The organism is Soonwooa sp., from assembly GCF_030151385.1.
Classification (GTDB): Bacteria; Bacteroidota; Bacteroidia; order Flavobacteriales; family Weeksellaceae; genus Soonwooa.
Window position 1 is genome coordinate 1 of sequence record NZ_JASLDS010000058.1, and the last position, 57,671, is coordinate 57,671.

Here is a 57,671-nt window from a genome sequence, read left to right on the forward strand (position 1 = left end):
AATGTTATGTGACAAATTTAATTTTATTTTCAAAAAAGCAAAACAATTATTGAGTTTTTTTAATGCTTTTTAGCTTAAACAAAGATTTTTCTTAATGTTTTCATAAAATGCTTTTCTTTTTGAAAATTTAGAACTAAAAATAAAATTTTCTTAGCAAGTTATCAATCGATTAATAATTGGAGCAAGAATAATTCTTACCCGAATGCGATTTTATATATCCCAAAAGTTCCATTTCCAAAAGAATATTGAGAAGTTCTTGGGAATTTTTATCTGTTTTGTCTAAAAGTTCGTCAAAAGAAATACTAATTTTCTCTTGTATTAAATGGTATATTTCGAGTTGTATTGGATTGTCAATACTGGGAATTTCGAATTGTTCAAAAAGATTTCCGATTTCCATTTGATTTGTAAAACAAGCTTGCACCAAATCTGATATAGAATGGATAATCTGCGCTTTGTTTTGAGAAATAAGAAGATTACAACCTTGACTGTATTTGTCAGTGAGTTTCCCTGGAAGTGCAAAAACATCACGATTATAATCGTTGGCAAAGTTTGCGGTATTCATAGATCCGCCACCAAATGCCGATTCTACAATAATGCATTGTTGAGAAAGCCCTGCAATAATGCGGTTGCGTTGCAAGAAATGTTCGCGGTCGGGTTTTGATTTAGAAGTGTATTCGGAAATAATGGCGCCACCGTTTTCGATGATTAGATGTGATAATCGATGGTGTTTTGACGGATAAATCATGTGAAGTCCATGTGCCAAAACGGCAAGCGTCGGAATTTCTAATTGTAAAGATTTTTCGTGAACTTGTGCATCAACACCATAAGCCAAACCGCTGACTGTTGCTGCATTCTTGGATTTTATCTCTGTTAAAAATTCGTCGATAAATTGCTTACCATAACTTGTAATATTGCGAGTCCCAACGATACTAATGTTTCTGGTTTTCTTTGGTAATTGTCCTTTTACAAACAATAATGCTGGTGCATCTGGACACTCTTTCAGTAAAGTTGGATATGCTTTATCATTAATGCTGATAATCTGGATTTTGTTTTTCTGACAAAACTTTAGTTCCGAAGCGGCAAAGTCGAGATGTTTCTCCGATCCGATTTCCTCAACACGTTTATCACCAATCCCGAAAATTTGTTTTAGTTCAGACTTTGGGAGTTGCCATACGTTTTCGGCAGAACCAAATTCGTCGATAAGTTTTCGAAAATTAAGATTCCCAAGTTGATGGCAACTTTTTAGTGCTACAGCGTATAGATGCTCATTGTTCATCAGCTTAGGATTTTGAAAAAGAAATTAATACTATTCTCTTCGTCTTATCTCGTCCAGATGATCCCAAATATTATCTTTGGGTTTTTGTGGTAGCTCAAGAAAGTCGTCAGGGAAATTTTCTTTGTATTCTTGCCACATTTTATCGTCCTTTTCACTGTAATAATTCGGAAATTCCCAAATGAATTTTTTCTTTTTCTCACCGTATTTTCTAAACAAAAACGCGAGAATAACGCCAACCAAGCCTCCTGCGAGATGCGACTGCCAAGATATTCTGCTTGGCTCCTGTAAGTTACTAAATAATTCTTCAGGTAGCATACCCCAAACCAAACTTCCGTAATATAATGCAACCAATAACGAAATGGTTAGGAGTTTCATATTCCATCTAAAGATTCCGCTGAAGAATAAAAAGAATGCTAAAACATAGACCAAACCACTCGCACCGATGATACAAGCATAATTCCATTGTCCTGTAAAAATATCAACTGGAGGAAGTAGCCAAACAAGAAGCCCCGTGCTAATCCAACCAATGCCTAGAATTTTGTCAGCAATTGTTGGATAAAATTGATACAACAAAAATAAAAGTACTGCAATGGGAACACTATTTCCGAAAATATGATCGAGACTGCCATGAAGAAATGGCGAGGTAATAATTCCTAAAAGTCCGTCAGGCATCAACGGAATAATGGCACCTGAGCAATTGCTGAAAAAGCCAATGTTTTGCAGCGCATATCCAATCCACATCAATGCTAGGATTATGATCGGAACGACAAATGCTTTTCTGTTGATACTTTGTTTTATCATGCTTTTGCTAAGTCAAATTGGTTGCCAAAGAACGGATTAGGAAATTCTGTCCATTTTTTAGAAAATAAAAGCTGTGTTAAATATTTTAATTAAAAAAAATCTAATTATTTATTTTGTATTAATTTTGCAGGTTATTAGATGGATTATTAGGATGAAGAAATTACTATTACTAGTATTTTTAGGATTAAATTTAATGTTATTTTCTCAAAAGAAACCAGACTTAACAAAGATTATCGACTCTATTGCACAAGCCAACTGGACTGCTGCAAATAAGGAGTTGGATAGTATTGATGCGACTTCGATTTCGAATATTAAAGTAGCTAAAAAGTCTGACACAGTTATTTTTGAAAAAGTGCCACAATTGTCTGTTCAGGATATGCCAATAACGCCTTACGCTATGTTGAATACCGTTGAAGCACAACGTTGGTTTATTTTCGGACAAAACAGTTTGATATTTAATCAATCTTCATTTTCTAATTGGTATGCTGGAGGAAATGACAATATTGGTGTTATTGGAAAAGTGAACTACAATTTTAACTATAAGTCAGGTAAACATTTTCTAGAAAATAATGTACAATTGGGTTATGGTTTTGTGTCGTCAACGGGACAATCGACAAGAAAAACCGAAGACTATATTAATATTTCATCCAATTACGGATATGATTTAGGGTCTAATTATTATCTATCAACAGGATTTCAATTTGCGACACAGTTTGGAGCTGGATATAATTATTCTTTGACACCCGATCCGACCTATAGCGACCGCGTTTCCAAATTTATGGCGCCAGGATATCTTAATCTTGGTCTAGGTATTTCGTATAACCCAACAGATAATTTTCAATTGGTGATGCGACCTATTAACGGAAAGTTTACCTTTGTCTTAGACCCTGATCTTCAGCAAGCTGGACGATTTGGTCTTGAACGAGATGGACAAAGTATGCGAGCAGAGCTTGGTGCGATGGTTAACGCAACCTATCGTATCAACATTATAAAAGATATGACGCTTCTTAATAAGCTTAATCTCTTTTCTAATTATCTTCAACATTTTGAAAGAGTGGATATTGCATATTCTGCAGTGCTTAATCTGAAGTTCAATAGATTTATTAATACACTTGTGACTTTTGATATGGTCTACGATCACGATCAAATTGCAGGTTTACAAACCAAACAAACACTTGGTGTTGGATTGACATACAACTTTGGCTTCAAACTTGAAAGAGAAAAAAACAATAAAATAATTAATCCTTTTATTAAATAATTACAAACATGAAAAAACTTTTATTTGCTTCATTATTCTTGACAGTTCTTGCAAAGGCGCAAGACAACAAAGAAGTAGCAGTTGCTGACTCTACAAAGGCGTGGTCAATTGTTGGTCAAAACACATTAATGCTTAACCAAGCGGCTTTCTCCAATTGGGTTGGTGGTGGTGCTAACAACGTTGGTTGGTTAGCAGGTGTTAACTACAATATGACTTATGAAAAAGACAAAGACCTTTGGGAAAACATTGTGATTCTTGGTTACGGTATGAACAATACACAAGGGATGGGAAATCGTAAAACGCAAGATGTTATCAACCTTTCGACCAATTTTGGTAGACAGATTGCGGGACATTGGTACGCTTCTGCTGGTGCTAGTTTGTTAACACAATTTGCTGCAGGTTATGCTGATGGTAACAATCCTGATGCTGCGAAGATTTCTAATTTTATGGCGCCCGGCTATGTTAATGTTGGTGCAGGTTTCACATACAAACCAAATGACAACTTTACAATGACGTTGCGTCCTGCAAATGCTAGATGGACTTTTGTAGGTGATAAAGATTTACAATATGCAGGTAGTTATGGTCTAAAGCATGATGGCGATTCATCATTATTCCAATTCGGTTTCTTGGGAACAGCGCAATACAAATTGCAGATTATGGAAAACATCACCTTGATGAATACAGGATCTGTATTTTCTAACTACCTAGATCATCCAGATCGTTTGGTATTGGCGTATGGCGGTATCCTTAACATGAAAATCAATAAGTATATTTCTACACAAGTAACTTTGGATCTATTGTACGACCACAATCAAATCAAGAAAACGCAGTTAAAACAAACTTTAGGAATTGGTCTAGCTTACAACATCGACAATGGTGTTAAACGTTCTGCTAAAAAAGACAACCAAACTTGGAAATAGTTTTTAACTAAATTTAAAACATATAAAAAGCGCTTTAGAATCTCTAGAGCGCTTTTGTATTTTATTCGGATTTCAGCATATTAAGCTCGCCAAAATGTTTTTTAAACTTCTGGATTTTTGGTCCAACCACCGCACTACAATATGGTTGTGTTGGATTGGCATTGTAATAACCTTGATGATAAGTTTCCGCAGCCCAAAACTTTTCGAAAGGAACTATTTCTGTTACATATTTTCCTTCCCATTCTTGTTTTGCTTCCGAATTTTTAAGAGAAACTTCAGCGTCTTGTTTTTGTTGTTCAGAATGATAAAAAATGACAGAACGGTATTGAGTACCAATGTCATTGCCTTGTCTGTTAAGCGTTGTCGGATTGTGCAAAAACCAAAATACTTCCAAGAGTTTTGAAAAAGAGATAATACTTGGATCGAATTTAATCTGCACAACTTCTGCATGACCTGTTTCGCCTGTACAAACTTCTTCGTAAGTCGGATTATCTTTGTGACCTCCCGAATATCCAGATGTTACACTTTCGACGCCTTTTAACATATTGAAACAGCTTTCGACACACCAAAAACAGCCTCCTCCAATTGTTGCTAATTCCATTTTATGATTATTTTTAGGTTTAATATTTATTGTTTTCGATTTTGAATCTTGTCCATTACAACCGACAAATACGAGTAAAGTCAATATAAGTAACGCAAGATTTTTCATTTAAAAAAGATTTAAAAAAGATAAAAAAAAACTACTTTTCCCAAACCAATGCACTTGCTCCCAAAATGGCAGCATCGGCTTCGTCCAATTCGCTGGTTACTAACTTTACTTTGTCACGAAATACAGGTAAAAGATTTTTTTCCATGTGAAGTTTGGTTGGTTTTAGGATATAATCGCCAGCTTTTATAACACCACCAAAAAGTAATATCGCTTCTGGAGAAGAAAACATTACAAAATTGGCCAATGCTTCTCCTAAAATTTGTCCAGTGTATCGAAAGACTTCGATTGCAACTTCATCGCCTTTTTTAGCACACTCATGGACTGTTTTGGAGTTTATTTCTTCTTCAGGGAAGTTGTTTAACATAGAACTTGGAAACTCGGCGCGCATTTTTTTTGCAGTAATACTAATGCCAGACGCAGATGCATAAGCTTCTAGAGAACCTTCAGATCCTGTGCTCCAATGTTTTCGACCGCCAGGTTTCACAATGGTATGGCCCAATTCGCCAGCAAAACCGTCATGTCCATAGATCAATTGTCCATTGGAAATAATACCGCTACCAACGCCTGTTCCTAAAGTCATCATAATAAAATCCCGCATACCTCGCGCTGCGCCATACATCATTTCTCCTAATGCTGCAGCATTGGCATCATTGGTAATACTGCATGGTTTTTTGAATTCGGCAGAAATCATCTTTGCAAAAGGTATAATTCCTTTCCAAACTAGATTAGGAGCATCCTCGATTGTCCCATTGTAATAATTGGCATTAGGCGCACCAATACCAATGCCGCGGACATCAAGTTCTGGATGATTTTGTAATAGCGATTCGATATTGGTATGAAGATCTTTGACAAAGTCTTCGATGTTTTCGTAATCGGTTGTTTTTAGGCTTCCTTTTTCGTGGATTTCGCCACGGTGATTAACGAGTCCGAATTTTGTATTTGTGCCGCCGATATCGATGCCGATTGCGACTTCGTTGGATAAATCTAGTAATGCCATCTTGTATTTTATCGAAAGATAAATTTAGTGAAAATCTTTGTCTTAAATTGGTTGTATTATTTTTATTTAAAACAAAAAAAACCGAAGAGATTGCGCTCTTCGGTTTGTGATATTTTGACAATTCTTATTGTACAGGGATTTCGCCTTTATATAAGAATGAAATAACTTCTTTGTTAATCTTGTCAACCATTTCGCTAAACAAGAAGAAAGATTCTTGCTTGTAGATTACCAATGGATCTTTTTGCTCGTATACAGCACCTTGCGAAGATCTTCTTAAGTCATCCATTTCGCGTAAGTGTGTTTTCCAATTTTCATCGATGATTGCTAAAGAAATATTCTTTTCAAAATCTGTGATTAGACTTTCTCCTTTTGACTCATAAGCTTCTTTAAGGTCTGTTACAATTGTCATTGTTTTTGTACCATCGCTGAAAGGAACTTGGATCATCTTGAACATGCTACCTTGGTTAAGGAATACATTTTCTAAAATTGGATTTGCCTTTTCTTTAAGAAGTTCAAGTTTCATTTTGTAATCTTCTTGAGCACTTTTGAAAACTTTATCTACCAATGCTTTTTCTTGCAAGTTGTTGAACTCTTGCTCCGTCACTGGTGATTCCATTGTGAAATATTTAATTAAATCAAATTCGAAATCTTTGAAGTTTCCGTTAGTTTTAGCAGAAGAAACAATTGAAGCCGAAGTATCATAAATCATGTTAACGATATCATACTTCAAGTGATCTCCAAATAAGGCGTTCTTTCTTCTCTTGTAGATTACGTCACGTTGCTTGTTCATAACGTCATCGTATTCTAGAAGTTTTTTACGAATACCGAAGTTGTTCTCTTCAACTTTTTTCTGTGCTCTTTCGATAGATCTAGAAATCATAGAATGCTGAATAACTTCACCTTCCTTATGACCCATTTTGTCCATCATTTTCGCAATTCTTTCGGAACCGAATAGACGCATCAAGTTATCTTCTAGTGAAACATAGAATTGTGATGATCCTGGATCCCCTTGACGTCCTGCACGACCTCTCAACTGTCTGTCAACACGTCTAGAGTCATGTCTTTCTGTACCAATAATTGCTAAACCTCCAGCATCTTTAACTTCAGAAAGTAACTTAATATCGGTACCACGACCTGCCATGTTGGTTGCAATAGTTACAACACCTGGCTGTCCAGCACCAGCAACGATTTCTGCTTCTTTTTTATGCAATTTCGCATTCAATACTTGGTGCGGAATTTTCCTTAATTGTAATGCTCTAGAAAGCAATTGAGAAATTTCTACCGAAGTTGTCCCTACAAGAACTGGTCTTCCAGCAGCTGTTAATCTTTCAATCTCTTCAATTACAGCATTGTATTTTTCGCGATTTGTTTTGTACACCAAATCGTGTCTGTCATGTCTTTGGATTGGTCTGTTAGTTGGGATTACAACAACATCCAATTTGTAGATTTCCCAAAGTTCGCCAGCTTCCGTTTCTGCTGTACCTGTCATACCTGCCAGCTTGTTGTACATACGGAAGTAGTTTTGTAAAGTAATTGTTGCGAAAGTTTGTGTTGCCGCTTCGATTTTTACATTTTCTTTTGCTTCAATCGCTTGGTGAAGACCGTCAGAATAACGACGACCATCCATAATACGACCTGTTTGCTCATCCACGATTTTTACCTCACCATCGATAACAACATATTCGTCATCTTTTTCGAAAAGCGTGTAAGCTTTCAACAATTGGTTAAGGGTATGGATACGTTCTGATTTAACAGCGAAATCTCTGAACAATTCATCTTTTTTAGCGAATTCTTCTTCTTTTGTTAAACCTTGTTTTTCTAGTTCTGCTACTTCTGTACCGATGTCTTGTAATACGAAGAAGTTAGGATCTTCGTTACCAGCAGACATATATTCTACACCTTTATCCGTAAGATCAATCTGATTGTTTTTTTCATCAATCACAAAATAAAGATCTTTGTCAACGATAGGCATATCGCGGTTGTTGTCTTGCATATATTGCGCTTCAACTTTTTGAAGCAATGCACGGTTTCCGCTTTCTGATAAAAATTTAATTAAAGGACGAGATTTTGGAAGTCCTCTGTAAGCTTGTAATAGTTTGAAACCACCTTCTTTAGTATTTCCGTTAGCAATTAATTTTTTTGCTTCGTTAAAAATACCTGTGATGGTTCTTTTTTGGATATCAACGATACGATCGATTGATGGTTTTAAAACATCGAATTCTTGTCTGTCTCCTTGTGGAACTGGACCAGAAATAATCAGCGGTGTTCTTGCATCATCTACTAATACTGAGTCAACCTCATCGACAATGGCAAAGTTAAGTTCGCCTTGTACCAATTCTGTTGGTGATGCCACCATGTTATCTCTCAAGTAATCGAAACCAAATTCGTTGTTAGTTCCGTATGTAATACTTGATTGGTAAGCTTTTCTTCTTGCGTCAGAGTTCGGTTGGTGATTATCGATACAATCGATGCTCATCCCATGGAACATATATAAAGGACCCATCCAAGCCGAGTCACGTTTTGCAAGGTAATCGTTAACCGTTACAACGTGTACACCACGACCAGGAAGTGCATTAAGGTAAATAGGAAGTGTTCCTACCAAAGTTTTACCTTCACCAGTTGCCATCTCCGCAATTTTACCAGAGTGCAATACGATACCACCGATAAACTGTGTATCATAGTGTACCATATCCCAAGTAATTGGCGTACCAGCAGCGTCCCATTGGTTTTTCCAAACCGCAGTGTCGCCATCTAGCTCAACGAAATCTCTTGTTGCAGCCAACTCTCTATCCCAATCCGATGCTTTCACACGGATAGAGCCATTTTGAGCAAGACGTCTAGAAGTTTCTTTTAATAAAGCAAAAGCTTCTGGAAGAACTTCATTAAGGACTTTTTCTTCAACTTGATAAGAATCTTTTTTAAGACTTTCTATCTTAGTGAATAGTGACTCCTTTTCGTCAACATCATTAGAATTTTTAATTTGTTCTTGTACAGTGTTAATCTGCTCTGTAATAGAAGCTGTAGCAGTTTTGATTTTTGATCTAAATTCTTCAGTCTTCTCTCTCAGTCCATCGTCCGTCAGTTGTTGGATGTTAGGCTCTACAGCCTTAATCTTGTTAACAACTTTTTTTACTTCTTTTAAGTCCTTTGCGTTTTTGTCACCCAAAAAACTTTTAAGAACACTATTTAAAAAACTCATTATCTATTGATTTTTTCGTCAGGAATCCTCCTTAATTTTTGAAGAAAACCGAATGTCTTCTTCGTTAATAATTCAGTGAAGCCTTTGGAGGTTGTCCAAAGGCATTATTATAATATTAATATTCGTCTTCGTTCCAAAGGAAGTCTTCGTCAGACGGGTAGTCAGACCATACTTCTTCGATGCTTTCGTAGACTTCTCCTTCGTCTTCGATGGCTTGTAAGTTTTCTACAACTTCCATTGGCGCACCAGTTCTGATGGCATAGTCGATAAGTTCTGCCTTAGTCATTGGCCAAGGTGCGTCGCTTAGATATGAAGCTAATTCTAAAGTCCAGTACATAATTTAATTTTTTGCAAAAGTAAAAAAATAGGTTATATAATATAAATTTTATTCTCTGTTTTCAAAGAATTTTTTAAAAACTTTTAAAATTTCTTTAATTTAAATTTAATAAAAAGCTTGCAAACATTGTATTAAACATAGTTTTGCGAGACTTGCTATGCTTTTCTCAAAAACCATTCCACAAATTTTTTTATGCCATTTTGGAAGTTGGTCGTTGGTTTATAGTCAATTATTGTCATAGCTTTTGTGATGTCGGCGTTCGTTTTTGTCACATCGCCTGCTTGCATTGGCAGTTTTTTGAGATGTGCTTTTTGTGACATTTCGGATTCGATGGTGGATAGCATTTCGTTGAGGTTAATCACTTCGCTTTCGCCAAGGTTCAGGATTTCATAGACATTGTTATTGTTTTCAAGATAGCTAATCGATTTTAAAATACCATCAATAATGTCGTCGATATAAGTGTAATCTCTTGCTGTGCTACCATCACCATAGAATGGAAGCTCTTTTTCTTCAGAAATTAATTTCGTGAATTTATGAATTGCTAAATCTGGACGTTGTTTCGGACCATAAACCGTGAAGAAACGCAACTGTATCATATCTATATTATAAAGATGATGATAAACGTGTCCCATTATTTCACCACATTTCTTGGTTGCTGCATAAGGCGAAATCGGTCTGTCAACATTATCCGTTTCCGAGAATGGAATTTTTTCATTGTTGCCATAGACGCTTGACGACGAAGCACAAACAAATTTTTTAATGTTATGTTTTTTGCAAAGTTCCCAAAGATTCATGGTGCCACGGATATTAACCGACTCGTAATCCAAAGGTCTTTCAATCGATGGTCTAACACCAGCTAAGGCTGCAAGGTGAATGACCAAATCAATTTTATGATTGTCAAAGATTCTTTCTAACCCCTCGAGGTCGCGAATGTCTTGATAGTAAAGCTGATACTTGTCGCTTTTTGCTAAATTTTCAAGCTTTGCAATATCTTCTTCTTTATTGTTAAAATCAAATGCGGCTGAAAGTCCAATACTATCTAGCGTGTTTTCAATCTTGATTTTGTAATCGTAAAAGTCATCAAAATTATCGATGTTAATGACAGAATGTCCATTTTTGAGAAGATGTTCGACAAGGTGAGAGCCAATAAAGCCAGAGCCACCTGTAACTAGATATTGCATAATTGTGTTTTCTTGTTTCGCAAATGTAATAAAATAAAGAGATTTTTGGTAAAAAGCTTTTGTAACAAGTCCAATATTTTGATTAATTATTGTATTGTTTCTAAATTCTGAAAAGACTAATTTTATAGTCTAAATTTTTGCAATGATATTTTCTGGACAAATTCTTAAAATGAGTTCTCAGTTGGCAGAACCAATTCAATATTTTCTTAACCTAAATGATGATTTGATTTCGATGAATCAAATTTTTGGTAAAGAACTTCGTATAAAGCATATTGGCTACCAATGTGTGAATTGCGGCAGTGACGAGAAAATCTACAGAATGGGTTTTTGTAAGAAATGCTTTTTCGAAAGTCCGTACGCGAGCGATACAATTATTCGTCCAGAGTTGTCAACAGCGCATCTTGGTGTTGCAGAACGCGATTTGGAGGTTGAAAAATCGATTCAATTGGTGCCGCATGTTGTATATCTTTCCTATACTGGTGATGTTAAAGTGGGCGTAACGCGAGAGACGCAAGTGCCAACACGTTGGATTGACCAAGGTGCTACTTTTGCTTTGCCAATTGCGAGAACCGAAAACCGTTATGAAGCGGGAATGATTGAGGTTGCGTTAAAAGAACATATCGCAGACAAAACCAACTACAAAAAAATGTTGATGTCAGAGGTAACCGATGATCTGGATTTAAAAGAGTTCCGTGATAAAATTTCAGAGTTTTTCCCAAATGATTTTAAACAATTTGCTAGTGCTGACGAAGAAACTGTCAAATTAGATTATCCTTATACGCCGTCTGGAAAGGTGAATGTTTTTACATTAGATAAGCAACCAGAATTTACTGGAGTCCTTAAAGGCATCAAAGGTCAATATCTACAATTCGAAGGGGATTACTTCATAAATGTTCGTGGGCACGAAGGTTATGTCATCGAACTTGAAATTAAATAAAAAAATGGCGCTCCAATTGTTGAGCGCCATTTTTATTTTGTCAGTCTAAACTGCGAATTGTCATCCGATGGAATAGCTTTTAGAAAATCATCGAATTCAGGACCGTCGTAATTGCTTTCTGCGCCGTAAGCTTCAATCAGGTAAGATATTTCTCCATCTTTATCTTTCATAACGTATAAGGCTGCGCTATCAGACGGATTGCTTTCACCTTCGAATCTGTAAGCACGAATAATTAGTAAATCAGTTGGATTGCTATAGATTTTTCCTGCGCCTTGTAGCTCAAACACTTTATCTTCATTCATCCGAACTTCCTTGTTTATCCCATTTTGGGCAAGTTGGGTCATTAGTTCGCTAAGCGTTGTCATTGGATAATCAAATGTCATAATATTAGGATTTTGGTTATAAAAGTAAAAGCAAAAATTATGCAATAAAAAAACCTCGCTTCAGAAATTCTGAAACAAGGTTCACGCTAAAAATAAAAGTTATGAAAAATTATTTGTTTTCTTTGTAACGCTTATCTGGCGTACCATCTTTCTTAAGATGCTGATTTTGCTTATAACGCTTATCAGGTGTACCGTCTTTTTTAAGCTTTACAGAGGTTGTTTTAGTATCTGTCACAACAGTTTTACCTGCTGGAGATTTAACTTCTTTAACTTCTGTTGTTTTAACTGTTGCAACAGGTTTAACAGGAGTTGTTTTAGTTGTCGAAGGTTGAGTGCTTTGTGCGCTTGCTAAGCCTAAACCTAAACTTAATGCTAATGCTGCTAATATTCTTTTCATTTTTAATTACGTTGTGAATTCTTTGGTAAATGTATAGCAAAATTTCAATTGCTAATATCATTGTTTTATTTTTAACTATAAATTATTAAAGATTAAAAAAAAATTAAAAGAATTTATTAATTGAAATAAGCTTTGTTAGTGGTTTTGTCGCTACTATCGCTCGTTCAAAAATGAATAATATTAAGTTTTTACTGTATATAGGCTTTGAAGACTTAAAAATATCAGAATTCTTATCTTTGCAATATTAAATACGATTCCGGAAAATATTCGGCGTCGTTATGTCATTTATAGACTATATATTTTATGTCACTAAAAACCATTCAACAATATCTGCTTCCAGACCTTTTAAAAAATGAATTTGGTAGATCCATTTTCGAAGCTTTGGAGCAGCATCAACATATTTCGGTTAAAGGTTCGGCAGGTTCGTCTGCTTCTATTTTTGCTGCGGAATTGTTCGTTACTCAGAAGAGAAATATTCTTTTTGTGTTTAATGATAAAGAAGAAGCACTTTATGCTAACGCGGAAATTGAAGACTTGGTTGGTAAGGAAAATGTTCTGTATTTTCCTGCAACGCATCTTGATCCTTATCAAATAGAAAAAACGCAAAATGCCAATCTTGTACTTCGAACAGAGGTTCTTAATAAATTGAATTCCAGTAAAAAAGCTAAAATAATTGTGGCTTATGCTGGAGCGCTTTCGGAGAAGGTTTTGAAGAAGGAAGATTTCAAAGCGATTTCGCATCATATTAAAGTTGGAGATCAATTGGATTTTGACTTTGTCGATGAGTTATTAAATCATTACCAATTCAACCAAACGGATTTTGTGTCCGAGCCGGGTGAGTTTTCTGTTCGTGGTGGTATTGTCGATGTTTTCTCTTTTGCCAACGAAAAACCTTTCAGAATTACATTCTTTGGAAACGAAGTTGAAAGTATTAAAACTTTTGATATCGAAACGCAACTTTCTGTGGATAAAGTGACAGATTTTCAGTTGGTTTCGAATATGAATTATAGCGTTACTGGAAGTAAGGTTTCGTTGTTTGACTTGTTGCCAAAAGATTGTTTTGTCTTGGCAAAGAACGCTTTTATGTCATTAATTCAGGTTAAGAATTTTTACGAAAAAGCGGAAGAAAAATTTGAAAGCCTCAATAAAGATATCAAACATCAAACGCCTAAAGAACTTTTTGTATCTCAAGAAGATTTTTCTAAAGCTTTGTCAACGAGGACTTTGGTGGATTTTACTTTAGATACACTTAAAGTGGATGATTTTAAATTTCATCAAGTTGATGCTTTCCAAACACAGCAGCCATCTTTCCATAAAAATTTTGAACTTCTGATTGAAGATTTAATGGAGAAACAAGCAGAAGGTTATGACACTTGGATTTCTTTTTCAACAGAAAAACAAAAAGAAAGACTCGAATCTATTTTTGAAGAACTGGAAAAAGAAGTGCCTTACAAAGGTTTTCTATCAGAGCTTCACGAAGGTTTTGTCGATAGCAAAAATAAAATTTCGGTTTACACAGATCATCAGATTTTTGATCGTTACCAACGCTTTAAAGCAAAGAATTCATTCGCTAAAAGTGAACAACTGACACTCAAGGATTTAACATCATTAAAAATTGGTGATTATATTACCCATATCGACCATGGAATTGGAAAGTTTATGGGTTTGGTAAAAATAACTAATGATGGAAAAGTACAAGAGTGTTTTAAGCTAAGTTATAAAAATGGCGACTTACTTTATGTGAGTATTCATTCACTACATAAAATTTCAAAATACAATGGTCCAGATGGTCGTGAGATTGTTTTAAGCAAATTAGGTTCTCCAGCTTGGAAGTCCTTAAAACAGAAAACCAAGGCTAAAGTTAAACAGATTGCCTTTGATTTAATTAGACTTTATGCGCAACGGAAAATGGCGCGCGGTTTTGCCTTTTCGCCAGATTCTTATTTGCAGAATGAATTGGAAGCAAGTTTCTTATACGAAGATACACCAGATCAAGAAAAGGCAACGATTGATGTGAAACATGATATGGAAGCTGAAACCGTGATGGATCGCTTAATTTGTGGAGATGTTGGATTTGGAAAAACGGAGGTTGCAATCCGTGCAGCCTTTAAGGCAGCAACTGATGGGAAGCAAGTTGCGATTTTGGTACCGACAACAATTTTGGCATTTCAGCATTATCGAAGCTTTAAAGAAAGACTTAAAGACTTTCCTGTTAACGTGTCGTATCTCAACAGGTTCCGAACTGCAAAACAAAAGGCGGAAACTATCCAAGGACTTGAAGAGGGTAAAGTTGACATTGTTATTGGCACGCACCAATTGGTTGGAAAAAATGTTAAGTTTAAAGATCTTGGACTTTTAATTATTGATGAAGAGCACAAGTTCGGGGTTTCTGTAAAGGATAAACTTAAAACCCTTAAAAACGATATCGATACTTTGACTTTGACAGCGACGCCCATTCCGAGGACTTTGCAGTTTTCGTTGATGGCAGCTCGAGATTTGTCTGTTATTAAAACACCACCGCCCAATCGTCAACCAGTTGATACGCAATTAATTGGTTTTGATGAAGAGTTAATTCGTGATGCCGTTTCTTACGAGCTGCAACGTGATGGACAAGTATATTTCATTAATAATAGAATTGAAAACCTTAAAGATATTGCGGGACTTATCCAAAGATTGGTTCCAGACGCTCGTGTGATTACTGGTCATGGACAAATGGATGGCAAAAAACTTGAAGAAAATGTCCTCGACTTTATGGAAGGTAAATATGATGTTTTGGTATCGACAACCATCGTGGAAAGTGGAGTAGACGTTCCGAATGCGAATACGATTTTCATTAATGATGCACACCGCTTTGGGATGGCGGATTTGCACCAAATGCGTGGCCGTGTTGGTCGTAGTAACCGAAAAGCCTTTTGTTATTTATTAACGCCGCCGATGGATATGATGACTTCTGATGCTAGAAAACGTCTTGAAGCTATTGAGCAGTTTTCGGATTTGGGAAGTGGATTCCAGATTGCGATGAAGGATTTGGAAATTCGTGGTGCTGGAGATTTGTTAGGCGGAGAGCAAAGCGGTTTCATCAACGAAATGGGTTTTGAGGCTTATCAGAAAATTATGCAAGAAGCTTTGGAGGAATTAAAAGATGATGAAGAGTTTGAGAAATTGTTTGACAATGAAGAAGAACGTCAAAAACTAATTAAATCTACTAAAGAAGTTAATATTGAAACCGATTTGGATTTGATGTTGCCAGACGATTACGTATCGAGTACCGAAGAGCGACTTTTGCTGTATCAAAAATTGGCGGACATCGACAACGAAAAAGATTTGGTGAAATTCGAGCACGAGCTGGTTGATAGATTTGGTGCATTACCAAAAGAAGCGATTAATTTATTAAAAAGTGTTAGCCTAAAATGGTTGGCTGCAGATATTGGTTTTGATAAGATTGTTATGAAAAATCGTGTATTCTTAGGTTATTTCCCAAGCAATCCTCAAGATAAGTTTTATCAAACGGATAAGTTTAAAAAAGTTATTTCGTATCTGCAACTTAATCCGGCAGAAGCTCAACTTAAGGAAAAAGCTGGTAAGGAAGGAAGCCAGTTAATGATGCGTATTGACAATATTAATGATGTGGATGCCGTTAATATTTTATTGCAGAAGATATTGGCTAGTTGAGATTAATAGAAATATAGTATTTTTGTAAAAATTAGAAAGATGAAATTAGGTTTCAAAACTTTATTTATAGTTGGTGTCGCAGGCTTGTTATCGGCTTGTGATTCGACAACAGACAGAAATGGCGATCCGTTAATAGGGATGGATTATGGTGGTGTTATAATTAAAGATGCTAAAAAAATTAAGAAAATCGTTGAAACGGATTCTGAGGGCATAACCATGACAACTACCTATACTTATGATAAAGATGATCTAGCTACGGTTGTTGCAAAGTCAACAGATGGTGATGAAGCGACATATACCTTATCTTATACTGATGGTGTATTAGATAAAGTGACTGTTGATGAGATTAAGGATGCAGAACCTCTTACTACAGTTTTTAATTTGTTGTATGTTTCTGGAGGGAAGCAACTTCTTAGTGCAAATGGTACCGCAACTTCTAGCGGAACAGAAATTCATACAGTAACAACTAATTATAATTACTCTGGTTCCAAAGTATCTAAAGTATCAACCGTATATAATACTTCAGCAATGGAGATCGGACGTGTTGATACAAACATCGGATATTCTGGTGATAATGTTAGTACTTTTGATATTAGTACAAGCATGTTTGGCACTGCACCGATAATTGTAAATTCTGAATTATCTGGATATGATGACAGTAGAAAGAATCCTTACGCGGCTTTTCCAGATGCGTTTAAGGCTTTCTCAATTAATTATATGTTAGGATCTGCTCCGATGGTTGTAATGTCTAAATCGGTAAATAAATATTTGAAGGTAAATGCGATGGGGCAAACAATCGGAATTAATAGCGTTTACAAATATGGAGGAGACGGTTATCCTATTAGTGGGTCAAATGATCAAGGAGGAAAAATTACTTTCGAATACTATTAAACTATGAAATATCTTATTGTTGGCTTAGGCAACAAAGGTGACGAATATACTGAAACCCGGCATAATGTCGGGTTTAAAGTTGCTGAAAAAATCGCTGAAAAAATTGAAGCGCCTTTTAAATCTAGTAACTTTGGATTGTTGGCGGAAGGCAAGCACAAAGGCAGAAAAGTTTTTGTTCTAAAACCAGATACTTACATGAATCTTAGCGGAAATGCGGTTCGATTTTGGATGCAAAAAGAGAATATTCCTTTAGAGAATGTTTTGGTGGTTACGGATGATTTAGCTTTACCTTTCGGAACTTTAAGAATGAAAATGAAAGGTGGTGCAGGTGGTCATAATGGACTTAGAAATATTGAAGAAGTTTTGAATACCGGAAATTATACAAGACTTCGTTTTGGCATTTCTGCGGAGTTTAAGGATGGACAACAAGTCGATTATGTCCTTGGAAAGTGGTCTGAAGAGGAAAATGAAAAACTTCCCGAACGATTGGAGAAATTTGCAAATGCTAGTTTGTCGTTTGTCTTTGCTGGAGTTGGTAATACCATGACAGCTTTTAATGGAAAATAAAATCGAAAAGCGAACCAAATTTTGGTTCGCTTTTCTTTGATAGAATATTGAAGCTTGTTTGTAAGTTTAAAATAAAAATTAAACAAGCTGCGGGTGAGAAAAGAGTTTAATAATTAAATTGCACGTCGATGTTCGATGATAACATGCGAATCTTCGTCAAGTGCGTAATCTTTGTAAGAGGTTTTAAAACCGATTAAACGGACTTCAATATCTTCTTCGTCGGCTCTTACATTTGCGAAATCTTGTATCATTTCCAAAACATCGGTTGCGATATAAGAAGTGCTTCTAGCATCGATGGTTACAATAGAGTTTGGTTTAATGTTTTTCAAAGTTTTCTTAATTGCTGCTTTATTTAAAAACGAAACCTCTTCTGCTAGTTTAATGTTAATTTCATCCGCTGAGTCTAGGTTTTCGCGACTTAAATAATAGGCACGTTTCATATTTCCTTGAAGAACATAGATAATAGAAATCGCTAGACCAATACCAACACCTTTTAACAAATCAGTTGCTACAATTGCGATAATTGTTGCAATAAAAGGAATGAACTGGTATTTGCCTTTGTGCCAAAAATGCATAATGTTTTTAGGACTTGCTAGCTTGTAACCAATTAAGATTAAAACCGCAGCAAGCGTCGCCAACGGAATCATATTTAACAAAAAAGGAATACTCAGCGCACATACAAGTAGTAAAATACCGTGTATCATTGTTGAAATTTTGTTGGTTGCACCAGCATTAGCATTGGCAGAACTTCGTACGACAACCGAAGTCATAGGAAGTCCTCCAATAAAAGAACTCAAGATGTTACCAATACCTTGGGCACGTAGCTCAAGATTGGTATCTGTGATTCTTCTTTTAGAATCGAGTCTGTCCGAAGCTTCGATACACAAAAGCGTTTCGATGGAAGCAACAATCGCAATCGTCGTACCCACAATCCAAACTTTGTAATTTAAAAAACCTTCAAAAGCTGGGAAAGTAATCATGGCTTTAAAATCATCTGCCGTTTTTGGAACGGGAAGATTAACCAAATGTTCTTTTGAAATCGCTAAAGAACTTCCACTCGCCAAAAATATTTGGTTTAAAACAATACCAGCGATTACCGCTACCAAAGCGCCTGGAAGAAGTTTTAGTTTCTTTAAAACTTTCACTTTGTCCCACATCAGAAGAATTGAAATGGAGACCAAAGTCACCACAATTGCTCCTGGATGTATCGCCGAAATTAGGTTTCCAAAAAAGGCTGGATTAAAACCATCTTCAAATATCGCTTCACTTGCGATATTGCTGTTATAACCTAATGCCAACGGAATTTGTTTAATAATGATAATAATACCAATACCAGCCAGCATTCCTTCGATAACATTATTTGGGAAATAGTTGGAGATACTACCAGCACGAATAAAACCTAAAATCAATTGTATAACACCAGCGATAATTCCTGCTGCTAGAAATAATTCAAATGAACCAAGGTCTGTGATAGCAGCGATAATAATAGCGGTAAGTCCTGCTGCGGGACCTGATACCGAAATGTGAGAGTTACTGATGAATCCGACTACCAAACCGCCGATAATACCTGAGATAATCCCAGCTAAAGGTGGTGCGCCAGATGCTAATGCGATACCGAGACAAAGTGGTAAGGCAACTAAAAAGACGACAAGTCCTGACGGAAAATTCTCCTTGAATAATCCCATGAAGTTTTTTGCTTTTTTCATGTCCGAAAAAGTATAAGTATTCAACCTCATCTTTTTTATAAATGAAGTTTTGTACGTTGAAAATTTAATTTTAATTAATTGAATTAGAGATGTTTCCTAAGAGTAAATAAAGGGAAGCATGATTAAAATTAAATCTGATTCGGAGGTGGCGAAAAAATAGGGATATACGGAGAGATGCTCGCATTGTCATCAATAAGAGCGAAAGATTTTTTGCCAAGGTCGGATTCAAAAAACTTAATAAAGTCGTGAATTGAAAGCGGTTTTGGCGTTACTTTTTCGTTGAATGACGACGCGCTCGTTTTTACTTCTTCTTCAGCAATTGAGATGTTAGTCGTTGGCAAATCCCATCCGAAAAGCGCAGCCATACCAGGTAAAGCTGTGAAATTCAGAAAGAATGCTAAAACTAAAATACTCAAATACTTCATAAGATTGTCTTAATGACAGATGTCCGAATTTACTTTTCCATTTTTGGAACTGACCAAGTCGATTCTGTCAAATCATAAATTTTCTGAATATGATGAAGAATACCTTCAAAATTAATATTCAGATCTTTAAGTTTACCGGTTTTCAAATCGAAAACCCATCCGTGCACAACGGGATAACCATTTTGGACAAAGCCTTTTTGTACTGCTGCAGCTTTCACTACATTGATGCATTGTTCTTGTACATTAAGCTCTACCAATCTGTCAAACTTTTGGTGTTGGTCCGAAATCGAATCTAACTCCTCTTGGTGCATACGATAGACATCGCGAATACTTCTCAACCAAGGGTTAAGTAGACCAAGGTCTGTTGATTGCATAGCTGCATTAATACCACCGCATCCATAATGTCCACACACAACGATGTGTTTTACTTTTAGGTGGCTAACGGCATACTCAATAACCGAATTAACATTCATGTCGATATTGTTAACCATGTTAGCAATATTTCTGTGAACGAAAATTTCACCAGGTTTCAATCCCATAAGGTCTTCTGCCGGAACTCTACTGTCGGAACATCCGATGTATAGGAATTCTGGGTTTTGACCTTCTGCTAAGTTTTTAAAAAAATCTGCGTTGGTAGATTTCATTTCCTCTACCCATTGACGGTTGTTTTCAAAAACTTTGTTGTACGAATCTTGCATAATAAAATATATTTAAGGTTAAAATTACTTTAACTATTAAATAATGTGTTTCGATAGATTGAATCAATAATGATGCAAAAGTAATTTATTCTGATTTAAAATTGAAAAATATTAACAAAGTTTAATATTTTACTTTATTGTTGATGTAGCCTTCTGTCGCCATTTCGTTGGGTGTGATCTGCGCGGGATTACCGATGACTACGGAGTTTGCTGGCACGTCAGTACTAACATAAGCATTTGGCGCGATAAGAACATTATTCCCAATCGTAATGCCACCAACAATAACGGCGTTTGGACCAATCCAGACTTCGTCGCCAATTGTTGGTACGCCTTCGCGTTTTCCACGGTTGGCTTGTGCAATGGTAACGCCTTGCGCAATATTACAGTTGCGACCAATTACGGCTTTGGGATTTATTACTAAAGCGCCCCAATGTCCAAGATACAATCCACCGCCAATTTGGGTTTCTGCATAAATCTGGAAACCATATTTAATTTGATAATGACGAAGTATGAATCTGTAAATCTTTCCTGTTAAAGAAGATTTGGGATATTTTTGTGCATTTCGGAACCAATAGATGTAATGCAGATTTGGACTAAAACATTTTTTTAGTATCTGAAAATGTGACAAGTATTGTCCACTTTCTCTGTAAAAATCTTTTTGAATGGTCGTGTAACTCATTTTATTTTTTCAAAAATCTTGTTATAAATGAAGTATAAAAGGTAACAAGTTGGTAGTAACAAAATTAAGTATAAAAATATTCTTTCTGCTCTTATATCCATATTTTCTATGTCAAAAAGAGGTAATATTCTAAAAATACCATTGGTTACAAAAATGATCATTGAGACTTTTCCGATGCTAATGAATATTTTTTTCCAAAATGAACCTAGAACAGTGTATAAGCTTTCAAATGTGTATAACAGAACAAGTGTAAATGCTAGAAAGCTAAATGGAAACAGAAACTCATATACTTGTGATACCGAAAATATTATCAAACTAATGATAAATACTAGCAAACTTGGTTTTTTCCATTTGTTTTGGGCGAAATATATTCCTAAAAAAACTTCTGGCAAATGGCCAATCAATGTAGGGAGTATATTAAAACTAGTTTGCTTATCAACCATGTAGTAAAGTAGGATAATCAATAGGTAAGTTACTGAGAGTATTACTACAAGCTTATATTTTTTTAAAATTTTAAACAAAAAAGGAAAAACAACATATAACTGAACCATAAGTCCAAAAAACCAAAATGGACCACTCAACATATTATAAGTCCAAGGTTTATAAAAATTAGAAATTGAGGAGCTTAGCAAAATACTTTTAACAGCCGTTTTTTTCAAAGAGTAAAATTCGCCGAAGCCAATGTAGAAAAATATATGATAGACAATAAAACCAAAAATTAATAAAAAGTATAATTTTTTGAGTCGTGATTTTAAATATTTAAAATAGTTAAAACTGGTGTTTTCATTTTTAATAAATTGAATACTAAGGCCATAGGCACTAAAGAAGATGAAGAGTTGCACGCCATAATGACCTAAAAAAGAGAAAATCGAAACAAAAAAGCTTGGCCATTTTATAGGATATAGATTACTTAAAAATACAATGGCATTATTTGCAGAAAAATCCGATTCGTTTTCTATGCTAAATCCAGCTTGCCAATGCAAATAATTGTGAAGAACGATTAATAAAATGGCAATGCCTTTAAAGTAATTGGTGTCATCTAGCGTGAAGCTTCCTTTGGATTGCATTTTGGTAATTTTGGGACTTCAATTTATAATAAAAAAATGAAACTTCTAAAGATTGTCAATAATATTCGTGATGCCTTTTACTGAATTTTTTAGGTTAAATGGCATTTCATATTCTTGAAGCTTACTTTGGTAATTTTCAAAAGATTGAGGATTTAATAAAGCTTTTTTCATGCCTTCATAGATGCCACCGTCAGAGTTTTCGATGATAAGACCCAAGTCACCGTTATTTAACATTTCTCGAACACCCGAAACATCTGTTGCAATAATGTTTTTGTTAAGTGTCATCGCTTCGAATAAAACGGTTGGAAATCCTTCGTAGCGCGAACTCAAAATATAAAAATCTGCTCTTTTAAAATAAGGATAAGGATTATCTGTAAAACCTAGCATGGTCGCAGTGTCGTCAACGCCAAGTTCGGTTTTTAGTTTTTTAATATTCGGGAAATCGTAGCCATCGCCAACAATAAGAAGCCGATGATCCAAGCCTTCATTTATAAGTTTTTTATGAGCCTTCAGAAGTCTGTCAAATCCTTTTTGTGGAAAAACCGTACCTACAGAAATGAAAGTCGGAAGTTTGTCATCAAACTTATAGTTTTCCACAGGCTTTTCAGCTTTTGTTAAAATCTCGTCAGTGTCCAAAGGATTGAAAATCCTAACAATTTTAGATTTTTCAGCTTCGGAAATGGCGAGATCTTCAAAAGTCTTTTTAATCTTGTCCGAAATCACCATCACTTTATCATATTTGAAGAAGCGTCTGATTTTTTCTTTGGTGTAACCTTCAACTTGCGTCAGATCGTTATGGATCCACATCAGCTTTTTTGAGGATGTCAACGGACTGTTGAGTACTTCGTCCATAAAACCATGGATTGCCGCAAATTCGATGTCGTATTTTTTGTTTTTGAGCTTTCGTTTATAAAGAATTTTGGGATATTTTTTTAATAAACGTTGGTAGACAACACGATAGGCTTTTTTGGGAATATCTTGTGGGCGATTGGTGGTAATCATTTTGCCTTTGTTGAGGTACATCACATTAACCCAATTCGGAACCTCGGTAAGATATTTCCCCGAATATAGGTTAAGTAAAAGATCCACTTCGTATTTGTCAGACGGCAAATTTTTGAGAAAAGTCACCAAAACTTTCTCTGCGCCACCATGTCTTAAGGAACCAATACGAATAAGGATTTTCTTTTTAATCAATTGTTTTCTTTTTTGATTGTCACCAAAAATACTAAGAATATTTAGATTTTAAAACTACTTTACAAAGCTTTGCCATTCTTGGAATAGCTCATCCGCAATGTTTTTTCTATCAATTAAATTATCAATGTGATGTGCAATTGGTTTCAGCTTTTCCGCGTAGTTTTTGTTGGCATAGTCTAGCAATTTTTTCCAGTTTTTGTAGTCTAGGGAAGCGTAGGCTTCGACTGCATAATGTTTGGTTTTAACAGCATTTAGCCGTAGTTGGTAAGCCATTCTGGTAATTGGCGTGTTGAATTGCGATATATAATGTTTAGAAAAAACCTGGATTTTATAGTTTAAATCTTTCTTCGACATTGGACGATATTCTAAATAGAGACCAGATGGAAAAGGCACCGAAATTTGATAGAAATATAATTTGTTCTGCTGAAGCTTTGGGTATTTCTCAAATAAAGAAAGAAGAATATCATTGACCTTGATGTGCTCTGGATGCCAGTCTATTGGAAATGGAAGAAATATTTTGTCAAAATTCCCATTTTCAATAAGTTTTGCAAGATTATCAAAATCATCTTTACTTTCAGCTGATATCAAATTGAATCCAATTTCTTTTTGGACATTCTCAATTTCCTTGCGGCGCATACTTTTGTTTGCCTCGTTGTAATTTTTTCCCAAAAACTGAAAATAAAAAACGCTTGCATCTGTATTCAACAGGATTTGACTTGCGCCAATCCACTCGTCGTCAGCATGAGGTGCTAATACAAGAGATTTAGAATCTTTAGTAAGCTTTAATTCTTGTAAGTTAGAGTAGGAAAGATGTTTGCCAAAATGAAATTGTAGATACCACTTTAGTAAGTATTTTTTCCTACGAAGTTTAGTTCGTAGGCTTTTGCTAATCATGTTTGTGTTTTAATAATTCGAAAACGAAATTAGTAAAAAATATCAATCCACTTTTGAATTATTTTATCCTTTTGCCATTTTTTTGAGAAAGTGTAACTACCGCTATTAAGTTGCTTTAATTGTTCTTCGTTATTGATAAGCGATTGTAGCTTTTCTGCAAAATCAGTTTGATCGCCAAAAGGGATTAGAAAACCATTTTCTTGGCTAACAATATCAGATGGTCCGTATTTGCAATCATAAGAAATGATGGCGTTTCCTGTTAAGTTGGCTTCAATAAGAACTGTGGGAAGACATTCAGTTTTACTAGTAAACAAGAAAATTTTGCTCAAACTTAAAGCTGAGTATATTTCGTCAAGATTTTTAGCTCCCAGTAGCTCTACTTTATTTTGTAATGATGGAAGGTTTTGTATTTGTTTTTCGAGTTGATGCTTTGCGGGACCATCACCAATAATTTTGAATTTAAAACTTTGTAAATCGGTTTTGTTTAGGATTTCTAAAGTTTCTTGTACATTTTTATCATTGTCTAATCTACCAACAAATATTAAGTCATTTTGTTTGTCCGAAATTTTTTCAGGGTTAAAATTTTCGAAAGGCAGTCCAATTAAATTTGGGATAAGAAAAGCATTGTTGTTAATCTGCTTGTAATGAGCTAACGAAGGCGAGTTAAGACAAACAACAGCTTTGAAGTTTTTATAATTTTTTCGGAGTAGATCTTTCCAAAGTTTACCACCAACTTCAAAGTTAGCATGTTCCCAAGCGATGGTTTTGGCGGCAATTGTTTTGTTTCGAGAAATTTGTGAAGAAAGTTTGTACCAAGACGATATAATCAAATCATAATTTTGATGGTTTTGTTTTAACCATTTTGCTAGCATTTCCCATTGTCCAAAATCGTAGATATAGTTTTTTATACTCTTTCTTCCTGGTATTTTTGGAAAATATTTGTCGATGTTGACGTTGACTTTTCGAAAGCCCCAATGCGAGAAGGTGTCAATACTTAGAATTTTAATCTTAGGATTTAAGGGGAAAAAACTGGATTTGTCTTCCATCAAAACCAAGATGCTAACATCATATCCCGCCTCACAAAGCTCGTTGGCAAGCGAGGTCAAAACGCGAGCAACTCCTCCAGGCTTAAAAAGCTTGTAGTAGATGAAAAGTATTTTTTTCGACTTATTATTTGACATAAGATTATTTTTTATCTAAAAAAGCTTTAACGTCTTTTACCAATACTTTGTTGAACTTTTCTACTGCAATTTGGTTGAGGTGGTTGTTGTCAAAAAAATCTGTTGAATCTTTCAAAGCTACAGCATTTTGATAACTCTTGTAAGTTCCAACACCTGATAAGAATTTGTCGACTTCGGGATTATTATTTACAGAATTATACAAGGTTTTGGTAATAGGCGCTTGTATCAAAAATACCTTGATGCCTTTACTTTCTATATAAGCAACATTGTTTTTTAATTCCTCTTTTTGCCCTTCAATAAGATTCCATTTCGAAATACCTTCTTTATTGAAAATGTTTGGTCTATATTCGGTCTCTACAAAACCTGTTGGCGAAATATAGTGATCTCCCATTTGTTTTAAGGCTTCTTTAAATCGATCATTTAAACCAAAAACTTGTCGAAAACTTGAGAATATCAAAGTGTTGTAAGCAAGTAGGTTGTGCATCTTGTTTGCCATTTCGATCGAGTTAATATCGATTTTGTTATTACTTAGTATGTCTAACGAAGATTCTACACCATCGATATTCATTGTTCCAGCATAGGCTTCATACAGAACCATTTTTGGTTTTATTTTTTCTAAATATTGATGTAGCAATGCTTTGGTATTAATTGGTGTTTGCGCACTTGATCCAAGATTAAATGCTGTGATGCCTTCTTTTTCAAAAATTCTAGGGTCGATTCCACGATAGGCATGAGACGATCCTACAATGAGAACATCGATGTCTTTGGTCTTGGCAGCATCTTTCATTCTTGTAAAAGTATGACCATAGCAACCCATGCAACTTCTAACATTTTTTGCCATGAAAGGTGGCAATATAGAACTCCATATTGGCATCACAATGACATAGAAAAGAATCGTGAAGACTGCAAATAAACTTATGTTGACTAAAAATTTTTTCATCTGTTTAAAATTGGAAATAGATAAAAGGGCTCTCGTGTGTCTGTAAAAACAATGCAATTAACATGATGATAAATGCGTAAAAGCACCATCTTATCCAACGTTTTTGATTAAGCAATAGCTTTTCGATTCCGTAATTATTGCGTCTGCCAATCCATTCGACAATTAATAAAAAAGCAATTAATATCAATGTTGCTAACGCACTTTTTTTAAGTTGAGGAAATTGAAATAAGCTTTTATTAAAAATACCACCAATATATTCAAAAGCGTGGGTTACTGAGTTGGCTCGGAAAAATATCCATGCGAAAACAGTTAGTCCAAATGTTATAATCATGTTGAACAACTCTCTGAAAGTTGGTAACATCCGATCTTCGGCAACTATTTCGAGGTTGTTTCTATTGGTTTTAAGAACAATAGATGGCATAATGAAAAGTGCATTTAGAAAGCCCCAAAATATAAAGGTCCAGTTAGCGCCATGCCAAAAACCGCTGACAATAAAGATGATAAAGGTATTTCTAATTCGCATCCAGTTGCCACCTTTGCTTCCTCCTAGTGGAATATAAAGATAATCTCGGAACCAAGTAGATAACGAAATATGCCATCTTCTCCAGAACTCTGCAATGTCTCTTGAAAAGTAAGGATAGTTGAAATTTTTAAGAAGGTTAATTCCGAAGAGTTTGGCAACACCTAAAGCAATGTCCGAATAGCCCGAGAAGTCACCATAAATTTGAAAAGTAAAATAAATAGCTCCTAAAACAAGATTTGATCCCGAGTGCGCAGCTGGATTTGCAAAAATTTCGTTGGCGTATATGGCGCAATTATCAGCAATAACCATTTTCTTGAAAAGTCCCCAAAGTATTTGGCGCATGCCATCTACCGCCATTGGATAATTAAAGACTCTAACTTTTTTAATTTGAGGAAGTAGATGCGTTGCTCTTTCAATAGGACCTGCAACCAATAGTGGAAAGAAGCTTACGAAGACGGAATAATCTACAATATTTCGTTCTGCTTTTATGCGATCTTTATAAATGTCAATGATGTAAGAAAGTCCATGAAATGTATAAAATGAGATACCAACTGGCAAAATAATATTAAGTGTCCAAGGATGTACATTTAACCCAAAACCATTCAGGAACTCTGTCATCGAATGGGCAAAGAAATTGTAGTATTTAAAAAAGCCTAAAAAACCTAAGTTAATCCCAATACTAAGTGTTAGCCAAAATGTTTTTAGCTTCTTGCTTTTTGCCTCTTCGATTTTGATGCCCGAATAATAATCGAGAAAAGTTGAAAACATTAACAAGAACATGAAACGCCAATCCCAACAAGCATAGAAATAATAACTTGCAACCAGCAAAATTAAATTCTGAAGCTTCATGTTTTTGCGAAATATCCAGTACAGCGCAAATACGATCGGCAAGAATATGGCGAAAGAAATAGAGTTAAATAACATTGGCTATTGTGTTTTTTTATAAATCAAAGATAATGGATAGATTAACGTCGATAGAAATTTGAAATTAGAAATTCCTGCATTAATTTCGCTTAGATTTTTATTATTTATCAAAGAATATGTTTGGTAACCAATGAGATTCTTCAACAAGGTTTTTGGATAGCTGTTAAGTTGCTTGTGATAACAATTGAGGAAAGACCGATAACCTTCCATCAAGCCAAAAGTATTTTTTCCGGACCATCTTGTGTTAGAAACCGATTGTTGATCTGCCTCATCAAAGTGGTAATAGCGGATTACTTTGTTAATGAAACGTGTTTTGATGCCTTGTGAATCATAAGTGTTGAAAAACACGGTTTGCGGAATATAACCTTTGCCTTTGTATTTTTGATAGTCAAAATTATCCAAATATCTGTGATAGGTTTTTGTGAAAAAAATACCATTCTTGTCACCTCTCACTTTGTATTTGTAACGCATGTCAAAGATGGAACCATCAAATTCCACTGGAAATTTGTCTCCAACAACATTGCCATTTTCATCAGCAGAAAGTCCAATGATGCCAATGTAATCTGCTTGATTTTGTATTTTTTCGGATTCGTCAAAAAGTATTTGTAAGGCATTTTCAGGATAAGTATCGTCCGAATCCAAAATCATAAAATAAGGACTTGTAACTTTTTTAATACCTTCAAAAACAGTGATGAATTTATGCCGATTTTCATTCCAAAAATAATCGATATCGAAGATGTTTTCGCTTTTGAATTGTTCCACCAAATCTTTTGTATTGTCGCTGGAACCATCATCCATAATAATCCATTTGAAGTCTCGGAATGATTGTTTCTTCAAAGATTCGTAAGAACGTTCTAAAGTATGTGCTCTGTTAAAAGTTGGGGTAACAATGGTTATTTTAGGACTGTTCATTTTGTAGTTTCAATTGGTATTGTTGTTCAAAAACTTCGCTCACTTGTCGGTATATTTCTTTTTCGTCAAATTTTTGATAGGCATTTTTTGTTCCGTCGCATATTTTCTCAACCAGCTCGGGATTTGTCATAAATTCTTTCATAGAATTATACATGTCTTTTTCATCATAATTGATCAAAATGCCATCTACGCCGTCGTCTATCATTTCTGCAATGCCGCCAACATTGGTTGATATTATCGGTTTTTGCATGCACATCACTTCGCCAATTACGAGTGGATAAGATTCTGACTGCGAAGGTAAAATAAAGAAATCCGAAGCTTTGATGTATGGATATGGATTGGTCTGTGAGTCAAGCAACAAAAATGAATTTTCGACACCAAGTTCTTTACGTTGATTGATGAGGTTTTCCATTTCGTTGCCACCACCAATAACTGCAATAATGTGCTGAAAGCCGTCGTCTAATAATTGCTTGTGAACTTTCATCAAAGTATGATAACCTTTGCGGTGATGCAATCTTCCCATCGATGAAAACACAGGATAATCGGTGTTAAAAGAATGATTAAACAAAGTCGCTTTCTTAAGAACTTCATCCACTTTTATCACGTTATAAATCACAGTGCTTTTTGGGTATTTAACTTGATAAAGATCGTCGATAACTTGTCGCGTTTGTTTGGATCCGAAAATCATGAAATCGAATTTTTTCATTTTTTCGATTCTGCTCATGACGCGTTGTTGGTCTTTGTCATATCCAACGTCTGTGTGGAACCAACCGATTTTTCTAGATTTTTTGTTAGGCGAATTTAATACCATATCAAACTCCGCATAACCTGGAGCAACTTCGATGTCGTAAGTTTCGAGACCTTTAGTTTTGTAAAGAACAGCAGGGAATTTATCATAGATTTCCAACTTCAAACGTCGGAAAGCCAATTGCATTTTTTGGATAAAAGGATTGGAACTCATTTGTTCTTTACCTTTTTCCACAACGATAAGTTTGATGTCTTTGGGAATATCTTTCACCAATTCGCCTTGATACAAATTGAGCATCAAGGTAAAGTCAAATTTATCTTTGGGAAGGTTTCTTAAAAGATCCAAAACCACGCGTGGGACGCCACCCATCTCTAGTGATCTCAGTCTAAAGAGTATTTTTATTTTTTTCATGTTGTGTTTTTCGTTCTCAATTATCGACTTCTGCACCCAAGTTTCGATATTGTGTTTTAAATTGCTCTGACCATTTTTTCCATTCCGAATATTGAGCGTCAGGATGATTGGTTTGGTCTAAAAAGCTCTTTATATAATCATCAGAATAATCTTTTGGGTAATTTTCCATCGGATTAAATTGTCCATCATACCAAGCCTCGTTCAGGATAAAATTCATGCGGTTAACATCAAAATTCTGACCGTATTCATGGTAAGATCCTGTTGCTGAAGATTTGAAAGTTGTTTTTAAAACCTCTTGTTTTGTTCGTGCAAATATGGCTTTTTTGTTTTTATGATACCAAGAAGCAGCATTACGTAATTGTTGTTTTTCATCAACTTTGCCTTGTGCATCTTTCCAGATTTGTAACCAATAGTCTTTTTGGTACAATCCCATCAAAATGGAGTTAATAGCCCAATATTTAATTTTCGTGTTGTTGTCTGCAAATCCCAATTTATATAGAATTGTAAAAAACTTGTATTTGTTATACATGAAAAGATCCATAACAAACGGATTACCTGTAAACAGTTTTTTGGGAATAACAGCATCCAGTGTTCCTAGATTGCTAACATTGCAGTATTGATCATCAGCGTAATTGCCTAACCAGCCTAACTTTAACAAAGGAATTTTGTTTTTTTGCATGTCCTTTATTAAGTTGTCAAAATTGATTGGCTCGATCATCCAAACATCATCTTCAGTTACCAAAACATAATCTGAAGCATTTTTAACTTGCTCATACCAAAGCTGGGTCGGAATCGTAAAACCATCAATAGATTTTCCATCTTTGATGTTGCTGTCAATCGCTTTGATTTTATCAGCATATTGTTTTGATTTTACAATACTTACGGATGGATATTTGTTTTGTATTTTTTCTAAATATTGTGAAGGCGTACCATCATCCAAAACAATAATATTGAAATCTCCTTTCGCATTTTCCAAAATAGAAGCAATGCAACGATCTAGGTAAAAAGGTCGGTTGAAGGATTTTATGATGATGTCCATTAATTTAGTTTTCTCAGTAGTTTTTTTAAAAAGCTGTTTTCCTTTTCATGGATGAACTTTGGTAAATTTGGGATGCTGTCAACATTTTTGCCATAGAGTTTTTTGATATCTCTACGTTTGCAAGTTTCAAGAATCACATTATGCCAATTTTCATTTAATTTAGTTTTCTTATTCGAGTCTTGAGAAACGCCTTTGTTGTGCAATCTATAAAGATAAAAGACTTCATTTATTAGCAGAAAATCTCCTTTTTCGTATAGTTTTAGATACATGTCTTGATCCACAGCAGAGCTTAATTCAGGATTAATTCTTATCGTTGAATCATAAACTGATTTCTTAAATGTAAAAAAGTGAGCAACCTCAAAATTGATATTGAAAAATTCTTTTTGGGAATTTGGTATTTTTCGGGTAAGTTTAAAAACGCCTTTAGATTGCATAGTTTCGTTAACCGTTTCGATTAAAGAGTAGGTCGCGATAATTGATGGATTTGTTTTGTAGCAAGCCAAAGATGACATTATTGCATTTTCTGTCAAAGCATCGTCAGGATCTACGAAACCGCAAATCTCGCCAGAAGCCATTTCTACACATTTCCTCTTAGTATATCCAACGCCTTTATTCTCTTCGTTTCGGAAAAGCTTAACTCTGGCATCATCCTTTGTCAATAAGCTTAGTTTTTCAAAAGAGTCATCTGTAGAACAATCGTCCACAACGATAACTTCAAAATCTTTGAAAGTCTGAGCCAAAAGACTATCATAACAATCTTTGAAATAATCAAAATTATTATAATGAGCGATAAGGACGGAAAAATTTTTCATCAAATAAGAATATCGTCAAAATTAACAAAATAATCTTAGATTTGTGGCTTAATATTGCTATATGTGCGGAATCACAGGAATTGTAAAAAAGAATATTCTAGAGGAAAATTTATACAAACAAACTCTTAAAAATATGACCGATTCTATCATCCACCGAGGTCCGGATGACGAAGGTCACGAATATTTTCAAAACTGTTTTTTAGGCTTTAGAAGATTAGCAATTGTGGACCTTTCTACAGATGGACATCAACCGATGTATTCGGACACCAAAAATGAATGTATTGTTTTCAACGGTGAGATCTATGGTTATCGAGATCTGAAAAAGAATATTACTGATTATCCTTTCAAAAGTAATACGGATACAGAAGTCATTTTGTCGTTGTATCAAAAAAATGCCCACGACCTCCCAAAACTACTAAACGGAATGTTTTCTTTTGCGATTTGGAACGAAGAGAAACAGCTGCTTTTTTGTGCAAGAGATCGATTTGGTGAAAAACCATTTTATTATGCAATTGGTAAAAACGGGGAGTTTATTTTTGCCTCAGAGGTTAAAGCTATTTTGGCGACTAATCTTGTAGATGACGAACTGAATGACGAAGCCATCTTTCATTATTTGCGTTTTATGTATGTTGATAGTCAGCAAAGTATTTATAAGAATATAAAAGTTTTGCCGCCTGCACATCAATTAATCTATGAAAATGGAGAGATTAAAATTTCACAATATTGGAATTTTCCACAAGAAGAATTAAACATTTCTGAAGACGAAGCAATCAATAAGTTTCAGGATTTAGTAGAGAAATCTGTTGATAAGCAGTTGGTTGCTGATGTTAAAGTTGGCGCTTTTCTTAGTGGAGGCTTAGATTCTGGGACGATGGTCGCGTTGTCTTCTCGAAAGAATCACAACTTAACAACTTTAGGCTTTCAATATGAAGGCGATTGGGACGAGATGCCCGATGCAAGGACGATTGCTAAAAAATATAATACCGATCATAAAGAAGTTGCATTGCAAAGTGCAGACATACCGAAAACTTTAGTTGAGGTTCTTGGAAAGCTTGATGAACCGCTTGCCGACACTGCAATTCTTGCGACTTATATCATTTGTAAAGAAGCGGCTAAAAATATGACGGTTGTGATTACTGGTAATGCAGGAGACGAACTTTTTGGAGGTTACAAATGGTACCAAAAAGAAAAAGAAATACTCGACAAAGGAAAAGCAAACGAGTCTTTTCTAGGACTATACAAGATCGGATCTAGTATCAGTGCGAAACTAGGACTTGAGAAGTCACGACAATATTTTTTAGATCAAATTTTAAGGTCTAAATTTTCAGATATTGTTGCTTACCAAAAAGGCAAGGTTCATAATAATTTCAGTAAAGAAGAGACTTTTCAACTTATGAAGAGTCAACAAAATTACGAACACCAATATCATTTTAATCTTGATAAGTCCAATCTCAATACACCAATGAAGATGGACCTTACCAATATTATTGCTGGTGATTATATGGTAAAAGACGATCGTATTGCGATGTTGCATTCAATAGAATTGCGAACGCCATTTTTAGATAAAGATTTGGTGGAATTTTGTTCGATGCTGCCAGCAAAATATAAGGTTAATGAAAGTCAAACCAAAATAATTTTGAGAAAAGCCTTTGGTGATTTATTGACGCCAAATATCCTGAACAAAAAGAAGCAAGGTTTTGGCGCTCCAATTTCGAAATGGTTAAAATTCTCAGAAATGGAAACTTTAACAAGCAATATTCTTAAAAATAAGAATTCTAAAATCTTCAAAAAATTAGATTTTGAAGTTGTCCAAAAGCAACTGAATTATAATTATAAACATTGGAGCCTACTGGTTTTAGGCATTTGGATGGAAGAGCATTTGTAAATTTTAAAAATACCTAGAAAGCTTTTATAAGGCTTTCAGCATTTGGTCTTGTTTATTAATGATAATGGCATTGTTAGGAACATCCTTATGTATAACACAGCCTGCACCAATAATGACGTTGTCACCGATTGTAACGTCTTTTAGGATGATGACATTTGCGCCTGTCCATACATTATTTCCCATTTTAACAACGCCGATATTGAAGTCTGTTTTTGCAACTGAAAAAGGATTGGTTGTGTACTGATGGTTATGGTCAAAAATCTTCATGCCTTCTCCTAGAATACAATTGTCACCAATGCTAATTTTGCCTAAACACGAAATTGTAGCACGCGTTATGTAAGTGTTTTTACCAATGCTAAATTCTGCATTTTTTTTAACGGTGATATAGTTTGATTCGTTGATGACAACATCTTCCGCAATATTGATGATGGCATTTTGAGAAATGTCGTAATAATTGTTAATTCCTAGCTTGAAGCTTTTATGGATATTTGATTTTGGATTAGCACGGAAAAGTGAGTACGCCTCTTCTTTTTTTGCGTTACTTATTAATTTATCCAAGAGAAGAAGCAGTTTTTTCATCGTCGTTTTTTAGTGTAGCCCAAAGATACAGCTTTCGGAAATAAAATGATAATTTTGCAAATAATGAAAAACATGAATGCTAAAAAAGTAACGATTTCGATCCCGATTTTTAAATGTGAAAACTTTATTATCAAAACTTTGGAATCGGTTGTTGCTCAGACTTATCCCAATATTGAAGTTGTTTTGGTAAATGACAAAACACCAGACAACAGTGCTATTTTGGTTTCAAATTTTATTGAAGAATATCAACTTAGTAACTGGCGACTTGTTGAGTTATCGGAGAATTCTGGGCTTTCGGTTGTGCGGAATAAAGGAATTGACGAAGCGACTGGGGAGTATATTTTTTTTCTAGATAGTGACGATACTTTAGTGCCTACGGCGATTTCTGATTTTGTTGAAAGGGCAGAGGAGACCAATGCTGAGGTCGTTGTTGGAGAAGTGCGAGGAATTAAACTTCCCGAAAATGAAGAAGTTGATGTTTTTCCATTACTTGTTAAAGAAGATTTGTTGGAAGGCAACAATGTTATTCTAAAATGTTTAGTGGATGGTGGTTTTCCTGTTTCGAGTTGGAACAAATTGATCAGAGTGGACTTTCTAAAGGAAAACAAAATATATTTTACCAAAGGATTATACGCGCAAGATTCGTTGCATACTTTTGAGATGGCGTTAAAGCTTAACAAGATTGCATTTTTAAGAAAGAAAACTTACGATTATTATCTGCACTCGGATTCTGTTATTCATAACCGTAAGAAAGTGCATTTTGATAATTGGATAACGATTGCCAATAAGCTTAATGATTATTGTGTTGCCGAAAAAAATGAAGCACGACGACTTCAAATTCTAAAGTATTTGTTAACTTTTAAGTCAGCTACATTGCTTATGAATTGGAAAGCTCAAAAAAATGAAGAGCTTTGGAAATATAGTTATGATGCGTATTCTAAGTTGGAAGGATTGCGTGTTTCTGATTACTTTTCTTCGGCATTTTCATCAAAAGAAAAGAAAGATAATTTTTATATGTCTTTGCCAACCAATCTTGGTTACAAATTATTTAGACGACGATTCGGAAATTAAAATAGAATTGAAAAAGCTCACAAAATATGTGAGCTTTTTTTGTATTTATAAACGTTTAATATTTTTTTGTGGACTAAGTTTTCCCTTTACATCATAGATGACAGCTTTTTCATTTAAAAATTTAGTTAAGTCTAAATTCTCAAATTCTTGATGCGAAACCGCAACTACAATGGCATCATATTTACCTTTAGGTTCTTGGTTAGAAGTATCCAAACCATATTGCTTTTTCACTTCATTAGGCTTTGCCCAAGGATCATACGTGTCAACTTTAATATTGTAATCCTCAAGTTGTCTAATAACGTCTACAACTTTTGTATTTCTGACATCAGGACAATTTTCTTTAAAAGTAAATCCTAACACCAAAACTTTGGATTGATTAATCGTGATGTCGTTTTTTGACATCTGTTTTACGACTTCACTTGCGACGTAGTGTCCCATAGAATCGTTCATACGGCGACCAGCCAAAATAATTTCTGGGTGATAGCCAAATTCTAAAGCTTTTTGCGCCAAGTAATATGGGTCAACACCAATACAATGCCCACCAACCAAACCAGGTTTGAAGGGAAGAAAGTTCCATTTTGTTCCTGCTGCAGCCAAAACATCTTGTGTGTCGATGTCCATCAAATTAAATATTTTTGCCAATTCATTGACAAAAGCAATGTTGATGTCTCGCTGAGAATTTTCGATAACTTTAGCAGCTTCAGCTACTTTGATATTTGGCGCAAGATGTGTCCCTGCAGTGATGACAGATTTGTAGATGTCATCAATAATCTTTCCGATTTCGGGAGTTGATCCTGATGTTACTTTGAGAATTTTTTCGACAGTATGTTCTTTATCTCCAGGGTTAATCCGTTCTGGTGAATATCCTGCGAAGAAATCTTTATTAAACTTTAAGCCAGAATATTTTTCTAAAATAGGAACGCATTCTTCTTCGGTGACACCTGGATATACGGTGGATTCATAAATGACAATATCACCTTTTTTAAGGACTTTTGCGATGCTTTTACTAGCATTAGAAAGCGGTGTAAGATCTGGACGATTATTTTTGTCAACAGGTGTTGGTACAGTAACAATATAGATGTTGGAGTCGGCAATATCTGTTAAGTCATTTGAGCAAAAAAGACCAATTTCCGTTAAAGTAGGATTGTGGCTAATTAAAGCCTTATTCAATATGTCTGAATCTACTTCCAAAGTGACATCAACGCCTTTGTTTAATTCTGAAATTCTATTCTGATTTGTGTCAAAACCAACCACAGGATATTTGGTTGCAAAAAGTCTTGCTAACGGCAAACCAACATAACCAAGGCCAATTATACTTATCTTGTACTGCATTATTTTACTTTAAATTCTCCCAATACCATTTCACGGCTTCTTTTAGCCCATCTTTCATCGAAAATTGAGGATTGTAATTTAGTAATTTTTTTGCTTTTTCTATACTCGCAAGAGAATGAGGGACATCACCTTTTCTATAATCACCGTATATGATTTCGATATCAGCAATTTTGGGATCAAAAAAAGAAAGGTATTCTTTTAAATATTTAACCAAATCGTTTAGTGTTGTTCTTTCTCCAAAAGCTGTGTTGTAGACTTGGTTATAAGCCTCTTGCTTGTTGGAAGTTATCGCTAAAAGATTCATTTGTATAACATTGTCAATGTAGGTGAAGTCGCGGGAATAGTCCCCACCACCATTTATAATAGGCGATTCGTGATTCATTAATTGTTTCACAAATTTTGGAATCACAGCTGCATAAGCGCCTTCAGGATTTTGCTTTCTCCCAAAAACATTAAAATAACGCAAACCTATGCTGTCGAAATCATAAGTTTTTTTGAAAACCTCAGCATAAAGTTCATTCACATATTTTGTAATTGCATAAGGTGAAAGAGGTTTTCCGATGCGCTCTTCGACTTTTGGAAGGGCTTCCGAATCTCCATAAGTGGAAGAGCTTGCTGCATATACCATACGTTTGACGCCAGCATCTCGCGCAGCAACCAACATATTTAGAAATCCGCCAACGTTAACGTCATTACTTGTAATAGGATCATTAATGGATCGCGGAACAGAACCTAAAGCAGCCTGATGCAATACAAAGTCTTGATTTTCGCATGCTTTTTTGCAAGTTTCTAAATCGCGAATATCGCCCTCAACCAATTTAAAATTTGGATGATTAATGACAGCCTCTAAATTTTCGCGACGCCCTGTCGAAAAATTGTCAAGGCAAGTGACAATGACATTATTCTCTAGTAAAACCTCACAAAGATTGGAGCCGATAAAACCAGCACCACCTGTGACAAGGATGTTTTTATTTTCGAGTTGAGGTTGAAAGTTCACGTTTAAAATCTATTAATTATTAATATGCCATTAATCTACAACAGCACCATAACTTAGACAGTCTTCCTTAAACTCGCCAATCCATTGATGCCAAAGTTCCATATTAATTTCATTTGGATAATTAACATTCACTAAATCTGTTAGATATTTCAAGTCAAAATCTTTGGGCATATTGTTCTCAGAATCTAGTTTGTCATTTAACCAAAGATCATTCAAAATACGATTTATTTTATTGATGTCAACTTTGGTTTTATATTTTCTATAAGAATTGGTCGCTGTGGAAGAATAAGTTGTCTTCAGATATTCTTTGTCTGTTCTACAGATGCTACTTCTTTTTTTGATGTTTTTTGAACGCCATTCAATTGCATTTACCATCTGTTTTCGCTCGCTAACTCTTACATCAATATCTTTCCATAAGTAGTTCCAGTAGTCTTTATTATAAAGTCCCATTAGAATTGAAAACAATTCATAATATTCCAATGGCGTGTAATTATTAAAAAGATTTAGTCGACATAAAATTGATTTTAGCTTAAATTTATTTTCTAAAACCATATTCATTGTTTTGGCATTCGCTAAAAACAGTTTTTTGTTTGGATACTGCGCAATTACTTTCTGATTGAGCTTGGTTTGCGTATAGTTAAAGTTATATTTTTCTGCACCTTGCCATCCAAGTTTAACAAGGTCAATTGATTCGGCATCCATTGTTTGAATAATCTCATGAAAATTAATAGGATCGGTAAACCAAACATCATCTTCAATAATTAATGTATATTTATCTGAAGAATTCACCGCTTTTTTCCATTCTTTAACAGGAATTGTGAATCCGTCAACTTCTTTTTGGTCAGAAATAAGTTGTGACTTTATTTGATAATTGTCAGACAAAATAATTTCAACTGTTGGATGCTTATCCTTTATTTTCTGTAGATATTTTTCTGGCGTTCCATCATCAACAATTTTGATTATGAAATTCCCTTCTGCAAATTTGAATATTGAAGAAAGACATCGATCTAAATAGAAAGCTCTATTAAATGATTTAATAAGTATAACCATAATTTAATTATTACCAATAACAACCTCCTTCAACCTTATCAAAGCCCCTTGGTCTTTCATTAGCGAACACCCAGCCACTCCCACGTAAGCTTGTGTAATGCTCCCAATCTTCCCATCTTTTTCCTTTAATGCCAAATAAGAGCTGTGTAACTCCACCAAGATGAATGGCTTGTTTGCCTTTATTTTTTATATAGCTTGCTAGTGGTAAGCCATATGCGCCACATCCTAAGATTGCAATATCGAAATCTACAGTATCAATCTTTTGTTTCATGTCATCTAAAGCATCGAACCAGCTGTCAAACTCAGCGTTTTCATCTGCAATACTTTGTACTGCTTTTATCGTTTTTAATTCAAAAGTTGGTAAGACATTTTGATTTTTGTAAATGTTTTCTCGGTTTAAATATTGACTTCGGATTGTATCTTCAAAAGGATGTACAATTAACACTTTTTTGCCTTCCAAAGCTTTTGACCAAGGTTTGTCAAAAAACCAAGGTTCTAGTTCCCTAATGTTGCATAGATTTACATTTTCGGGTATGCTTGGGATGTATTCTTCCAATCCGTTCCAAACGCCTAATACATCTAAGTTTTTCGCAGCATCAACGTAGCAATTAACAAAGTCTTGCATTAATTTTTGATCATTTGGGAAGAAACCAGAAAGCTCACATAAATTGTGCATATATTTTGACGATTGTAACCAACTATTACCAATTGTTCCTGTTAAATATTTATAAATGCCTTCAAGATCATTTGATATTTCTTTTTGTAAAAGGAAGTTGGCTATAGCTTCTGATTCTGTACTTCCTAAACGACCTAGCATAAAGGGTTTACCGAGCTTTATTAAATCAAAAATTTTTTGATTGGTGTCCTCGCTTTTCGACTCAATATGATAAAGAGGAAAATACTTGCTTTTTTTCCTTAGAAAAAAAGGTCTTGTTCTTTTCCCAAGACGAAATAAATAATGAAAATTAGATTCGGTTATCATAATACTTATCGATTAAATCGTTTAGATATTCTGTTTTATTCTTTGTTCTAAAATCATAATCCAACTCGTGGATGTCAATTGAGTAATTTTCACCTTTTTCTTCGATGTTCTTTTTTGCTGAAATTTTAAGTTTTTCTTCAAATGCTTCAATAATTTCGGGGATCGAAAAATTTTCCAGGTAAGCAACATTTATTATTTTATTCCAATCTTGTGATTTGATATATTCTAACGCAATGTTTTTAACATCTTCAACATCTATCAGATTTCTTGTCGCATGACTATGAACAGTTAATTGTTGATCTGATGTTATTTGACGATGCAAATAATTCATTAACAAATTAGGGTTTCCACCTTTGCCAACTGCATTGCTAACACGAAGGATAAGATAATGTTCGGCTTGTTGCTTTATAAGTTCTTCAATATGAAGCTTATGCAAAACATATTGGCTGTTGTACTTTGATGAGTCATAAATCGAACAAGTACTGAAATAAACAAATAGTTTCTCAGAATTCTCCGCTAAAGTTTGCTCTACCAAATTTTGTTCGCGCAGAAATTCTTCTTTTCTCGTTTCTGATGAGTTAGAAACACCAGAAGCAAAAAATACAACATTATTGTAATCTTCTTCGGTAAATAAAGAAGCGATTAGTCCCTTACCAACAATCATATCGAATCAAATATTAGTTGTGATGCTTTTCCGTTGCCAAAAGGATTAGTGAAAGAATTGTTTTTATTCTCTAATTCTTTATAAAACTCATTTTTAATTTTGTTTTTATCTGCACCAACTAGGACGCCACAGCCGCATTCCAAAACTTCGGGACGTTCGGTTTCATCTCTCAGGATAATTACTCTTTTTTGCAATGTAGGAGCTTCTTCTTGAATACCACCAGAATCCGAGATTAGCATTTTACATTTTGCCATCAACTTAACTGCTTGGATATAATTAAGCGGCTCGATGAAATTAATATTATTTGGGATTTCCTTAAAGGCTTCAAAAATAAATTTACGCGTATTTGGATTTGGATGAAGACTCCAATGGAATGTAAATGTCGGATTTTCTTCTGCTAATTCTCTTATCGCAGCACAAATTGAATACATATTGTCTCCAATGTTCTCTCGGCGATGTGCTGTGATGAAAATATCATTTCCATATTCTAATCTAATATTTTCTTTTTCCAAAACATATTGCAGAAGGTCAATAATAGTATTGCCTGTTACGCTAATTTTCTCTGAGCTAATATTTTCTTTGGAAAGGTTGTTTGCAGCCAGTTTTGTTGGAGCAAAGTTGAGATCAGAAGTCAGTGATACAACACGTCGATTGTACTCTTCGGGAAATGGAAATCTAATGTCATCAGTTCTTAAGCCTGCTTCAATATGATAAAATTTTCTTTTCTCTAGAAAAGCAACCATTGATGACGCAAGCACTGTAAAAGTATCACCTTGTGCGATTATTTTTTCGATTTCATTTTCTTTAACAACTTCTGAAATGTCGTTAATAAGCTTTGCTAAGAGGTTAGAATTTGAAAAATCCGAAGATTGAACTGCTAAATTATAATCGGCGCTGTAGTCAAAAACCTGTTCCATTTCGCTAAGCATTGACGTATGTTGTCCAGTATTGATTGTTACAATATCAATACTTCTTTTTTTAGCTTCGAGAATTAAAGGATAAACTTTCAGGAATTCGGGTCGCGTTCCGTAGATAATAGCAATGTTTTTCTTGGTCATCATTTGATTTTGTGTAAAAATACTAAAACTTATCCTTAAGACGTTTGCGAATGTGTTTTAATAACATTTTTAAAGGAAACTGACTTAGGATATCATCGGCGGAAATTTTGTTCATGTTTTCTACAACATTATGGATTTCTTTTTTGCCATTTTTTATGTCAGCAACATTTCCCAAATGATAATAAGCGTGAACAAAGTCTTTAAACGGATTTGGTGTATCTCTTTCGTGCCAAGTACCAACAAAATGATGGGCTGCATAATTTTTTGGTAAGTCTAAGCAAAAATAGGTTGAGGGATAGATCACGATTCCATCTGCAACTTCTTGATATTCGTCACGAGTAGGGTCAACTTTATATTCTTTAATTAACAATTCTGAAACAAAAATTGTATTGGTCGTTAGGTCAAAGTCTGTTTTAACATTATAAAAATCAAGGACTTTTTTCGGCCAAGGATGTCCAGCTTCCGTTGCCCAAAGTGCTGTGAAGGGTGAACCTTTTATTTCGAAACCAGAGAATGCGCGGTGTACTAAGAATTCATTTAGGGAAAATTTGACTTCCACATCAATGTCCATATAGATACCACCTTGCTCGAACAATGCTAATGCTCTAGCATAATCGGATACGAAAGCCCACTTTTTGTTTTCTGCTGCTAACTTAACATAGGTACAACAATTGATATCGAAATTGGATTCGTTCCACTCGATAATTTCATAGTCGGGAAGATTTTTTTTCCAACTTTCCAGGCATATATAAAAAGATTCTGGTTTTGGATTGCCTCCAAACCAGCAATAATGTATTTTTTTAGGAATCATTTAATGAATTTGTGTTTTAAATATCGGTTAACAGGTTTTTCAAAATACTCAAAAATTAATGCGCTTAAAGTAGTTGTAACGATTAATAATATGCTTGGTGTAAAAATATAATGTACTGGCAAATTACAATACTGATACAACTGAATCAATAGTAAATGGATCATGTAAAACGCAAAACTAATTTCTCCCAAATATACTAAGTATTTATTCTTTAAAATTTTTGAGAGATAGCCTTTTTGTAAAGCAAAAATTAAAATAATAGATGCCATAGGAATCCAATAGTATAAAGAATAGCGGTAGGTTTTGTTAATGAGATTATGAGAAACAAAAAATAATACAAATATTAGTAGACTGACAAACTCTAGTACTGTTCCTGTTTTTGGCGAAATTGTTTTGGTCTTCAAATTATTATATATGTAAAACAGTATGATTCCTAAAGTAAAATCTAATATTCTTGTAAATGGATTGAAGTAGTAAACTAGCTTACTAACATTTTGGTCAACGTACGGCACAGAAACGACAAATAGAAGAGAGATTATTATAAAAGCAATTAAAAATGCTTTTTTGTTTTTTAGGATCGCTAAAAAGAGAAAAGGAAAACATGCGTAAAAAAACATTTCATTCGAGATACTCCATGATGGTCCATTTAAAATATTTAGAAAAGCCATATCTGGTATAAACGATTGGACTAAAAATAAGTTTGCGAGAACTTTATTAATGCCTAAATCAAGACCAGCGTAAAGCGAGAATAATAAAGCAGCTAAGAATGTCAGCAAATGTAATGGGTAAATCCGGAATACTCTAGCTAAGTAAAAATTTTTGCGGTTGAAATCCTTTGCAATGAATTTTTTTTGATTGCTATATGATAATACAAAGCCACTAAGAATAAAGAAAAAACTTACTCCTATGTAACCTTCTGAAAAGATATTTCGTTGAAGCCATGTGTAAATTACATTGTCAGACGTAATGAATGCCAAATGACTAAGAAATACAAAGAAAGCAAAGAAAAATCTTAATGACGTTAATGTATTTAGCATAGGTATTAGCTTATTTTTAGTTTTTTGTAATAAAATGATTTTAATTTTTTTCCCAATTTCATTTCGATTAGATGATAACTAATACTGCTTATTATGATAGTTATTAAAACAATGAATAATAGCGCCGAAATACGATTTTTAAAAATAATTGAATCTCTTAGATATGTTGTTGCTAGAGTAATTATAAGGTAATGTGACATATAAATACTGTAACTAATTTCTCCAAGATAAATGAAAATTTTGTGGCTAATGATTTTAGAAAATGTGCCAGTTGATAATGACATTACTATTATGAAAACGACCATTGGTAGCCAAAAAATAGGAAACACTCTATAATAGTCCATACCAGAGAATAGATAAAGACTCGATACTAAGATAACAATAGATGCAACTTCTATTACTGATGTTGAGAGTAAAGATAAATCTTTGAACTTCGGTTTTGCCCACGTATAAATTTTATAACTGAAAATCCCAACTATAAAATCTGGCAATCTGAAGAAAGGTGATATGCCAATATACATAGATCCACTATTATTTATTAAATATAGTATGATGGGGAAAACCAAAATCAATATAAGAAACAACAATGTATTCTTCCTAATTCTTAAAACTAGAAATGGAAAAAGAAAATAGAAAAATAGTTCACAGCAAATACTCCATGAAGGCTTATTGAAGTTACTGTACACATCTTTGATTGGGATATAGTTCTGAATCAGGAAAAAATGAGACAAATATTTTAGGAAGAAATTTGGAAAAAGGTTTCCTGAGCAAATAAAAAAAAGTGCGAAAAAACTTAGAAAGATGATGTGAACAGGATAGATCCTTATAATACGATCAAGCCAAAACTTTTGTTTATTATAACCAGAAGCAAATCGCGCTTCATAATTGTGCGTTAAAATAAAACCACTTAGGATAAAGAAAAAACTAACGCCTACTGATCCATTCGAAAATATTTTGTAAAAAACATTATTAAATGGAAATGGAAAGTGGCTCAGTAAGACCATAAACGCAAAAAAAAAGCGTAACGAAGTTAGAGGTTTTATCATATGTGTTTTTTCAGTTTTTTAGTGACAATTATAAATAACCAAAATCAAAATCTCTAATCATATTCCATTCTGGGTTAAACTGATAGAGGTCAGTGTTAATAATTCTTCTGCTTCCAAAAATAGGACAATAAGTTTTACTTTCATTGTGTTGCAAGTAATTCGAAATGTATGCACCCCAAAACGAAAAAGTCGAATTGGACAGAATAAGATTACTAGCTTTCGTAATCCAACAGAAGCTTTCCTGAATACTATTCTGACTAAATTTAGGATATTCTACTGTTGGCGAATACTTTTCTAAAAAAGAAAAATTTTGTTGGCACCATTCCATGTTGTCAGAAATGATAATGATTTTGTCAAAATATTGCTTATTCAGATACTTGTCGAAGACATGTTTTAAGAAGCCTATTTGATCGTAACCATAGATTGAGCCTTGTTTATTTTCATAAAAATCACCTCTTCGAATGTTGATGGTCATCGTGTTATTGCTTGGTCTTTCAATAAGGTCATAAACCTTTGTAAATGCTGTAGAATTTATTAAATATTTCTCTATAAAAGCATTGAGCTGCTCTTTAGAGAAATCCTTTCCAAATACTTGGAAGAACTGATTGGAAGCATCTTTTTTATGATAGAACGCGACATCATTTTCGTGAATAACAAAAGCTTCTAATGCTGGGAATAGTTCTAAAAGCTCCTTCATGTGTTCTGTATATAGAAGTTTTAGACTATGTTTGTTTTCTTTGTAAATGTAAGCTCGCAGAAAGAAATAGAGAAGATTTCCCCAACGTGCACCCTTTGGAGTAATGATAATTTGTTGTGGATTTCTATTAAGTTTGAAATAGAATCTTTTAAGGATGTCTTTCAGCATTATAGATATTTTAATCTATTTAATATTTTAATAACATTAGAAAGTCCTAGTAGACGAACACTAAGATATGGATAAATGATTTTGAATGCTTCGGCACGCGAATAATTAAACAGTTTTAGTTGATTAATGAGTTTGTAAAAGTTGTTGACTTCTAGTTTTTTGTCTATTTTTTGTGCTGGATTAAATCCTACAATTTCTCGAACTTTTATTATATTTTCCAACCATTTTCTATCTAGGTTACCAGCAGAAAAGTGATGGATGAGTATTTCTGAAGTTACATAGTTTTGGTATTTCTTTGAAACTTGAAGCGAGAAAATTAGATCATAGCCGTGGTAATTATCTATCCTTTCGTCGAAGCCAATTTCATCGAAAACGTTTTTTTTACAAGCCATAAAAACACCGTCTAGTGCTATAGCTTCTTCATTGTCTTTTTTAAAATTAGCCTTGTTGTTGAATGTTGTTGAGGTGGGGTCAACTTGTTTTAAGTGCAGAAAATTGTAGCCTTTGTTCCACCAGCTTCCAGGGACGTAGGCGTAGTAAGAACCTCCCGCAACACCTATTACACCACAGTCTTTAACACTCAAAAGTTTAACTAGAATATTTCCCCAGTTTTTTGTTTCAAAAATTATGTCTTCATGTATGAAGAGTAGATTATCATATTTTGCTTTTTTTCCACCAATATTATAAGCTTGTGTAAGGCTATATTTTGAGTGATTTTCAATTTTTATGATTTCATATAGAAAGCCATCTCCAATACTGGACTTGATGTTATTTTCAAGTTGTTCAAAATAATCTTGTTTGTAAGAAGAAATAATTATTGATAACATTTTACAGCAGGTTAAATATTTTTTTTAATGAAGACACTTTGTAGAACTTAAAATATTCTAAAATAAAACTATTGAAATCTAGTTTTAGATTATTGTTTTTTAATATTGTATAACATTGATCTAGCATAAATTTTCTCGCGTTGTCAGATAAGTTAGACCAGCTTTTAATTTCTTGATATGTATCCCAATAATAATAGAAATAATTTATCTGTCGCTGCTTATCACTTACACCTTTTCCATATTGAAAAGAACCTTCATGGTATCTTCGGTCAGTAAGAACAATATCTTGATCAATGGCGTTTTCTGTTTTCAAAACGAGTTTTACAAAATAATTATACTCTTCTGCAGATTGATTTTTCTCTGTGAAACTTATAGACTTTGCAATGTCAGCCTTTACAATGATGTCGAAGGTTATCCAATTGATCTGCTTTGTGATAAAATTATCAGCAGTAATCGGTTTTGTGCCCAAATCTCGATAGTTAATAGGATTGATGTTATCAGGATTATTAAAATAAGCGGATCTTGTAACCGCAAAATCGTAATTGTTACTCTTGATAAGCTTTAGTTTTGCTTCAATGTGATTCTGTAACATCAGGTCATCACTATCAAAAAAGATAATATAATCACCAGTAGATTTTGACATCCCTATGTTACGGCAAGCATTGGCACCTTTTGGATAGTTTTGTGGACGCTGAAATAATTTAATACGAGAATCTTTAGCTGCGAATTGCGCTATAACTTCTAACGAATTATCTGTCGAGCCATCATCAACAATGATACATTCCCAGTTATGGTATGTTTGGGAAATAATCGACTCCAAAGTTTCTCCAATAAGAGAAGCCCTGTTGTAGTTGGGGATGATGATGGAGACAAGATTTTCGTTATTAAGCATTGTTTCTTGTTTTTACATTTAATACAGCTTGTAGCCACTGATGACCGTATTTTCTATCAGGTTCGAGATAGTTGCCTTCAGCCCATTCGTTCCATGATTTGATGACTACTAATTGTGGATTTTCAGGGTGTTTTTTTAGTTCTGTTACAATTTTTTCAAGATACTTTTCCCAACGTTCAGGTGTTGCATTGTGGAATACCATAGACTTGTTGCCACTTCTTGCTGAGTTATCCCAATTGGGAACCGCGCAAGGAATGATTTTAGGGTTATTAATTTGTACAATTAGCTCTTCGGCAACTCTTTTGTAATCGATTATTAATGGTCGTTTTCGATGAATGACATTGTCCGTATAGCCGATTTTTTTCTTTAATCTTAATTCATAATGTCTCAAAGTTCGATTTGAGAAAAATGGATCATAATTGTAGCGGATTTTGTTGAAAGAGTCTGATGCGACTGCACCAAAAACGCGATCATCATCTTTTACAATTGAAAGATCTGGGTAACCAATTGATATAAAATGAATCCCTGCAAAACCATTTTCTTTTGCTAAATCATTAAAAGTTGATAAAAATAAATCTAAGTCAGGAATGTCTTTAATTTTATAAATATAAAACATTGGCTTACCGTCGACCATAATATATCGTTTGTCCTGGAAGAAAGGAAGCAAATAGTTGAAGTAGTCAATATAATCTTGCTTGCCAGGATATACTTGTTCGATTAGAACAGCACTTTCTTTCAGACCGTGCCAGATTCCTTTCCAGGTTTCATTAGCCCAACAGAAACAAAAAGGGATGTCAATTTTATCATTTTTCAACATGTTTTCTGCTGGTTTTTCTAGGAGCATTTTTTTGTTCCCAAACCAGTATTGATAATATATAAAACCATCAATGCCATATTGCTTTGCAAGCTTCGCTTGTTCTTCCTGAGTTTCCGCAACTCTTAAATCATAAAACCCAAGATCAGCAGGTAGTATAGGTTGGTAATGACCTTTAAATAAGGGTTTTGCTTTTGTGACATTTGTCCATTCTGTAAAACCTTTTCCCCACCATTCATCATTCTCGGGAATAGGATGATATTGCGGGAGATATATGGCTAGGTATTGTATTTTACTCATTTGAGAGTGTTTTTATTAGTTTTGCAGGAATACCTGCAATTACGGAATTGTCAGGAAAGCTTCGATTAACTACCGAATTAGCTCCTATAATTGAGTTTTTTCCGATGCTTACACCTGGTAGTATGCAAACGCCTTCGCCAACCCACACATTGTCCATTATTTCTACATTACCTTTTGAATATAGAGGCCTTTCTGATGGAATTTTTTGTAGATCTTCATTGTTTACAGCACCATGAGAATGATCCGAAATGTAGATTCTACTTGCCATCAATACATTATTACCGATGATAATCTTGTTGATTGCGCCAATATGTACGTCAGAATTAAAAATAACATTGTCACCGATTATGATTTCTGGGCTGAATTTTTGTTCCTGAAATTGATCCCAAGCCTCTAGTCGTAAGTTAAATAAAGATCTAAAGCCATCTCCTATAGAAATATACTGTGGGTTCTTGATATGTGATAATTCTGGTAGATTAGAGTTTGTTCCAAAGCTTTTAAAACTAGCTTTTGCCCAAGAATTATCTCTGCTTTGCTTGTATTGTTTGTAAGCATTAGAATGTAATATTTTGTACAACAGCTGGATGATATATTTTTTTAAAAAACTCATATTTTATTAATTAATTGGTAACATAAAGTTTTTACAAACTGAATCTTGTTTTCATTAAATAAATTTTTATAATGTTCTGCTCTATAATCTGGAAAAATATTAAACTTTTCCCAATGGGATAAATAATTATTGATTGTCCTTTGAAGAGATGGATTATAAAGGTTTTCGGACTCCAATGTTAGAGCATTATATGTTATGACAGATGTACTTACATTTTCTCTTTTTTCTAAAAATGCCATTGGGTTCTCATTATTAAATATTTTTTGCAAATTCTCAGCAAATTCTTGTTCTGTTACTATTGCATTTTTATAAGAAATTTTTCTTTCACCAATTTTATATGCTTTTGTAAAATCTTCTACTAGTTTATTTAAATTATCAGAATTTTTGAAATCATCAGTTTTATAGAATAAATCTTTGATGTCATTATATTGACAATCTTTATGAGCATAAGCAAAAATCGGAAGTTCTGCTTCTGCTGCAATTTGAGTAATTAATCCTCCAGCGAAAGGAAAAGTCGCGATGTAATAATCTACTCTTTTCATGATTTCAAATAAATCATACCTGTCACCGATTAAGTAAATTCTACTTTTTAGATTATTATCCTCAATAAACTTTGTGATTGAATCTGTATTTCCACTTCCCGCTAATATAAAAATAAGGTTTTCATCCACATTCAAGAGTTCTTGGATCGTTTCGAAAAATTCTAAATTATTTCCTAACATTTTATAAAGTGCTCCTCCTGAGAAAATTATTTTTTTCCCAGTTGTATCAAAATCAAATCCTTGAAACGAAGTTTTTGATAAAATAGGGTAGTAAGGTAGCAACCGATTTTTATTACTTGGTATATTTCTATATTGTTCTGACAAGTTTAACCCATAAGAACGAAATCCAAGATTAATATCTGTAATATCTGTTCCTAACCAAAAGGCTTGGTCAGTAAGATTTATTTGATATCTTTTAGTGCCTTTCACTTTGTAAAAAGCCATATATGCAATTGTATTCCATGGAATTAAATGCATTAAAATGCTCTCTGGTTTTGTAGATGCAATTATTTTCAATAAGCATTTACTCTTCTCAATTCGGTCCTGCCCTTCAAGGTAATATATTTCCTTGTTTTCGTAATCATTAATTTCGGCTAGGATAGCTTCATTTTTATAATGTCTATCTTCATTTTCGAAAACAAGAATGATTTTTTTATTAAGTCTTTGTAATGCTCTTAAATATTGTTGAGTTAATCCACGGTAATCATATCCAAAATAATCATAAAACAAGACTACATCTTTGTCAGGAGTAACGATTTGAGTTGGGAGATGCAAGTCAGCAATTTGCTTCAAAGAATCTTCTAGATCTTTATCATACCAAGATTCATTAAAGCAGTAATTATACTGCAAATGCGCAGATAATTCTACCAATCTCAGTGCTAAATCATAGTTTTTTTTCTTAATGGATTTTTTTAAACTTTTCTTAAGCAGTTGGTCAAGATCTATAAGTTCTTTATTTGAAGTCATTTATTACCTTAATTAATTCTTTAATTTCTTCTTCTGTCATTACAGGAGAGATAGGAAGGCTTAGTACTTCTTCGTGTATTTTTTCACTAATGGGAAACGACATATCATTCCATTCTTTGTATGCCTCTTGTTTATGAGGAGGAATGGGGTAGTGGATCAAGGTTTGAATATTATTATCAGCTAAATATTTTTGAAGTTGATCTCTTTTTGTTGATCTTATTACAAAGACATGCCATACATGTTCCTTTTCATCTTCCGGATATTCAGGAAGAGTAATTTCTGGATGTTTAATTTCATTGATAAAGCGCTTTGCGATTTCTCTTCTCAGCTTATTTTCTTCGTCTATGTATTTTAATTTAATATCTAAAATGGCTGCCTGAAGTTCATCTAATCTAGAATTTAGACCTTTGTAGATATTAACATATTTTTGGTTAGATCCATAATTAGCGAGGGCTCTTATTGTTTTTGCAAGCTCATCATCATTTGTTGTTACAGCTCCCGCATCTCCTAATGCGCCTAGATTTTTACCAGGATAAAAACTAAATCCTGCCGCATCACCTAAGTTGCCAGATTTTACATCTTGCCATTCTGCTCCGATTGCCTGCGCATTATCTTCGATAATTTTTAAATTATATTTTTTTGCAATTTCCCTTAGTTGTTCCGAAAAAACGAGTCTTCCTTGTAGATGAACAATAAGAATTCCTTTTGTTTTAGATGTGATTTTTTCTTCAATTTTAGAGATGTCGATATTGTATGTGTTAATTTCTGGTTCTACCAAAACAGGAATTAATCCATTGTCAGAAATAGCCAATATGGATGCAATGTATGTATTTGATGGGACAATAATTTCATCTCCCTCTTTCATAAAGCCCATTTCAATATATCCACGAAGAATGAGACGTAAGGCATCTAGTCCATTTGCTACTCCAATTGAATTTTTAGCACCAATATAATGTGAAAGGTTCTTTTCAAAGTTTGCTAGTTCATTTCCCATAAGATACCATCCAGAACGAAAAACATCTACAAGTTTAGCTTCAATCTCATTTTGGTATTGTAGGTTTACTTTTTGTAAATCAAGAAATTTAATCATAATCTAAAGTTTTATTGAATAAAAGTCTAAGGTGATTCCTCTCGCTCCCATATTTTCTTTCTGCTGAATCAGTCCTTCATTTAAGAAATTTCCTTGGTTCTCTGTAGAGATTCCAAAGCTATAATATTTTTTATAGTTGAATTTATGTGTAAGATAATTGTTGATAAAATCTAAAGCGCCAATCTTTCGCCCTTCTTGAGAGGCTGCCATGTATTGCGTATGTACGACATTACCAAAGTCAAAAATTACAATTCCTGCATATAGATTTCCTTCTTTTCTCGCTTCAAACAGTTTTATATTATCTGGAAACTTTTCTTTTAAAAGTATAATTTCTTCGATTGTGTGTACTGGTTTAGTATCAAATTTTAAAAGTACATCAGATAGTAATTGCCAGTATTCGGAAAGATTAGTATTTTCAGTTACAAGAATATCTTTTTCTTCACATTTTCTGATTAATTGCCTTTTTGTTTCAGAAAAACGAATAGGTTCGGATAAGTCAATTACTGAGGAAATATCTCTTCTGAAAAGAGTTGCTTCATTTCTAAAAAGTGCATAAAGATCTTCTTCAGCTGGATATTTATGAAATATTTGAGGAATTGCTTTATAAATTATTTTTTTGAAGGACAAGCCAGCATAGTATTTTTTTATCTCATCAAAGATATCCAAAACATCTTTAGTCTTTAGGTAATAAGACATAATTAGAGATCCAAAGGTTAATCCTCCATGGGAGATAATTTCTGCGCCATCTTCGTTTGCTGGAAAAACTGCTATCATTTTTTGATTATCAAAAATGAGAAGTGAGTGATCTATAAATCGATCAGAATGATAATCCATAAAATTTCTATCAAAAAAGAAAAGTCCATTTTTTGAAGATGAAATAAATTCGTTCCATTCCTTTTTGTAAGAATTATTATATTTTTCTAGTCTATATTTCATCTGGACGAGAAATTGTTTTTATAAGTTTTGCGGGATTTCCTCCAATCATTGAGAAATCAGGAAAACTTGAGTTTACAAAACTATTTGCTGCTACAACACAAAACTTCCCCAACTCTACTCCTGGCATAATAACAACGTTTGCGCCAATCCAACTGTGATCACCTATGTTTACTTCGCCTTCTATTAATGGAAATATTTTTTGCATTTCTTCACTAGCGTTAGGTCCAGAATCTGTCATCATGTTTACATTCTGAGCAATTGAGACATGAGATCCGATTTTTATTTTTTTTCGAAATCCATTTAAGATACTAAACATTCCGATATAGGAGTTTGCTCCAATTTCAAGTTGATTGATCTCAGAGCCATAGATACTGCAGAATTTTGCAATTTTTACATTGTCTCCGATTTTTACATTATTAATTGACGTCGTTGGATCAATAATAGTATTTTCGCCCAAATTTATGTTACTCATTTTCATGGATAAAAAATTCAATAAGGTTAATAATATAATCCATTTCAAATATGCCTAATGCTTGATTAACTGGTATGAAAAAAGCGTCCTTACCATAAAAAATACTACATTCTATTCCATTCTTTTGAAGAAATACTTTAAGGTCAGGAAGATTATAGCCATTGTTTGTAAACATGCAAACTGACGGCGTTTCAAACTGCGAGTATTCAAAATATGGTTTTAGTCCAAATTTACTTAAAGCAGCAATCAAATAAGAGTTGTTTTCTTTCCTTTTTTTTATAATATCTTGAGTATTTTCAAAATAATGAAGTATAAGTTTTTGAAGATGGTTTTTATATGGTTTCTCTTCGTTTATAACAAAGTTATCACAATTTACTCTTAGTATTCCACCAAATTGGATAGGAAAAAACTTTGGAATACTGTAAATTGTAAAGTCGCCATACTGACCAATATAGTTGGTCTCATCGTTGGAAAACATACTCATCGCGCAATCTTCAATGATTGGAAGATTATATGCTATGACAGTTGCCATGTCCGAATAAACTTTCCCAAACTCATGTATAACAAAAACAAGTTTAGTTTTTTCGGATTTTACTCTCGACCATCGACAGAATTTTTCTATTTGTGTTGTTACACAGCTGCTTACATATAGATTTGAAGATGTAGTAAGAATGAGAACTTCATCTTCTGGTAAAAGATTATAATGACTTAGCGCTTTATAGATTGCCTCTTTTCCATTCATGAAGTACTCGTGTTCTCCAAAAAAAGAGTTGTATTTTTGTAGAACATCCTTATTTAAAATGCTATTTTTGATAATAGCGTCATTTTTTCCTAAATCAGTTGTCGTAAATGGACTAATATAGAAAGCAGGTTGTCTAAAATTTTCTGGATTTATTATTTGGTTTTCATAAAAAATCATCTCTCAATTTTTTGAAATCTTCATAATTCCTTACGTAATCTTCCTCTTTGTAAGAATGCGATGCTAAAACCAAGCATATGGCTCCTGAAGAAAAGTTAATTTCTGATGCCCAAATTCCTGGTGGGATATGTAATCCAACATTTGGCATATTGAGTGATATTGTTCTTTGGACTTTGCCATCATCAAGCAAAACGTCAAATGCACCAGAAGCAGCAATTAAAAACTGATGGCATTCTTTGTGTGCATGCGCACCACGACTTTCACCGCCTGGAATGTCATAAAGATAAAAAATTCTTTTTACAGAAAAAGGTACATCAGTATCATTCTCAATAGCCGTTAAGTTGCCTTTTCTGTCTTTTATCTTCTTAAGCGTAATTAAATCGCAGTTATATACTGTTGGCTTCATTAGTTTTCAGTTTAACAAATTGATCAAAGTCTCTAATGTAATCATCTTCATTATATTTGCAATCGCTAATAATAAGTGCTAAAGAGTTTGTTGAGAAGTTTTCTATTTTGCGCCACATCATTTTTGGAATGTATAATCCATAATAAGATCGATTCAACGAAAACTTTTGCTCTTTTATTCCATCATGAAGGATGATATCAAAACTACCTGATAAAGCTACAATAAATTCATTTTGATTTTTGAAGGCATGACTACCTCGTGTTTCTCCTCCGGGTACATCATATATCCAATAAGTTCTTTTTATTTTGAATGGAATTTGATTTTCATTCTCAAAAAATGAAAGGTTTCCTCTTGGATCTACTATTTTTGGAAGATGGAAAATTTCAGGTGTTTTCATTCTTGGAAATCTACTTTATAGTCAAAATGTGGTCTAAGAATACCTGGGTAAATGTGGGTTTTAGTACCCACTTTTACATTCTCAACTTCAAAACCAATTAGATTATCTATACCAAATAATAATTCGGTTTGATCTTTGCCAAACATTAGCTTAAAGTAATAATTACCAGTGTTTAGCATACCAGGAGGCATGTCGAACTCTACTGTATATATTCCCTTTTTAACATTTGTGAAGTCTCCAATTTGCTTACCTACATGATAGACGACTAACTCTTCAAAATTTCGCAATTCGAATGTTGCATCTAGATTTATATTAGGTGTATTGTTGTAAAATTGTAGTTTAACTCTGATGCCTGAGTCGATGTCTAATAGCTTACCAGTAATAGGTTTTGCTGAGAATTCTAAAATTCTAATATTGTCGTTACCAACTGCAGTTTCAAAGCTATCAGCGATGTAAGATGTTGATAATTCATAATCTTTTTGATATTCTAAAATGGTTTCTAGCATTTCGCCTTGGTGAGCAATCTCACCATATTTCATTAGTATACCATGGTCGCATAATTCTTTAACAGCAGTCATATTGTGGCTTACAAAAAGAATTGTTCTTCCTTCGCCTTTTGTAACGTCTCCCATTTTGCCTAGACATTTTTTTTGGAATTCGGCATCACCTACAGCCAACACTTCATCTACAATTAAAATTTCTGATTCTAAGTGTGCAGCAACAGCAAAGGCTAGGCGAACGTACATCCCAGAAGAGTATCGTTTTACTGGTGTATCAATATAGCGCTCTACTCCTGCAAAGTCTACGATTTCATCAAATTTTCTATTGATTTCTTTTCTAGTCATTCCAAGAATAGCACCGTTCAGATATATGTTTTCTCTACCTGTCATTTCTGGATGGAAGCCAGTACCTACTTCTAACAAAGAGGCGATACGTCCTTTGTATTTAATAGTACCAGTCGTTGGCTTTGTAACGCGAGAAAGTAATTTTAAGAGTGTAGATTTTCCCGCGCCATTTCTTCCGATTATGCCTAGGGCTTGCCCTTGCTCAACTTTAAAATCAATATCTTTAAGTGCCCAGACGTAATCTGAATCGCCTTTTTGCGTACGGTCATTGGTTTCGCCTATCTTTAAGAAGGGATCTTCTTTCCCTCTAATGTTTGCCCACCAACGCTTAATATCATGTTGCAAAGATCCTGTTCCAACTTCACCTAGGCGATATTGTTTGGATACATTATTAACATCTAGAACTATATTTTTGCTCATAAATTTTCATCATTAGGTCTACTATACAGTATCCATAAAAGATTTTTCAACTTTGTTAAATATTATTGTACCTATTACAAGAATAATAAAGATAACAATTGTCGAGTACAATAACATATTAATACTAAAATCGCCTACACCAAGATATGCATATTTGTAACATTCAAAAATACCTGTTAACGGATTAACATCAGCGATCCATCGGTATTTTTCTGGCATTGCTGAAACTGGATAAACTACTGGTGTGACATACATGTATAACGATACTCCGAAACTTAATAACATAGCTAAATCTTTATATTTAGTTGTCATTGACGAAAATATCATACCAACACCCATTGCGAAAGCGGCCATAAGTATAATAAGTAAAGGCGTTGCTAAAATCCAAATATTTGGATGAACTTCGCCTAGAAAAGTATAATAAATTATGACACCAACAAATAGCACGAATTGAACAGCAAATTGCATTAAATTTGAAGTCACAATTGCTAATGGCATTACCATTCTAGGGAAATATACTTTTCCAAATATTGAGGCATTACCTCTAAAAACATTTGAGGTGTTGTTAAGGCAAGACGAAAAATAATTCCATAATGTAACACCAGCTAAATAGAAAGCTAATTGTGGAGCACCATCGGTCGAGAGGTTCGCGATATTTCCAAAAACAATTACATACATAATTGTCGTAAAAATTGGATTTATGAAGAACCACAATGGACCAAGAACTGTTTGCTTAAATGAAGTTACAAAATCTCGCTTTACAAGCATATACACTAGGTCGCGATACTGCCAGACCTCTTTTAAATTTAAAGATAAAAGCGAATGTTTGGCGCCAATTGTTTGACTCCAGTTATTATTCTCTTCAATTGTGTTGTTCATGTTTTATTTTGTTAGTGCTTTTAGGTATGTGCCGTAGCCACTTTTACCATATTTTTCTGCTGATTTTAAAAGCTGCTCCTCATTGATAAATCCTTTACGGAAAGCAATTTCTTCAATACAAGAAATTTTGAAACCTTGTCTTTTCTCAAGAACGCGAACAAATTCTGAAGCTTCGTGCAAAGAGTCAAAAGTCCCTGTATCTAACCAAGCTGTTCCACGACTCATCACGCCAACTTCCAATTCTCCTTTTTCAAGATATATTTTGTTAATGTCCGTGATTTCTAGTTCACCACGTGGTGATGGCTTTAAGTTTTTTGCATATTCGACAACCGAATTATCATAGAAGTACAAACCAGGAACCGCAAAATTTGATTTTGGCTCAGTTGGTTTTTCTTCAATAGAAAGGGCATTAAAGTTTTCATCAAATTCGACAACACCATAACGTTCTGGATCAGAAACTTGATAAGCGAAGACGCAACCTCCTTTAACATTGGTTTTACTTTCTAAAAGCTGAGGTAGTCCTGTTCCATAAAATATATTGTCGCCTAAAACCAAAGCTACAGAATCATCTCCAATAAAGTCCTCGCCTAGAATAAAAGCTTGTGCTAAACCATCTGGAGAGGGCTGAACTTTGTATTCGAAACGACAACCGATTGATGAACCGTTACCTAATAGTCTTTGGAAAGCCCCTTGATCATGCGGTGTTGTGATTATTAATATTTCTCTGATTCCGGCAAGCAGTAATGTCGAAATTGGAAAATAAATCATCGGCTTGTCATAGACTGGCATCAACTGTTTGCTAACAGCAATCGTTAATGGATATAGTCTTGTGCCAGATCCTCCAGCTAGAATAATTCCTTTCATAATGTTGTGATTTTTTGGGTTACGAATATTGCTTGTCGTAATATTTTTGATAATCTCCAGAAGTTACATTCTCTAACCATTCTTTATTGCTTAAAAACCAATCAATGGTTTTAGAAAGTCCCTCTTCAAAAGTTACTGAAGGCTTCCATCCTAGGTCTTTATTAAGCTTTGTTGCGTCAATTGCGTAGCGCTTGTCATGACCTGGTCTATCTTTAACGAAAGTAATTAACTTCTCCGAATATCCAGCTTCTTTTCCCGTTTTTTCGTCCACTTGTTTGATTAATTCTTTAACCAAGTCAATGTTTTGCCATTCGTTCCAACCTCCAATATTGTAGGTTTCTCCAGTTTTAGCTTCGTGGAAAATTTGGAAAATCGCTTTGGCGTGATCAATAACATATAACCAGTCTCTAGTATATTTTCCATCGCCGTAGATTGGA

The 57,671-nt window shown here is 34.1% G+C and carries 57 protein-coding genes (1 of these 57 running past the window's edge); 8 read left to right on the forward strand and 49 right to left on the reverse strand.

What is annotated here, in order from left to right; genetic code table 11:
• Positions 1-169: 169 nt before the first annotated feature.
• A complete protein-coding gene (gene dprA, locus Q1V95_RS11025) occupies positions 170-1,276 on the reverse strand; it encodes a DNA-processing protein DprA (RefSeq protein WP_300673771.1) in 1,107 nt (368 codons plus the stop codon).
• Between the two features lie 30 nt (positions 1,277-1,306).
• Complete coding sequence (locus Q1V95_RS11030; RefSeq protein WP_300673773.1) at positions 1,307-2,077, reverse strand: rhomboid family intramembrane serine protease; 771 nt, start codon at positions 2,075-2,077, stop codon at positions 1,307-1,309.
• A 151-nt stretch (positions 2,078-2,228) separates the two neighbouring features.
• On the opposite strand from Q1V95_RS11030, the gene Q1V95_RS11035 reads away from it, so the two are divergent.
• Positions 2,229-3,335, forward strand: coding sequence for a DUF3078 domain-containing protein (locus Q1V95_RS11035; RefSeq protein ID WP_300673775.1), 1,107 nt, complete (start codon positions 2,229-2,231; stop codon positions 3,333-3,335).
• An 8-nt stretch (positions 3,336-3,343) separates the two neighbouring features.
• Positions 3,344-4,255: a DUF3078 domain-containing protein gene (locus Q1V95_RS11040; RefSeq protein WP_300673777.1), complete on the forward strand. Its 912-nt coding sequence runs from the start codon at positions 3,344-3,346 to the stop codon at positions 4,253-4,255.
• 61 nt (positions 4,256-4,316) lie between these two features.
• On the opposite strand, the gene msrA is transcribed toward Q1V95_RS11040, so the two are convergent.
• The 5 genes from msrA to Q1V95_RS11065 all read right to left on the reverse strand — a co-directional run bounded on the left by msrA (position 4,317) and on the right by Q1V95_RS11065 (position 10,678).
• Positions 4,317-4,964 carry a peptide-methionine (S)-S-oxide reductase MsrA gene (gene msrA / locus Q1V95_RS11045; protein WP_300673779.1) on the reverse strand — a complete coding sequence of 216 codons (648 nt, stop codon included), beginning with the start codon at positions 4,962-4,964 and terminating at the stop codon, positions 4,317-4,319.
• Positions 4,965-4,995: 31 nt separating this feature from the next.
• The gene (locus Q1V95_RS11050; protein ID WP_300673781.1) at positions 4,996-5,961 is read right to left on the reverse strand and encodes an ROK family protein; all 966 of its coding nucleotides are present in this window, start codon (positions 5,959-5,961) and stop codon (positions 4,996-4,998) included.
• A gap of 124 nt (positions 5,962-6,085) precedes the next feature.
• Positions 6,086-9,160 carry a preprotein translocase subunit SecA gene (gene secA / locus Q1V95_RS11055; protein ID WP_300673784.1) on the reverse strand — a complete coding sequence of 1,025 codons (3,075 nt, stop codon included), beginning with the start codon at positions 9,158-9,160 and terminating at the stop codon, positions 6,086-6,088.
• Between the two features lie 115 nt (positions 9,161-9,275).
• Positions 9,276-9,497: a DUF2795 domain-containing protein gene (locus Q1V95_RS11060; protein WP_079666493.1), complete on the reverse strand. Its 222-nt coding sequence runs from the start codon at positions 9,495-9,497 to the stop codon at positions 9,276-9,278.
• Between the two features lie 155 nt (positions 9,498-9,652).
• Positions 9,653-10,678, reverse strand: a complete 1,026-nt coding sequence (locus tag Q1V95_RS11065) for a GDP-mannose 4,6-dehydratase (RefSeq protein ID WP_300673787.1) — start codon at positions 10,676-10,678, stop codon at positions 9,653-9,655.
• Between the two features lie 142 nt (positions 10,679-10,820).
• Here Q1V95_RS11065 and Q1V95_RS11070 point away from each other — a divergent pair, with 142 nt between their 5' ends.
• The gene (locus tag Q1V95_RS11070) at positions 10,821-11,615 is read left to right on the forward strand and encodes a DUF2797 domain-containing protein (protein ID WP_300673790.1); all 795 of its coding nucleotides are present in this window, start codon (positions 10,821-10,823) and stop codon (positions 11,613-11,615) included.
• Between the two features lie 32 nt (positions 11,616-11,647).
• On the opposite strand, the gene Q1V95_RS11075 is transcribed toward Q1V95_RS11070, so the two are convergent.
• Positions 11,648-11,998, reverse strand: coding sequence for a hypothetical protein (locus Q1V95_RS11075; protein ID WP_300673792.1), 351 nt, complete (start codon positions 11,996-11,998; stop codon positions 11,648-11,650).
• Positions 11,999-12,107: 109 nt separating this feature from the next.
• Complete coding sequence (locus tag Q1V95_RS11080) at positions 12,108-12,395, reverse strand: hypothetical protein (protein WP_300673794.1); 288 nt, start codon at positions 12,393-12,395, stop codon at positions 12,108-12,110.
• 303 nt (positions 12,396-12,698) lie between these two features.
• On the opposite strand from Q1V95_RS11080, the gene mfd reads away from it, so the two are divergent.
• The 3 genes from mfd to pth are packed head-to-tail and all read left to right on the forward strand — an operon-like array spanning position 12,699 to position 17,525.
• Positions 12,699-16,067: a transcription-repair coupling factor gene (gene mfd, locus Q1V95_RS11085; RefSeq protein WP_300673797.1), complete on the forward strand. Its 3,369-nt coding sequence runs from the start codon at positions 12,699-12,701 to the stop codon at positions 16,065-16,067.
• 39 nt (positions 16,068-16,106) lie between these two features.
• Positions 16,107-16,958 carry a hypothetical protein gene (locus Q1V95_RS11090; RefSeq protein WP_300673799.1) on the forward strand — a complete coding sequence of 284 codons (852 nt, stop codon included), beginning with the start codon at positions 16,107-16,109 and terminating at the stop codon, positions 16,956-16,958.
• A gap of 3 nt (positions 16,959-16,961) precedes the next feature.
• Positions 16,962-17,525, forward strand: coding sequence for an aminoacyl-tRNA hydrolase (gene pth, locus Q1V95_RS11095; RefSeq protein WP_300673801.1), 564 nt, complete (start codon positions 16,962-16,964; stop codon positions 17,523-17,525).
• A 113-nt stretch (positions 17,526-17,638) separates the two neighbouring features.
• On the opposite strand, the gene Q1V95_RS11100 is transcribed toward pth, so the two are convergent.
• The 14 genes from Q1V95_RS11100 to Q1V95_RS11165 form a co-directional block, all read right to left on the reverse strand.
• On the reverse strand, positions 17,639-19,231 hold the full coding sequence (locus tag Q1V95_RS11100; protein ID WP_300673804.1) for a SulP family inorganic anion transporter: 1,593 nt from the start codon (positions 19,229-19,231) through the stop codon (positions 17,639-17,641).
• A gap of 128 nt (positions 19,232-19,359) precedes the next feature.
• On the reverse strand, positions 19,360-19,656 hold the full coding sequence (locus Q1V95_RS11105; RefSeq protein WP_300673807.1) for a hypothetical protein: 297 nt from the start codon (positions 19,654-19,656) through the stop codon (positions 19,360-19,362).
• A 29-nt stretch (positions 19,657-19,685) separates the two neighbouring features.
• Positions 19,686-20,354: a carbonic anhydrase gene (locus tag Q1V95_RS11110; RefSeq protein ID WP_300673809.1), complete on the reverse strand. Its 669-nt coding sequence runs from the start codon at positions 20,352-20,354 to the stop codon at positions 19,686-19,688.
• A gap of 121 nt (positions 20,355-20,475) precedes the next feature.
• Positions 20,476-21,033: a serine acetyltransferase gene (locus tag Q1V95_RS11115; protein WP_300673811.1), complete on the reverse strand. Its 558-nt coding sequence runs from the start codon at positions 21,031-21,033 to the stop codon at positions 20,476-20,478.
• Positions 21,030-22,100 (reverse strand): acyltransferase family protein, encoded by a 1,071-nt coding sequence (locus tag Q1V95_RS11120; protein ID WP_300673813.1) that lies wholly within the window; start codon positions 22,098-22,100, stop codon positions 21,030-21,032. The genes Q1V95_RS11115 and Q1V95_RS11120 overlap by 4 nt, the downstream gene beginning before the upstream one ends.
• Before the next feature lie 45 nt (positions 22,101-22,145).
• Positions 22,146-23,294: a glycosyltransferase gene (locus Q1V95_RS11125; protein WP_300673815.1), complete on the reverse strand. Its 1,149-nt coding sequence runs from the start codon at positions 23,292-23,294 to the stop codon at positions 22,146-22,148.
• A 54-nt stretch (positions 23,295-23,348) separates the two neighbouring features.
• A complete protein-coding gene (locus tag Q1V95_RS11130; protein ID WP_300673818.1) occupies positions 23,349-24,188 on the reverse strand; it encodes a hypothetical protein in 840 nt (279 codons plus the stop codon).
• Positions 24,189-24,217: 29 nt separating this feature from the next.
• Entirely contained in the window at positions 24,218-25,369 is a 1,152-nt protein-coding gene (locus Q1V95_RS11135; RefSeq protein WP_300673821.1) for a glycosyltransferase, read from the reverse strand.
• 4 nt (positions 25,370-25,373) lie between these two features.
• Positions 25,374-26,309 (reverse strand): hypothetical protein, encoded by a 936-nt coding sequence (locus tag Q1V95_RS11140; RefSeq protein WP_300673823.1) that lies wholly within the window; start codon positions 26,307-26,309, stop codon positions 25,374-25,376.
• 4 nt (positions 26,310-26,313) lie between these two features.
• Positions 26,314-27,756, reverse strand: a complete 1,443-nt coding sequence (locus tag Q1V95_RS11145) for an MBOAT family O-acyltransferase (RefSeq protein ID WP_300673826.1) — start codon at positions 27,754-27,756, stop codon at positions 26,314-26,316.
• A 3-nt stretch (positions 27,757-27,759) separates the two neighbouring features.
• Positions 27,760-28,668, reverse strand: coding sequence for a glycosyltransferase family 2 protein (locus Q1V95_RS11150; RefSeq protein WP_300673829.1), 909 nt, complete (start codon positions 28,666-28,668; stop codon positions 27,760-27,762).
• Positions 28,655-29,827 carry a glycosyltransferase gene (locus tag Q1V95_RS11155; protein ID WP_300673832.1) on the reverse strand — a complete coding sequence of 391 codons (1,173 nt, stop codon included), beginning with the start codon at positions 29,825-29,827 and terminating at the stop codon, positions 28,655-28,657. Before Q1V95_RS11155 ends, Q1V95_RS11150 begins: the two co-directional genes overlap by 14 nt.
• A 16-nt stretch (positions 29,828-29,843) precedes the next feature.
• Complete coding sequence (locus Q1V95_RS11160; RefSeq protein ID WP_300673834.1) at positions 29,844-30,866, reverse strand: glycosyltransferase; 1,023 nt, start codon at positions 30,864-30,866, stop codon at positions 29,844-29,846.
• Positions 30,866-31,678, reverse strand: coding sequence for a glycosyltransferase family 2 protein (locus Q1V95_RS11165; protein ID WP_300673837.1), 813 nt, complete (start codon positions 31,676-31,678; stop codon positions 30,866-30,868). The genes Q1V95_RS11160 and Q1V95_RS11165 overlap by 1 nt, the downstream gene beginning before the upstream one ends.
• A gap of 61 nt (positions 31,679-31,739) precedes the next feature.
• Here Q1V95_RS11165 and asnB point away from each other — a divergent pair, with 61 nt between their 5' ends.
• Positions 31,740-33,563 carry an asparagine synthase (glutamine-hydrolyzing) gene (asnB, locus tag Q1V95_RS11170; protein WP_300673840.1) on the forward strand — a complete coding sequence of 608 codons (1,824 nt, stop codon included), beginning with the start codon at positions 31,740-31,742 and terminating at the stop codon, positions 33,561-33,563.
• 24 nt (positions 33,564-33,587) lie between these two features.
• Here asnB and Q1V95_RS11175 read toward each other — a convergent pair whose 3' ends face one another.
• Complete coding sequence (locus Q1V95_RS11175; protein ID WP_300673843.1) at positions 33,588-34,142, reverse strand: acyltransferase; 555 nt, start codon at positions 34,140-34,142, stop codon at positions 33,588-33,590.
• Between the two features lie 72 nt (positions 34,143-34,214).
• Here Q1V95_RS11175 and Q1V95_RS11180 point away from each other — a divergent pair, with 72 nt between their 5' ends.
• Complete coding sequence (locus tag Q1V95_RS11180) at positions 34,215-35,213, forward strand: glycosyltransferase (RefSeq protein ID WP_300673845.1); 999 nt, start codon at positions 34,215-34,217, stop codon at positions 35,211-35,213.
• A 45-nt stretch (positions 35,214-35,258) separates the two neighbouring features.
• Here Q1V95_RS11180 and Q1V95_RS11185 read toward each other — a convergent pair whose 3' ends face one another.
• From Q1V95_RS11185 to rfbB, 25 genes are all read right to left on the reverse strand, one after another.
• The gene (locus tag Q1V95_RS11185; RefSeq protein WP_300673847.1) at positions 35,259-36,545 is read right to left on the reverse strand and encodes a nucleotide sugar dehydrogenase; all 1,287 of its coding nucleotides are present in this window, start codon (positions 36,543-36,545) and stop codon (positions 35,259-35,261) included.
• Positions 36,546-36,549: 4 nt separating this feature from the next.
• Positions 36,550-37,542 carry an SDR family oxidoreductase gene (locus tag Q1V95_RS11190; protein WP_300673849.1) on the reverse strand — a complete coding sequence of 331 codons (993 nt, stop codon included), beginning with the start codon at positions 37,540-37,542 and terminating at the stop codon, positions 36,550-36,552.
• A gap of 30 nt (positions 37,543-37,572) precedes the next feature.
• Positions 37,573-38,592, reverse strand: a complete 1,020-nt coding sequence (locus Q1V95_RS11195) for a glycosyltransferase family 2 protein (RefSeq protein WP_300673851.1) — start codon at positions 38,590-38,592, stop codon at positions 37,573-37,575.
• A 10-nt stretch (positions 38,593-38,602) separates the two neighbouring features.
• Positions 38,603-39,409, reverse strand: a complete 807-nt coding sequence (locus tag Q1V95_RS11200) for a hypothetical protein (protein ID WP_300673854.1) — start codon at positions 39,407-39,409, stop codon at positions 38,603-38,605.
• Positions 39,410-39,557: 148 nt separating this feature from the next.
• Entirely contained in the window at positions 39,558-40,238 is a 681-nt protein-coding gene (locus Q1V95_RS11205) for an NAD-dependent epimerase/dehydratase family protein (RefSeq protein ID WP_300673856.1), read from the reverse strand.
• Positions 40,235-41,299: a UDP-N-acetylglucosamine 2-epimerase (non-hydrolyzing) gene (gene wecB, locus Q1V95_RS11210; RefSeq protein WP_300673858.1), complete on the reverse strand. Its 1,065-nt coding sequence runs from the start codon at positions 41,297-41,299 to the stop codon at positions 40,235-40,237. The genes Q1V95_RS11205 and wecB overlap by 4 nt, the downstream gene beginning before the upstream one ends.
• A 19-nt stretch (positions 41,300-41,318) precedes the next feature.
• Positions 41,319-42,107, reverse strand: coding sequence for a glycosyltransferase (locus Q1V95_RS11215; protein WP_300673860.1), 789 nt, complete (start codon positions 42,105-42,107; stop codon positions 41,319-41,321).
• Complete coding sequence (locus Q1V95_RS11220) at positions 42,104-43,144, reverse strand: acyltransferase (protein ID WP_300673862.1); 1,041 nt, start codon at positions 43,142-43,144, stop codon at positions 42,104-42,106. Before Q1V95_RS11220 ends, Q1V95_RS11215 begins: the two co-directional genes overlap by 4 nt.
• A gap of 5 nt (positions 43,145-43,149) precedes the next feature.
• Entirely contained in the window at positions 43,150-44,190 is a 1,041-nt protein-coding gene (locus Q1V95_RS16305; RefSeq protein WP_366143281.1) for an acyltransferase, read from the reverse strand.
• A gap of 28 nt (positions 44,191-44,218) precedes the next feature.
• Complete coding sequence (locus Q1V95_RS11225; protein WP_300673865.1) at positions 44,219-45,055, reverse strand: alpha-1,2-fucosyltransferase; 837 nt, start codon at positions 45,053-45,055, stop codon at positions 44,219-44,221.
• Positions 45,055-45,882: a glycosyltransferase gene (locus tag Q1V95_RS11230; protein WP_300673870.1), complete on the reverse strand. Its 828-nt coding sequence runs from the start codon at positions 45,880-45,882 to the stop codon at positions 45,055-45,057. Before Q1V95_RS11230 ends, Q1V95_RS11225 begins: the two co-directional genes overlap by 1 nt.
• Position 45,883: 1 nt before the next feature.
• Positions 45,884-46,774, reverse strand: a complete 891-nt coding sequence (locus tag Q1V95_RS11235) for a glycosyltransferase family 2 protein (protein ID WP_300673873.1) — start codon at positions 46,772-46,774, stop codon at positions 45,884-45,886.
• The gene (locus Q1V95_RS11240) at positions 46,767-47,888 is read right to left on the reverse strand and encodes a glycoside hydrolase family 99-like domain-containing protein (protein WP_300673875.1); all 1,122 of its coding nucleotides are present in this window, start codon (positions 47,886-47,888) and stop codon (positions 46,767-46,769) included. The genes Q1V95_RS11235 and Q1V95_RS11240 overlap by 8 nt, the downstream gene beginning before the upstream one ends.
• Positions 47,881-48,498 carry an acyltransferase gene (locus tag Q1V95_RS11245; RefSeq protein WP_300673877.1) on the reverse strand — a complete coding sequence of 206 codons (618 nt, stop codon included), beginning with the start codon at positions 48,496-48,498 and terminating at the stop codon, positions 47,881-47,883. Before Q1V95_RS11245 ends, Q1V95_RS11240 begins: the two co-directional genes overlap by 8 nt.
• Complete coding sequence (locus Q1V95_RS11250; protein WP_300673880.1) at positions 48,495-50,006, reverse strand: hypothetical protein; 1,512 nt, start codon at positions 50,004-50,006, stop codon at positions 48,495-48,497. The genes Q1V95_RS11245 and Q1V95_RS11250 overlap by 4 nt, the downstream gene beginning before the upstream one ends.
• On the reverse strand, positions 49,993-51,096 hold the full coding sequence (locus Q1V95_RS11255; RefSeq protein ID WP_300673881.1) for a DegT/DnrJ/EryC1/StrS family aminotransferase: 1,104 nt from the start codon (positions 51,094-51,096) through the stop codon (positions 49,993-49,995). The genes Q1V95_RS11250 and Q1V95_RS11255 overlap by 14 nt, the downstream gene beginning before the upstream one ends.
• Before the next feature lie 3 nt (positions 51,097-51,099).
• A complete protein-coding gene (locus tag Q1V95_RS11260; RefSeq protein WP_300673883.1) occupies positions 51,100-52,032 on the reverse strand; it encodes a GNAT family N-acetyltransferase in 933 nt (310 codons plus the stop codon).
• Positions 52,022-52,504, reverse strand: coding sequence for an acyltransferase (locus tag Q1V95_RS11265; protein ID WP_300673885.1), 483 nt, complete (start codon positions 52,502-52,504; stop codon positions 52,022-52,024). The genes Q1V95_RS11260 and Q1V95_RS11265 overlap by 11 nt, the downstream gene beginning before the upstream one ends.
• Positions 52,497-53,423: a DegT/DnrJ/EryC1/StrS family aminotransferase gene (locus Q1V95_RS11270; RefSeq protein WP_300673888.1), complete on the reverse strand. Its 927-nt coding sequence runs from the start codon at positions 53,421-53,423 to the stop codon at positions 52,497-52,499. The genes Q1V95_RS11265 and Q1V95_RS11270 overlap by 8 nt, the downstream gene beginning before the upstream one ends.
• Positions 53,410-53,829, reverse strand: a complete 420-nt coding sequence (locus Q1V95_RS11275; protein WP_300673890.1) for an FdtA/QdtA family cupin domain-containing protein — start codon at positions 53,827-53,829, stop codon at positions 53,410-53,412. Before Q1V95_RS11275 ends, Q1V95_RS11270 begins: the two co-directional genes overlap by 14 nt.
• Complete coding sequence (locus Q1V95_RS11280) at positions 53,810-54,226, reverse strand: FdtA/QdtA family cupin domain-containing protein (RefSeq protein WP_300673892.1); 417 nt, start codon at positions 54,224-54,226, stop codon at positions 53,810-53,812. The genes Q1V95_RS11275 and Q1V95_RS11280 overlap by 20 nt, the downstream gene beginning before the upstream one ends.
• On the reverse strand, positions 54,223-55,491 hold the full coding sequence (locus Q1V95_RS11285) for an ABC transporter ATP-binding protein (RefSeq protein ID WP_300673894.1): 1,269 nt from the start codon (positions 55,489-55,491) through the stop codon (positions 54,223-54,225). The genes Q1V95_RS11280 and Q1V95_RS11285 overlap by 4 nt, the downstream gene beginning before the upstream one ends.
• A gap of 21 nt (positions 55,492-55,512) precedes the next feature.
• A complete protein-coding gene (locus Q1V95_RS11290; protein WP_300673896.1) occupies positions 55,513-56,370 on the reverse strand; it encodes an ABC transporter permease in 858 nt (285 codons plus the stop codon).
• Between the two features lie 3 nt (positions 56,371-56,373).
• On the reverse strand, positions 56,374-57,234 hold the full coding sequence (rfbA, locus tag Q1V95_RS11295; protein ID WP_300673898.1) for a glucose-1-phosphate thymidylyltransferase RfbA: 861 nt from the start codon (positions 57,232-57,234) through the stop codon (positions 56,374-56,376).
• Between the two features lie 19 nt (positions 57,235-57,253).
• Positions 57,254-57,671 carry the 3' end of a dTDP-glucose 4,6-dehydratase gene (gene rfbB, locus Q1V95_RS11300; RefSeq protein ID WP_300673900.1) on the reverse strand. It continues 662 nt past the right edge of the window, so 418 of the gene's 1,080 nt are visible here — the last part of the coding sequence; its start codon lies off the right edge, out of view — the gene reads right to left on this strand; the stop codon is at positions 57,254-57,256.

Coding starts and splice junctions, on each gene's coding strand:
- dprA (WP_300673771.1), bottom strand. CDS start 1,276: ATGAACAATGAGCATCTATACGCTGTAGCACTAAAAAGTTGCCATCAA.
- Q1V95_RS11030 (WP_300673773.1), bottom strand. CDS start 2,077: ATGATAAAACAAAGTATCAACAGAAAAGCATTTGTCGTTCCGATCATA.
- Q1V95_RS11035 (WP_300673775.1), top strand. CDS start 2,229: ATGAAGAAATTACTATTACTAGTATTTTTAGGATTAAATTTAATGTTA.
- Q1V95_RS11040 (WP_300673777.1), top strand. CDS start 3,344: ATGAAAAAACTTTTATTTGCTTCATTATTCTTGACAGTTCTTGCAAAG.
- msrA (WP_300673779.1), bottom strand. CDS start 4,964: ATGAAAAATCTTGCGTTACTTATATTGACTTTACTCGTATTTGTCGGT.
- Q1V95_RS11050 (WP_300673781.1), bottom strand. CDS start 5,961: ATGGCATTACTAGATTTATCCAACGAAGTCGCAATCGGCATCGATATC.
- secA (WP_300673784.1), bottom strand. CDS start 9,160: ATGAGTTTTTTAAATAGTGTTCTTAAAAGTTTTTTGGGTGACAAAAAC.
- Q1V95_RS11060 (WP_079666493.1), bottom strand. CDS start 9,497: ATGTACTGGACTTTAGAATTAGCTTCATATCTAAGCGACGCACCTTGG.
- Q1V95_RS11065 (WP_300673787.1), bottom strand. CDS start 10,678: ATGCAATATCTAGTTACAGGTGGCTCTGGCTTTATTGGCTCTCACCTT.
- Q1V95_RS11070 (WP_300673790.1), top strand. CDS start 10,821: ATGATATTTTCTGGACAAATTCTTAAAATGAGTTCTCAGTTGGCAGAA.
- Q1V95_RS11075 (WP_300673792.1), bottom strand. CDS start 11,998: ATGACATTTGATTATCCAATGACAACGCTTAGCGAACTAATGACCCAA.
- Q1V95_RS11080 (WP_300673794.1), bottom strand. CDS start 12,395: ATGAAAAGAATATTAGCAGCATTAGCATTAAGTTTAGGTTTAGGCTTA.
- mfd (WP_300673797.1), top strand. CDS start 12,699: ATGTCACTAAAAACCATTCAACAATATCTGCTTCCAGACCTTTTAAAA.
- Q1V95_RS11090 (WP_300673799.1), top strand. CDS start 16,107: ATGAAATTAGGTTTCAAAACTTTATTTATAGTTGGTGTCGCAGGCTTG.
- pth (WP_300673801.1), top strand. CDS start 16,962: ATGAAATATCTTATTGTTGGCTTAGGCAACAAAGGTGACGAATATACT.
- Q1V95_RS11100 (WP_300673804.1), bottom strand. CDS start 19,231: ATGAAAAAAGCAAAAAACTTCATGGGATTATTCAAGGAGAATTTTCCG.
- Q1V95_RS11105 (WP_300673807.1), bottom strand. CDS start 19,656: ATGAAGTATTTGAGTATTTTAGTTTTAGCATTCTTTCTGAATTTCACA.
- Q1V95_RS11110 (WP_300673809.1), bottom strand. CDS start 20,354: ATGCAAGATTCGTACAACAAAGTTTTTGAAAACAACCGTCAATGGGTA.
- Q1V95_RS11115 (WP_300673811.1), bottom strand. CDS start 21,033: ATGAGTTACACGACCATTCAAAAAGATTTTTACAGAGAAAGTGGACAA.
- Q1V95_RS11120 (WP_300673813.1), bottom strand. CDS start 22,100: ATGCAATCCAAAGGAAGCTTCACGCTAGATGACACCAATTACTTTAAA.
- Q1V95_RS11130 (WP_300673818.1), bottom strand. CDS start 24,188: ATGATTAGCAAAAGCCTACGAACTAAACTTCGTAGGAAAAAATACTTA.
- Q1V95_RS11135 (WP_300673821.1), bottom strand. CDS start 25,369: ATGTCAAATAATAAGTCGAAAAAAATACTTTTCATCTACTACAAGCTT.
- Q1V95_RS11140 (WP_300673823.1), bottom strand. CDS start 26,309: ATGAAAAAATTTTTAGTCAACATAAGTTTATTTGCAGTCTTCACGATT.
- Q1V95_RS11145 (WP_300673826.1), bottom strand. CDS start 27,756: ATGTTATTTAACTCTATTTCTTTCGCCATATTCTTGCCGATCGTATTT.
- Q1V95_RS11150 (WP_300673829.1), bottom strand. CDS start 28,668: ATGAACAGTCCTAAAATAACCATTGTTACCCCAACTTTTAACAGAGCA.
- Q1V95_RS11155 (WP_300673832.1), bottom strand. CDS start 29,827: ATGAAAAAAATAAAAATACTCTTTAGACTGAGATCACTAGAGATGGGT.
- Q1V95_RS11160 (WP_300673834.1), bottom strand. CDS start 30,866: ATGGACATCATCATAAAATCCTTCAACCGACCTTTTTACCTAGATCGT.
- Q1V95_RS11165 (WP_300673837.1), bottom strand. CDS start 31,678: ATGAAAAATTTTTCCGTCCTTATCGCTCATTATAATAATTTTGATTAT.
- asnB (WP_300673840.1), top strand. CDS start 31,740: ATGTGCGGAATCACAGGAATTGTAAAAAAGAATATTCTAGAGGAAAAT.
- Q1V95_RS11175 (WP_300673843.1), bottom strand. CDS start 34,142: ATGAAAAAACTGCTTCTTCTCTTGGATAAATTAATAAGTAACGCAAAA.
- Q1V95_RS11180 (WP_300673845.1), top strand. CDS start 34,215: ATGAATGCTAAAAAAGTAACGATTTCGATCCCGATTTTTAAATGTGAA.
- Q1V95_RS11185 (WP_300673847.1), bottom strand. CDS start 36,545: ATGCAGTACAAGATAAGTATAATTGGCCTTGGTTATGTTGGTTTGCCG.
- Q1V95_RS11195 (WP_300673851.1), bottom strand. CDS start 38,592: ATGGTTATACTTATTAAATCATTTAATAGAGCTTTCTATTTAGATCGA.
- Q1V95_RS11200 (WP_300673854.1), bottom strand. CDS start 39,409: ATGCTAGGTCGTTTAGGAAGTACAGAATCAGAAGCTATAGCCAACTTC.
- Q1V95_RS11205 (WP_300673856.1), bottom strand. CDS start 40,238: ATGATTGTTGGTAAGGGACTAATCGCTTCTTTATTTACCGAAGAAGAT.
- wecB (WP_300673858.1), bottom strand. CDS start 41,299: ATGATGACCAAGAAAAACATTGCTATTATCTACGGAACGCGACCCGAA.
- Q1V95_RS11215 (WP_300673860.1), bottom strand. CDS start 42,107: ATGATTCCTAAAAAAATACATTATTGCTGGTTTGGAGGCAATCCAAAA.
- Q1V95_RS11220 (WP_300673862.1), bottom strand. CDS start 43,144: ATGCTAAATACATTAACGTCATTAAGATTTTTCTTTGCTTTCTTTGTA.
- Q1V95_RS16305 (WP_366143281.1), bottom strand. CDS start 44,190: ATGATAAAACCTCTAACTTCGTTACGCTTTTTTTTTGCGTTTATGGTC.
- Q1V95_RS11225 (WP_300673865.1), bottom strand. CDS start 45,055: ATGCTGAAAGACATCCTTAAAAGATTCTATTTCAAACTTAATAGAAAT.
- Q1V95_RS11230 (WP_300673870.1), bottom strand. CDS start 45,882: ATGTTATCAATAATTATTTCTTCTTACAAACAAGATTATTTTGAACAA.
- Q1V95_RS11235 (WP_300673873.1), bottom strand. CDS start 46,774: ATGCTTAATAACGAAAATCTTGTCTCCATCATCATCCCCAACTACAAC.
- Q1V95_RS11240 (WP_300673875.1), bottom strand. CDS start 47,888: ATGAGTAAAATACAATACCTAGCCATATATCTCCCGCAATATCATCCT.
- Q1V95_RS11245 (WP_300673877.1), bottom strand. CDS start 48,498: ATGAGTTTTTTAAAAAAATATATCATCCAGCTGTTGTACAAAATATTA.
- Q1V95_RS11250 (WP_300673880.1), bottom strand. CDS start 50,006: ATGACTTCAAATAAAGAACTTATAGATCTTGACCAACTGCTTAAGAAA.
- Q1V95_RS11255 (WP_300673881.1), bottom strand. CDS start 51,096: ATGATTAAATTTCTTGATTTACAAAAAGTAAACCTACAATACCAAAAT.
- Q1V95_RS11260 (WP_300673883.1), bottom strand. CDS start 52,032: ATGAAATATAGACTAGAAAAATATAATAATTCTTACAAAAAGGAATGG.
- Q1V95_RS11265 (WP_300673885.1), bottom strand. CDS start 52,504: ATGAGTAACATAAATTTGGGCGAAAATACTATTATTGATCCAACGACG.
- Q1V95_RS11270 (WP_300673888.1), bottom strand. CDS start 53,423: ATGATTTTTTATGAAAACCAAATAATAAATCCAGAAAATTTTAGACAA.
- Q1V95_RS11275 (WP_300673890.1), bottom strand. CDS start 53,829: ATGAAGCCAACAGTATATAACTGCGATTTAATTACGCTTAAGAAGATA.
- Q1V95_RS11280 (WP_300673892.1), bottom strand. CDS start 54,226: ATGAAAACACCTGAAATTTTCCATCTTCCAAAAATAGTAGATCCAAGA.
- Q1V95_RS11285 (WP_300673894.1), bottom strand. CDS start 55,491: ATGAGCAAAAATATAGTTCTAGATGTTAATAATGTATCCAAACAATAT.
- Q1V95_RS11290 (WP_300673896.1), bottom strand. CDS start 56,370: ATGAACAACACAATTGAAGAGAATAATAACTGGAGTCAAACAATTGGC.
- rfbA (WP_300673898.1), bottom strand. CDS start 57,234: ATGAAAGGAATTATTCTAGCTGGAGGATCTGGCACAAGACTATATCCA.